The following is a 56679-nucleotide window of genomic DNA, read 5'->3' as shown; positions in this document are numbered from 1 at the left end:
GCCGGCTAATAACTTCTGAAGCCTGGACGGCTGCTCCCACCTTAGCGCTAGGCTTTGTCTGTGCATGTCTAGGGATCCAAACAAACAAGGAAAAGGGTGAGCCAGAAGAGAAAACAATGGGCGCTGCTCGTTGCCAGTTTGCTGTGCTGCGTGCCGGTAGAGGCAGTACAGGCAGAGCTCCTTTCTTTCCAAAGGCTAGGCTACGAGCGGTCGGTGCTGCTGCAAGGAGCTAACCCGCGCCTGGATGTTACTGTCCCTGCCCCCCTCAACGGCCTTGACCCCGAGGCCAGCTTTGTGCAGTTGCGGCTGGAGCCCTCACCGGTGCTGAAGCCGACTTCCACCGTGCGGGTGCTCATTAACGACGAGCTGGCCGGGATCTTTCTGGTGCGAGATTTGCGGCAGGAGCCGGTGGTGCGGGTGCCGATCTCAGATCTGCCCCCTGGTGAGCGCTTTATTACTGTCTCCGTCCAGCCTTTTTTGAGCATCAGCGATGACATCTGCGCCGATCTCAACACCGGCAATCTGTTGCTGACGGTGGGGCGGGACAGTTTCTTTGAGTTGGTGCCCCGCGTTCCGGATACCACGGTGGCTGGCTTTCTGCGCCTGGTATACCCTCAGCTTACTCTGGTGGTGCCAGCCAACCTCACTCCTGAAGCCGCAGAAGCGGCCCTTTGGCTCTATAGCTTGCTTTCCCACCTCTTTCCCCAGACCCCTATTCTCTGGAGCAACCGCCCGGTTGCAGGAGCTCAGGTTACCCTAGAACCGGCCAACTTCACCCCCCACCTGCAGCATGAAATTACCCCCGAGGGATCCCGCCTACGGGTAGCCGCCCGCCGCGAGTCCATTCTTGCCCTCTACGAGGAGTGGAAGCGGGCAGGTCTGGTGAGCCGAGGGATCCAGGTGGCAGCAGTAGCCGATTTGGAGAGGGCTCTCAGGGCCAACCGCCTCAGCTTCCGTGAGCTGGGGATTGTGGATCCCCTGCTGCGGGGGTTTGGCAGCCAGTCGCTGGTGTTCAACTTCAACCTATCTCAACTGGGGGGGCGCCCACGGGATCTGGCAGCGCAACTGGATGTGATCATGAACCCGGTGGATGGCCGAGCCGGGGATCGCCTGACGGGCTACGTGTTCTTGAATGGCGTTCTGCTGCGCACCTACAACCTAACCGGGCGCACCCAGCTCAACGAAACTGTGACCCTGCCCACCCGCCTGTTGCGCCGCTTCAACCAACTGGAGCTCCGCTTTGACTATGGCGCCAGCCTCGGTAATTGCCAGGGATCCCTGACCCCGCTGACCTTGCAAGTGCGTTCCGATAGCTCTGGCCTTCTCTGGAGTGGCTACCAAGCCCCCAACGGCGAGCTGCAGGAGATCCCGGCGGTGCTGCAGGGATCTGGACGGGTTGGGCTGGGGGATCCCCAACTGCTGCCGGCTGCCGCCTACCTGGTCGGTGCCCTCAGCCGGCTGGCCGCCCGACCCCTGCTGCCCACCCTTGAGGTTTTGCCCAAAGAGGAAGCCAACCTGGAGACGGGGAACTTTGCCTGGCAGGTGATCGTGGCTGGGCCAGATCAGGTGGAGCTTAATAGCCCCATCCGGCTGGGATCCCAGTTTGAAATCATCAATCCCCTCAACCAGCAGGTGGCCTTGGCCGCTCAGCCTCAAGAAAACCTCGGCCTTTTGCAGTACTTTCTCCTGAAAGGTAAGCCGAACCTTTGGCTTTCCTGGTGGGGATCTGACCCGGCTTTGGCAGAGCGCCTCAGCCGCGGCCTTGCCGATCCGCGCACCCGCCTGGCCAACCAGCTACAGGGAAACGTGCTCACCGCCTATGCCGCTGCCCCCGATCTCACCCAAGTACAGAGCTGGGATCTCACGCCGGCAGGCTATCGAGTGCGCTACCCTGGTCGCTTCAGTTGGCAGCTCCTGTTGTGGCAGTACCGCTACTGGCTGGTGCTAGTGCTGGCTCTCCTGCTGGCAGTAGGGGCCTGGAATGTCTACCAACGCTTGGCCCGCCGCCCTGAGTCGCCCACCCTTTCCTAGGGGGGTTGGCAGAGGACTTCCGGTTAAACCAGACTTGAGCCAAGCAAGGACTCCGTCCCACTTGCGCGAATAGGGTTTCCAGCCATGCTCCAGTCCCTCAAATCCTCGCTTTTGCGCACGGGCTACCTTACCCGGCAGCAATTGGCTGAGGCTGAGGAGTATCGCGAAGCAGCTAGTTGCTCCTTGCCTAGGGCTCTTTGGAGCTTGCGAGTCATGCACCCGGGCAAGTTTGTCAACTTGTGTCGCCAGATTCTGGACCGGCCTAGGCTGAGAGACTGGCTGCTCAAGCACTCCCTAGATCCAGAGCTGCCTTGGCTGATTGAGCCTATCGATCTGGTGCCGGTGCGCTTTTTGCCCTGTGGCTGGCTCGACCCGCAAACTGTTGTGGTGGCCACAGAAGAGCCGGGCTTCCCCGCCATTTGGCAGTCTGTGAAACACCTGTGCCCGGAAGCAGAAAAACTCTGGGAGATCCCAGCCACTGAAAAGCAGATCCTGACGGTCATCCTTGAGCGCAAGCTGGCCGCCGAGCTGCTGGGCAGCCGTCTTACCTTAGAGCAGTGGCAGCAGGCTTTGGAGATCCGCCGCCGCACCGGCTCCAGCCTGGGGCAGGTGCTGACCCGGCTGAGCTACCTCTCCACCCCCGAGTATCTCAGCATCCTAGCCCATTTGCTGGGCTACCCCGCTGTCTCAGAACTAATGGGGACAGGGCTGCTCCACCGCGACGAGAGCCTGAGCCGGCAGTTTGATCCCGAGGTGATGATGCGCCACCTCTTCTACCCCTTGAGCTGGACGGATGAGCACACCCTTACAGTGATGGTCAATGACCCCCTGGACTGGGTGGTGGATGAGCTGCTCTACAGCTGGCGGCCAGGCTTGCGGATTGAAAAGGTGCTGGGCACCGAGCAGGATATCACGCAACTGCTCAGCCAAGACCAGGGATCCCGCTTCAGCCAAGAGGCGGTGTACAAGCTGCTGACCCGTCTGCCGGAGGAATCGGCCTCGCGGGTGTTTACCCCCTCCCAAATTGCGGTAGGCTACGGCCTGCTGGTGCTGCTGCTGTGGGGGTTGGCCAGTGCTCCTTGGACAACCCTGACGATTTTGGTGTTGTTGGTCAATCTCTTCTATGTAGCCTCGATCTTCTTTAAGTTCGTGCTCAGCCTAGTGGGATCCGCCGATCGCTTCCACCAGATTACCGATGAAGAAGTGGCCGCCCTCGATGACCGCACCTTGCCCATCTACACCATCCTGGTGCCGGTCTACAAAGAGCCAGAAGTCATCCCGATTCTCATCAACTCCCTCTCCAAGCTGGACTACCCCCACGAGCGCTTGGATGTGATTATCTTACTGGAGGAAAACGACCAGGCCACCATCGAAGCCGCTCGGGCCGCCAAGCCCCCCCGCTACGTGCGCCTACTCATCGTGCCAGATAGCAAGCCCAAGACCAAACCCAAAGCCTGCAACTATGGCCTAGCCTTTGCCCGCGGCGAATACCTCACCATCTACGACGCTGAGGATATCCCCGACCCCGACCAACTCAAAAAAGCAGTCATCGCCTTCAAAAAAGGGGATCCCAGCTTGGTCTGCGTCCAGGCTGCTCTCAATTACTTCAACCGCAACGAGAACTTCCTCACCCGCATGTTTACGCTGGAGTATTCCTACTGGTTTGACTACCTCCTGCCAGGCTTGGAAACTCTGAAAATGCCCATCCCCCTGGGAGGCACGAGCAACCATTTCCGCACCGACCGCCTGCGGGAATTGCAGGGGTGGGATCCCTTTAACGTTACCGAAGACGCCGATCTAGGCATCCGCGCCAGCCAGCACGGCTACACGGTAGGGGTGATCAACTCCACCACCTACGAAGAGGCCAACTGTGCCCTCAAAAACTGGATCCGGCAGCGCTCCCGCTGGATCAAGGGCTACATGCAAACTTGGCTGGTCCACAACCGCAACCCCCTGCGCTCCTTGCGCAAGCTGGGCCTCAAAAACTGGCTGGCCTACCAATTTTTTATCGGGGGCAGCTTCTTTACCTTTCTCACCAGCCCCATCATGTGGCTGCTGTTTATTTACTGGCTGCTCACCCGCGCCCATTGGCTGCAAAACCTATTTCCCAGTTGGCTGGTTTATCTGGGCTTGTTTAACCTCCTGGTGGGCAACGCCATTGGGATTTACCTGAACCTGGTCGCGGTCTTCCGCCGCGGTTACTACGATCTGGCTTTCTATGCTCTGCTCAACCCCATCTACTGGCAACTGCACTCTATGGCAGCTTACATGGCCCTGTGGCAGCTCTTTACCAAGCCCTTCTACTGGGAAAAGACCATCCACGGCCTGAGCAAGTTTACCCACGCCAAAGTCCAGGAAGCTGCTCACAAAGCAGCCTAGGTTGTGTTGATCTTTCATTTGAGCCAAAAGAGAGCACTGACGAGATAGAGAAAACTCAAGAAGTTTCTGGCCAATTTGTCAAAACGAGAAAATAGATGCCGGTACTGCTTTAACTTATGAAAAAAGCATTCGATTAAATGCCTCTCTTTATACAGATGCTTGTCATAATGCCGCTGCGTCTTTCTATTCCTTTTAGGCGGAATAACCGCTTGAGCTTCCCCTATCTTCTCAATCAACTTATCCGCATCATATCCTTTATCCCCAATTACTTTGGTATCCTTTCTCTGCCAGCCCTCTATCAATTCTTCCCCTTGAGTAATATCGCTCTTTTCTCCGCCAGTTATTCTCAATTCCAGCGGATTTCCCAACCCATCTACACTCACATGAATCTTGGTGCTGTATCCGCCTCGGCTTCTCCCCAAAGCTTGCTCCCCTTTTTTCCGGCAGCACAGGAGTGCGCTCGAACCATGGTTGAATCAATAATGAGATGCTCTAAATCAGGGTCGTCAATAAAATACTTGAACATCCGTTCCCACACTCCAAAACGACTCCACCGGTGGAATCTTTGATAGATGGTGTACCATTTGCCATATCCTTCTGGGAGGTAGCGCCAAGGAGCACCGGAACGGGCTATCCAAAGAACTGCTTCAATAAACTGTTTGCAGTTTGCTTCTTTCCCAATGTTAACTCTCTCTTCTGTCTGTAAAAAAGCCAATATCTTCTGCCATTTGTTTTCATCTAAAAAAACCAACTTCATCCTCTTTCCTCTATAAACTATTCTCTCTATCCTAACATAAGATCAACACGACCTAGGCTACGGACTGAGTTCCTAAGCAGTAGCAGCGAAGTGAGGACAGCCAGCACCCTTCTAGAAGCTGTAGTCCGAGTCTACGATCACAGCACAACCACTGGGGTGAAGACAGCTAGCCATGATCACCTTGACAGAAAAGTTGCCCTCGTAGGGCGCCTGCACGATGGGGAAATCGTCCAACAGTTCGTCTGCAGCCACCACCTGACCGCTGGCATCGTAAAGCACCAGATCCACATCGAAGCAATCCTGGTCGCACTGCGCCCAGATGTTTTCACCTCGGTAGAAATAGCCTGTAACTACGGTCGATTGTCCATTAAAAAGCCACAAACTACGGCTCTGAGCCCAGGCGGCAGCGCCCCCGATAACTGTGGCCGCTCCTATTAAGCTTGCCACCAACCAGCCCCGCACCGAAGCCATAAGACTGCCCTCCTACTGAAAAACGGAGATAGATTTTCTACAGGGATCCACCTCAACGCCCACACTCTAGCACCCAGATCCGTTTCTCCCGAATGATTCAGATCACGTTAAGGATCTTAAGAATCTCATGCTGAAAATCGCGAAAAAGAGTTACAAAAAAAGGGATCCCGAGTAGAGCAGGGATCCCTCAATTCTGACCAGAAATCCGGCGAAGCTCCCGCATCGGTCTGGCCGACTTCTCATTGCGGCAAATTCAGTTCCCCCCTTCGCCCTAAGGGATCCGTCAAGACATTGCCGGCGGGGCCTTTGATTTGAATGGTGCAGCGGCTGCCGGACACTTCAATAACGTTGTAGTTGGGCACCGCCAGCTCCAAAAAGCGCAGGTTGCCTGTGGTTACCCCTGGGATCCCGCTCACTTGCGGATTGGTCGGGTTCACCGGTGCCAAAAAGCCGTTCACAATTAGGAAAGGGAGGCTCGTTGGCACAACTGATGTGTAAGAAGCGAATGGGTCGTCCATCTCCAGGAGCCGGCAGGGTGCGGAACTGTCCCACGGGACTGGTAAACCCCTCGCTGACAAACCGGTAGAAGTAGCGCTGCGCTGGCCTCAAGCCGGTGACGACGGCACGAGCAATGTAGTCGCCTGGCTCAGTGCGGTAGTTGCGGCCCGCCACACGGCGAGCAGTAAGCGAAACTTGTTGCGAAATGGGGTTGAACTCGGAATTCTCAGCCACCTGCAACGTCACCGCAACCGTGTCTGTTGCACTGGCCGGGATCACCCGCGTGGAAAGCACCGCCCCTTCTGCGGTGGGATCCCCGGCAAATACCCCTTGGGGAAATCCAGGCACTCCCAGGGGGGGAATGGAGGAACTGGAGGTGCCCCCACAGGCAGCCAGGGCGGCTGCCCCACCTCCAAACATAAGCAGTTGCAGGAAAAAGCGACGGGAACGCAGGGAACTCATAGGGCCCACCTCAGGGACGCAGGCAAATGTAAAGGGATCCGCAGCAGAGGCCAATCGCCTTTTTAGTCAAGCACCTTTGCCCCCAAGCTGAGGTTGTGGGCAGGTGAAGGCTGGGTTAGGGTTGGTTTAACGGCTCTGACCCCTGCGCCCAGGTTCCCCACGGCCTTTTCACAGAGCTTGCTGAGAAGGCTAAAATTTCATTACAGTTTTTCCTGCTTTTGCCCCATTTTTGCGGTTTTGCGTTCCTTAGACTTCTTGTTGACCCTGCCGAAGGAGGGATCGTTGTGGCTACAGAGACCCTGGTCAAGCCTTCTGTAACCCCGAAGCACATGCCCATGTACCGGGTGTTGCTGCACAACGACGATGTCAACACCATGGAGTACGTGGTGCAGGTGCTGGTGAAGGTGATCCCGGCGATGATGCCGCCGCAAGCCACCGAGATCATGCTAGAGGCCCACAACAACGGTGTTGCTGTGGTGATCGTGGTGCCGCGGGAGCACGCGGAGTTTTACTGCGAACAGTTGCGGCAACATGGCCTGACCAGTTCCATTGAGCCGGAACGCTAAGCAGGAGCGGTTGGGGTGGGCCTGCTGATTGCAAAACTCAAGGCTTTCCCCTTGCCGCTGCGGCTGTTGCTGTTTTTGGGGATCCCGCTCTTGGCCTGGCTGCCGTTGCTCGGGCTGGGGAGTTGGCTTCTTCCTGAACGACGGGAGTACCTGTGGCTGCCCCTGTATGCCTTGCTGCTGGTCTGGCTGGGGCTGTGGGGATCTGGATTTGCTGCCTATGGGCTAGATAGCAGTTGGGCCTGTCGGGGCGGGATCCTGTGGGGCCTGGGGATCGGGGTCGGGGGGCTTTTTCTGCTCTTTGGCCTAGAGGGTGCCCTGGGCTGGCTGAGCTGGCAGCCGGTGGCAGGGGGATCCCTGCTCGGCTATGGCTTGCTGGGGTTAGGGGTGGGCCTGGCGGTGGCGCTGGCGGAAGAGCTGTTGTTCCGCGGTTGGCTGCTGCAGGAGATGGCCTTGGACTACGGCTGGACAAGCGCTCTGTGGGGATCCAGCCTTCTCTTTGCTTTGGCCCATTTCTTAAAGCCGCTGGCGGAGATTCTCGCCACCTGGCCCCAGTTTCCGGGGCTATGGCTGATGGGCTTGCTGCTGGCCCAGGCCAAGGTGTGGAACCAAAACAAGCTAGGACTCAGCCTGGGGCTGCACGCCGGCTGGGTGTGGGGCATCACCTGGGTCAACAACTTGGCTTGGATCGAATACACCGGCAAAGCGTCAGAGTGGCTCACCGGCATCGGCGGCAACCCGCTGGCCGGCTTGATGGGCCTGTTCTTCCTAGTCGGCACCTTCCTTGTTCTCAAGGGGTTGGCTGCCGGCAGAAGCTGAGCAGCGCCGCAGCATCTCCCCTCTCCCTGAGGGAGAGGGGCTGGGGGTGAGGGCCGCCATCTAGGTCGAGACAACTGAAGATTCCGGGATCCCTTCCTCCGCCCAAGGGCCGTTCTCATAGTAGGCGGCCACCCTCTCCCGGTCGGGCTGGGTTAGCAGGCTGACCACCACCAGCACGGCTGTGCCGGCGACCACCGCCGGGATGACCGGCAGCCAGCCGCCCGTCCAGCCTTTGGGCAACAGGCCCGACAGCCAGCCCAAGGTGAGGCCGCTGGAGACCAAAGCTCCGGCCACGGCCCCGGCGCGAGTCGCCCGCTTCCAGTACAGGCCGGCGATCAAGACGGGAAAGAGCATGGCGTTGCCCTGGAAGCTCCAGGTGGCAATCTGGGCAATCAGCCCCGGCGGCCTGACGGCAATGGCAAAGGAGACCAGCCCAATCCCCAGCACCACCCAGCGGCCCAACAGCTCCTCCTGGTGCGGGGAAAGCGGGCGCTTGAGGAAGGTGACCACCAGATCCCGCGTCACTAGGGAGCTGGCCGTGAGCAGTTGCGAGTCCGCCGTGGACATCAAAGCCGCCAGCGCGGCTGTAATCACCACTGCCGCCACGCCGCTGGGCAAGCTCTGCAACATCAGCGGCATGATCTGGTCCGGCTGCTGCAGGTTAGGAAAAGCCAGCCGGCCCCAGACGCCAATGAGGGCTGCCGGGAAAAACACCAGCAGAATGAGCAGCGGCCAGACCACCATCAGAGTCTGGAAGGGACGGGCACTTTTGGCCATGTAGAAGCGCTGGAAAAACTGGGGAAAAAGGGGCGTGGCCATGAAAAACAGCAGCTGGTTGCCAAGCAGCGTCTGCCAGCTCCAGCGCCCCTGCGGGCCCGGCAAGCTCAGCCAGGGATCCAACTGGCTGCCAGCCTCCTGGCCCCACCTCAAAGCCACTGCCACAAGAGCCACCCCCATCCCCAAAACCAAGATGATCCCCTGCACCACGTCCGTCCAGACCACCGCCTGGGAGCCGCCGAAGAGGACATAGCCCAAGATCACCAAGGCCACCACCACCGCCAGGGGCCAATAGGGGATCCCCTCCCCCAACACCGCCGCCAGGGTGCGGGCTCCGCCAATGATCTGGATGCTGATGTAGGGGGCGGTAAACGTCAGGGCGCTAAGGCAGTAGAGTAGAGCCAAAAGAGGGCTGTTGAAGCGGTGGCCGAAAAACTCGGAAGGGGTGATGAAGCCAAAGTGTTGGGCTGCTAGCCATACCCGGTAGCCCACCCACAAAAACAGCCCCGAAATGAGGGCGGTGGTCACCCCCACCCCCAGGAAGATCCCTAGGCCATGGGTATAGGCATCTGCCGGCACCCCAATGAAGGTAAAGGCGCTGAGCAAGGTGGCCAGCGTCGTCAAAGTTAGAGCCAGGGATCCCAACCCCCGCCCTGCCAAAAAATAGCTCACCGGATCCTGGCCGCTGTGGCGATAGCTCCAGAAGCCAATGGCCGCCAGCAGCAGCAAGTACACCCCCACCACACCCAAACTTAAAATGCTGTCAGTCATCTCCAGGCCAGCAAACGCGCACAATGTAGAAGTTAAGAGGTACCAACAGCAGGACAGCCAATCCCGCCAGCCAATGCCAGGCCGGGATCCCCAAAAACTGGGGCTGGGCCGAGCGGGATCCCACCCAGGTCAACAGCCACAGCAGGGGATAAAACCCCCACACCCAAGCTTGGCGCATCCGCCCAAACCGCAGCTGCCTTGATCCTTGAAGGTTACCGGCGGGATCCAACCCTGACATCTACCCATCTCCTGCTTTTTTGCCAAGCGTTCCTTTTGCCAATCATTTAAGATACAGCCACTACTGCGCAGAGCTAAATTGTCTTTTCCCCTTTCCCCTTCAGATCCTGTTGGCAAGAGGGAGCCTTCCCGTGGGCCAGGCCATGAAGAACGGGAGCGGCCCTACTGGCTAGCTTGGGCCCGCATCAAAGGGATTGGCCCCCACCGGCTCAAGCGGCTGGCGGAGTTTTTTGGATCCCTGAAGCAGGCCTGGCAGGCGGACGCCCTGGACCTGCAGCAGGTAGAAGGCATCGGCCCTACCTTGGCCCAGGCAATTGTCTCTGCCCGGCCTGGCCTCGATCCTGAGGAGATCCTGGAGCAGACCCAAAAGCCTGGGATCCCTTTCCTAACCCCGGCGGATCCCGGCTATCCGCCGCTGCTGTGGGAGCTGCCGGATCCGCCGCCCCTTCTCTATGTCTTAGGGGAATGCCCCGATTGGCAGCAGCCGGCCATTGCTGTTGTCGGCACCCGCGCCCCCACCTCCTACGGTCGGCTCTGGACTCAGAAAGTTAGTGCCGCCCTGGCAGAAGCCGGCTGTGTGGTGGTCTCGGGGCTGGCCACCGGGATCGACGGCATTGCCCACCAGGCCTGTCTGGATGCCGGCGGCAAGACGGTGGCCGTGGTGGGAACGGGGGTGGATCAGGTTTACCCCGCCCACCATCGCTCCCTCTACCGGCGCATCTTGGAGCAAGGAGCCGTCCTCAGCGAATATCCTCCCGGCACGCCGCCGGCCAAGGAGCACTTTCCCCAGCGCAACCGCATCATCGCCGGCCTCTGCCGCGCCACCTTGGTGATGGAGGCCCCAGAGCGCTCGGGGGCGCTGATTACCGCCCACCTGGCCAACCACTACGGTCGGGAAGTGTACGCCCTACCGGGGAATATCGACACAGCGGCGGCCCGCGGCTGTCTGCAGCTCATCCGCAACGGCGCCGGCATGATCCTGGGGATTGAGGAGCTGCTCCAAGAGCTGGATTTGGTTCAGGGATCCCCTCCCCCAGAACAGCCCCCCTCCTTCGGCCCCAGCGATCCCCAGCAGCAGCTTCTCTGGCAACTCCTGGGCAACGAAATCCTCAGCCTCGACGCCCTGGTCCAGGCCACCCAGATGGACATTGCCACCCTCTCCAGCACCCTGCTGCTTATGGAACTGGAAGGCTGGCTGGTGCAACTGCCGGGGATGCGCTACCAGCGGGCTCGCTGAGGTTGGATCCCTGCCCAGCTTCTCCGATAGGAGCATGACTCTAGTCAATAATAAGCTGAAAATAATGTATAATATGTTCAGTACGGATTACTACCAGTTGATCTTTCTGTTTACTTTCGAGTCTGCCAACATGGTAGCCAAAGCAAAGCAGAAAATTGGTAGTAAGACGACACGGAAACTGCGCTTTGGGTATTCTACTCAAAGCTTTGCGGGATACCGCCATTCTGTTTGGAAACAAACAGAATGCTATCGCTGCATAGTTGAACAGTGATGTTCAGCAGTGTTCAGCGTAAATGTATCAGCACGACACGTGGGATCCTCGTGGCGCGGGTTGTTCACATGGGTGCTGACGGGGTAGGCGGCCATGGCCTCTGCCGGGTAGGGGCGGAGCAGGGGCAACAGCAGCTTGGGATCCCGCACCCGTGGATCCAGCCAGAGGTCGTAGTCGTTTTCCGTCAAAATGGCCGGCATCCGCTCGTGGAAAGGCTCCATCATGGCCGGCGTGTTGAGGATGGCGCAAGTTTCTATCTCCACCCCTTGTGGGCTGCGCCAGCGCTCCCAAATACCGGCAAAGGCAAACACAAGAGGATAGCTTGCTAGCCCCGCACTTGAGTGCGCGCCGGAAAAGCGCGCTAGCCACTTTAGTCGCTTACCCATGATGGGGGTCGTTGATATAATTTCATAGCTCAAACAACCTCTTCCTGACTTCTCCTACCAACACCTTTTTCCTTCTCTTTGGCCAAAAAATAAGATAAACAACCGCTAGCCCCACACCATGGTTGTAGTGATTGTACCGTTGACTTCCCTCTCGCGCTATCGCTTACTTAGGTTGGAACAAAGAACAAAAACAAGAATGCGGTTTTAACCAAAACTTTGTTTTCATTCCAACAGGTCGGTTCAAGGAGCGTATTGCGCAATTATGTCGGCATTATGGCATGGAGTTTATTGAGGTAGAGGAGGCGTACAGCTCGCAGGCAAGCTTCCTAGATGGGGATGAGCTACCTAATTATGGTGAAAAACCCGACGGGTGGAGACCCGCTGGAAAGCGTGTCAAGCGGGGCCTGTACCAAACGGCAAAGGGGTGGTTGGTCAAGGCTGAGGCAAATGCTGCCGCCAACCTGCTTAAGAAAGTCAGCAGAACCTTGGGGCTTTGCCTTCAGGAACTGTCTAGAGGCGCTTTGACAACGCCTTTGCGACGACCGTGTAAGAATCCCCCGCCTTTAGGCGGTGGGAGTGTCAATACTCAGGCGATACTGGAAAAGCTCTTCTCCAGGGATCCCATCATGCCTCACGCCAGTGCCTTTCTCGAGGTGATCCCCGCCATCGACCTTTTACAAGGCCGCGCCGTGCGTCTTTACCAAGGCGATTACGCCCAAGCCGAGCAGGTGGCCGCCGACCCCGTCCAGCAGGCAGAAATCTGGGCCACCCAAGGGGCGCCTCGCCTGCATGTGGTGGATCTGGACGGGGCCAAAAGCGGGGATCCGGTTAACCTGCCCATCATTGCAGACATTGTCCGCAAACTGGCCATCCCGGTACAGGTGGGGGGTGGGATCCGATCCCTGGAGCGGGCGCGGCAGTTGCTGGACTTGGGGGTGGAGCGGGTGATCGTCGGCACGGTGGCTGTAGAGGATCCCGCCCTGCTGGAGGCCATGACCCAGGCTTTGCCGGGACGCATCTGGGTGGGGATCGACGCCCGCCAAGGTCAGGTAGCCACCCGCGGCTGGCTGAGCACCACTCCCCTAGCCGCCACCGAGCTGGTGCAACGGGTCCAAGCCCAAGGGGCTGCCGGGATCATCTACACCGACATTGGCCGGGACGGCACCCTGGCCGGCCCCAACCTAGAGCAGTTGCGCCAGATCCTGGCTGTCTCCCGCCTGCCGGTTATCGCTTCCGGGGGGATTGGCTCGCTCACCGATTTGCTTGCCCTGCTGAGCTTGCCGGGTTTGGCCGGAGCCATTCTGGGCAAGGCCCTCTACTCAGGAGCTATCTCCCTGCCAGAGGCGTTGCGCGCCGTGGGGCCGGGCCGCTGGCAAGATCTGCCGCCAGAAACTGGATCCCGGTGGGCCTAGGGAGAAACAGCCCTGGCAAAACTTTTGCCATACTGGACGGAATCGACATGTAACTGATACATTTACGCTGAACACTGCTGAACATCACTGTTCAACTATGCAGCGATAGCATTCTGTTTGTTTCCAAACAGAATGGCGGTATCCCGCAAAGCTTTGAGTAGAATACCCAAAGCGCAGTTTCCCTGTCGTCTTACTACCAATTTTCTGCTTTGCTTTGGCTACCATGTTGGCAGACTCTAAAGTAAACAGAAAGATCAACTGGTAGTAATCCGTACTGAACATATTATACATTATTTTCAGTATAGTTGAGCTTATTATTGACTAGAGTCATGCTCTAAACAGCTTCTAGGAAACCAACCGGGAAGGAAGATCTTCCCCAGGCTGACTCTTGTCTAAGCGTTTTTTAGGATAGCCATGGAAGTTCCCGCCCTTCGCCCTGCCGTTCAAGCCTTACAGCCGGAGTTGGTGACCTGGCGCCGCCACCTGCACAAGTATCCAGAGCTGGGTTTCCAGGAGAAGCAAACCGCCGCCTACATCAGCCACCGCCTGAGAAGTTGGGGGATCCCGCACCAGACCGGCATCGCCCACACCGGCATTGTGGCTACCATCGCGGGAGAAGAGCCAGGGCCGGTTTTGGCGCTGCGGGCCGACATGGATGCCCTACCCATTCACGAGGCCAACGAGGTCGAATACCGTTCCGCCATCCCCAACGTTATGCACGCCTGCGGCCATGATGGCCACACGGCCATTGCCCTGGGCACCGCCAAGCTGCTGCAGCAGCACCGCCAAAGCCTCAGAGGCACCGTCAAAGTTATTTTCCAGCCTGCTGAAGAAGGCCCCGGCGGAGCCAAGCCAATGGTGGAAGCGGGGGTGCTGAAGAACCCAGATGTAGAAGCCATCCTCGGCTTACACCTGTGGAACAACCGACCTCTGGGCACCATTGGCGTCAAAAGCGGCCCCTCGATGGCCTTTGCCGATCGCTTTCAAATCGAGGTCATTGGGCGCGGTGGCCATGCCGCTCTTCCTCAGCAGACGGTGGACGCCATTGTGGTGGGATCCCACATTGTGAGCGCTTTGCAGACCATCGTCTCCCGCAACGTGGATCCGCTGCAGCCGGCGGTGGTGACGGTGGGCCGCTTCCGGGCCGGCGACACCTTCAATGTCATTGCTCCCCGGGCAGAAATTTGGGGCACCGTGCGCAGCTTTCAGCCGGAAGTGCGGGATTTGCTTGCAAGACGTATAGAAGAAATCGTGGCCGGCATTTGCCAAGCCTATGGGGCCACCTACGAGTTCCAGTACGAGCGGGGCTATCCGGCGGTTCACAATGACCCGGCCATGGCAGCCCTGGTAGAACAAGCCGCCCGCCAGCTGTTCGGTTCAGAAGCGGCGATTATTCCAGAGATGACCATGGGCGGCGAGGACGTCTCGTTTTTCCTCAACGAGGTGCCCGGCTGCTACTTTTTCCTGGGATCCGCCAACCCTGCCAAAGGGCTAGATTATCCCCATCACCATCCCCGCTTTGACTTTGACGAAGCTGCCCTCGGCATTGGGGTAGAGCTGTTCTTGCGCTGCATTGAAAACTACACTGGAAAGACTTTGGATTAAAGGGGGCACTTCCCAAAAAAGCTGTGACCATTTGAATAAGCCGTTCGCTACGTCAAATCCTAGCTCCCCTCTCCCTCAGGGAGAGGGGCTGGGGGTGAGGGATACCCTCTGGGAGAGGGGCCGGGGGTGAGGGGAGACTCCCTCTAGGGCCGAAGTAGGTCGGCGGATCCAGCGCCGGGAATCGGCAAGCGTTCCAGCGGTTTTGGGGTGGCAGGAGCGGGGACAGGATTCAAGTCGGCGGGAATGTACAGGGGCTTGGGATCGGGATCCCCGCCGAAGGCGAGCACAAGCTCCCGCAGCAGGGCCTGTCGCTGTTGCCGGCTCAGGGCTTGCACGGCTGCCTTGTCTTGGGCATAGGGGTTGACCGTCAGCCGCTCGGCACCGGGGTAGCGCTGGGCAACTATCGGCTCGTTGGCGTCCAGATAGTCTGCTAGCGTCAGTTGCCAGTCAAAGCGGTCGGTAGGAGAGCGACCGACCACCTGCAAGTGATAGACCATCATCCGCCGCACCAAGGTATCTTCCTCAGGCGCGGGGCCGCCGTCATTGGGGTTCACGGGGGTATAGGTGTTTTCCAGAGGCAGATCTGGCAAGGCCTCGTAGACCTGCCGCGCCGCCTCAGGGATCAGCCGCAACTGGGCATAGGCAGGGCCGGATCCCAGCAGGGCCACAGCGGCAATGCCCACCCAGCCTCGCCAAAGAGCTTGCTTTTTCACCACGACTTTCTTCTCCACCGGTAGCAAACCATCGCTCAAATTTTTGAGCGGCAACTCTTATCTCTCCTGATTGGAAAGAGCTTGGGATCCCAGAGCAGTTGGGAAGCGTTGCAATCTAGACATGGACATGAACCATTCTAAGCTGCATAGATTTTTTTGGCTCAGCGTTTATAGACAGGATAGCCGGCTGCCAATTGACCCCAGCTTTTAACGATCTCTAGTCAATGCTCAATCCCTCGACCACCTGAGGCTGAGAACGTGGCCTGAGAGGGGCAGATTGGGCTACGCGATCCTGTCGTCGGTGGGGCTGAAAGTGATTTTGCCACAAGCCGAGGATATCAAGTGTTTCGCCACCATGCTGGGTGTAGCGCTGCCGTACTTTACACAGAACAGGGGTATTGACACACACGCCGGAGACAATCACCTGACCCTTGCTCAAAGCCGGCAATTCCTGTAACAAATCCCGTCCGGCAGCCTCAACACTGTGGCGCAGATTTTCTTGATCGGAAGGGTTGACAATTCGCATCAAAAATTGGCTCATGCATTGCGATAGAATGTCCGAGTCCAGCTTGCCGGGGCGTTGCGTGATTAGACCTACTCCTAAGCCAAACTTCCGCCCTTCGCTGAGAATGGTGCGCAACACCTGCTTGCAGCGGGAGGGCTCGTGGGCAGGGGCAAAGCGATGGGCCTCTTCCAACAAGATAAAAACAGGATAGGGCAGGTAATTTTCATCCCCCGGTTGGATCTTGCCTTTATGGGTGTTAATGCGGGCGTAATTGGCCTGGCGCAGGATGGCGGCGGCAATGACTTGCTGCTCTTCCTGGCTAATCTCGTGCATCTGCAAAATGGTTACCTGCCCTGGCTCAAACAAATCCTTGGGGGCCAGGTGTTCCACATTGCTAAAGTAGGGAGAGCGATCGATCTGCTCTAGCTTCCACTCCAAAGCAGCGGCTGAGGATCCCCGGGATCCGTCCTCTGCCGAATCTTCTTCGTTGACGGTGTCGATCAGATCCCGAATTGTCCAACGTAGTGGATTGAACTGGGTAACCTTGCGGAAAGCTTTCTCTAGGAAAGATTTCTGCCGGTCGGTGGTCTCTGGCAAGAGGGTAAGGATATCGAAAAAGTTGAGAGAAGACACGCGGATCTTGATTTCCTGTGGGGAGAGAACCTTAACCTTAGGGCGGTAGCCGTCTTCGCCCAAAAACTTGGGGTGGGACTGCATCTCTGCCAGTGTATGGTATTCCCCATGGGGATCAAAAATGAGAACAGCAGCCCGGTTTTTGGGCAACATCAGCTCTTCAATCAAGACCCCCGCCGTGTAGGATTTTCCGGATCCCGTCCCCGCCAAAATAGCCAGATGGGTGCTAACCATTTCCTTGACATCCAGCACCACGGGCACCGCTCCCTCGTCGCGCAACAACAGGCTGCCCAAGTGAGCGCCCCCAACGGCTGTTTCATCTCGTTTGTTCAAAATCGATTTCAGCAGACGATTGGAGGCCAAAAAGACTTTGGCACCGGGATCCGGAGGGCGACGGGGGTTAATAAAGCCCATGGCGCGGTGAAAATAGCCGATGACCTCGACGGTAACTGCGTAGATTTCCGGGTTGGGGTGGGTAAAGCCCACCAAAGCCACAATGGTGCTGGGATCGATCTCGGTGTCGGCAAAGATGCGATCGGGAATGTGATCCAAGAGCTGGACTTGCCTGATCTTGCCGAGAATTTTCAGGGTTTGGGACTGGGTATCCTGAACCTCATAGTAGACAAAATCGCCTACTCTTACAGCTTGGGTATTGGAGGTGATAAAAACATACTGGTTGGAGGTTTCACCGGGGCCCTTGACAGTGCCGATTACTTCTGGGGCCTCTTCATCGGAGGAGAAGACAGCTTTTGGATAGTGTCCATTGTCAAGAGACTGGGCGATCCCTACAGTTTTTTTGGTCATCAGCGCATCGCTCCTACGGTCATTTTCCAGGCCAGTTCTTTGCTTAGAATTTGCAGGGCCCGCCGTTGAGCCGGATCGGAAAACATGGGTATGATATCATTCAAGACTTGATAAACAAGGTGGTCGGCAAAGTTGCCGCCGCTGCTCAAGAGCAATCCATAATACGAAAATTGGGTTTGACCTTGGGGATCTTGGTGAAAACGTAGGATTTCTTCTTGGCTCATGCGAAAAACGGGCGTGTTCACAGGCACCACCACGCGCGGGATCCCTTGCCGGCCACAGCCCCGCTCTTCGTCCAAAGCTCCGATGAGAACCACCGAAAGCAGCGTGCGCACCTCGTTTTGTAAATCGGGGGAAAAATAGGGATCCGGCTGGCTGGAGAGGCGCGGGCCGGAGTTGAGAAAGAGCGGGTTTACAATTTGGGTGTTATAGACCAGACCTACAGCCCAGTGCCGTTGATCATTCTCCAGCTTAACAAAGCTGCCAAAGCCATAGTCATCAGGAGAGGGAGGATTTTTGACTTCTAGGGCGTCATCCACCTGCACTACGTAGTCGCAGTGATTGTTGGAGCGAACCACCTTGCCCAATCTCATCGGACTCGCCTCCGCTGCAGTTTACTCACCGTTTTCCGAGATAACCTGAGGTTGAGCTTCTCGCGGCTTGCCCAATCTTGCATCAGGCGCAGGAAAAGGTTGCGATCCTCATTGCGAATAACGGCTATTTGATCGGCTGTCTCTAACACATAGGGATAGCCTCTACCAATGATGACCTCGCAGCGCACCAGATCCACGACCCAGTCCAAAAGTCCTGCCTCGTAAACCCAAACCGGTATCTCCAGCCGGGCCGGAAAGTTGTCGTTGGTGCGCAAATAAACAAATCCCACTCGCTCTCGCATTTCTTGGTAAGAGTTGAGGATCCCATCTTGAGGGTTAAGGCTGCCGCCGCGAGCACAGATAAAAAAAGGGGTGCGCTCCCCCCACTCCAGCCACGGGCTGAGGAGTTGGGCATCGTGAAGCTGAGGAGCTTCAGGAAGATCGAAGCAATGCCGCAGCAATGTCACCAGATCTGAGGTATAGGTAGTGTCGATGTAGGCCACAACAGGGATCTGGTTTTGCTCGCTGGCCCGCAGCACCTGGAGTAAACATTGTACGTAGAAATCTCGGCTTTCTGGCTCAAGGGCTTCCGCAAAGGTAGCCACCAGAGCCCCATCTAAAAAGGCCAACTTTCGGGATCCAGGCTGAGCTCCCCGGATATATTCCACCAGCTTTTCTGTTTCCATTTGGAAGCGACGCATGTTGACGACGCGCTCTTTGGGCTCGCCGCTGCTATCGGATCCCAAATCCTTTGGAGTCAGTACATCGACTTGAATATCTTTTTCGTACAGGCCTTGGGCACAGTGATGATTCTCATACCAGCCGATCTGCACCAAGGCCACCGGAATTGACAGATCCTTGCTGGGATAGATTTGGGATCCATCTACTGCAAAGGTGGAAATATTTTTAATAATCGACCTTGCCCATTCATCGCTTTCCTCATGGCTAGTCCATGCCTGTTCAAAAGGAACTGACCAACTGGAGTAAAGATCCCACTCTTGAGTAGGTAGAGCACCCGGAAAGTCCAAGGGCGCTATTTTTTCGGCAATCTCTGCGCTCGACCACTGGCACAATCTTTCCATGGCCTGCCGATATCCCTCTCTGCGCTCCGATAGCCCTTGATCAAAAGTGACGAAAGCCTCCCGCTTTTGCTGCAATACTGCCAGAACCCGGTCAGCTCTAAATACCATAGGTGGGATCCCTCCTCATCTGGCCAGAGCCAGCGTGCCTCTCCACCCGAATGATGTTTTCCGTTACTTGCTCAAAGGTATCGTCGTGGCTGATCACAAATAGCTGCTCAAAAGAGCGCAAATTGGTAATGGACTCGGCCAATCGCTGTCGGCGCTGGGCGTCCATGTTGGTGGTGGGCTCGTCGAAGAAGGCAATATCCAACTGTCCTAACACCTTGAGCAAGGCTAGGCGAACTGCCAGAGCTGCCGACATCTGCTCTCCTCCAGAAAGGCTGGCAAAACGTCGTTTGGGGCCGCCTCCCTCTTGAACGCGGATCTCGTAGTCGGCCTCCCAGGTGAGGGCAACATTGGGGCGGTTGAGGATTTCCCGGAAGAGGTGATCGGCAATGTTGTTGATCTGCTGTAGATAGTATTGGGTAATTTGAGGACCAGCCTTTTTGTAGGTATCTCGGCTAAACTTAATGAAGCGATGCAGACGCTCTTTCTCGATTCGTTGCGTCTCGACTTGTTTTAAGGTTTCTCTCACCCGCTCCAGTTGCTGTAACCTTTCCTGGATTTTCTGTAGTTGAGGGGCAAGGCTTTCCAGGCGAGCTTGAGCCTCGGCCTTTTGAATTTCGGTGGCCTGCAAAAGGGAGCGCAGACGTTGGTGCTCCTGAGGCTGATAGAGGGAAGCCAAAGGATCCCGCTGTGCCCGCAATTGGGACAGTTGGGTTTGCAATGCTTGCTGTTGCGCCTTCAGTTCACTGAGCTTCCGTTCTCGTTGGGGGAGCAGTTTGGCAATAGGCTCCAGACGTAGATATTGCTCGTGATCCGCTCGGTAGTGTTCGCGCTGTTCTTGCAGGGATCCCAGCTCTCGATCCAGGTGTTCGGTTTGCAGCAGCGCTTCCTCGAGGGGGCGGAGTGCTGCCTCCAAATCCTGGATTTGCTGTAGGCAACCTGCCTGCGTTTGCAGGTACTGTCTTTCCAGCTTGAGCTCCGCTTTCAGCCACTCAGCCCGGCTTCTCGGATCCCCCAGGGACTTCAAGGTTTCGGCGGCTTTTACAATTTGGGCTTGCAGGTAATCTTTGGATCCCTCTATTTTCTCCCAGCGATCAATTTGGGCTTGTTTTTCCTGCTTAGCTTGCTGGATCTGTTCTAGAGCCAACTGAGCTGTTTGCAGTTCATCTTTTCGTTGTGGCAAACTTTGGACAAGTGGTTGCATACGGATAACGGTTTCATAGCTGTTGCGATGGCAACTCTGCTCCTCCCGTAAAGCGGCAATTCTCTCGTCTAGATCGGCAAGGGGCTGAAGCTGCTGCTCTAGGGCTTGTATCTGTTGTTGAAGTTGCTGGATGCTGGCTACAACTTGCTGGTACTCTTGCTCAACTCTCGGCTTATTGTTGAGCTCCTTTTCCAGGCGCTGGATTTGCCCCCTGGGATCCCCCAGTGCCTGCAGCGCTTGGCCAATTTCCTGTTGTTGCCGAAGAAAGTCTGGCTCTGCCTCGAGGCTCCACTGAAGATCCTCAATTTTGCTCTGGCGTTCGTTTTGCCATTGCAGCAACTGTTGAATTTGAGCTTCTAACTCGGGAATCTGCGCCGTTAAGCCCAGCAGGGGCTGCAAAGTCTTGAGTTGCTCCTGGATATCAGCCAGTTGCTGGCGTAGCTGAGGCTCGCAAGTTTGGGGGGAAAGATCCTGTAGGATTTGTTGGATGGATTGCAGTAACTGTTGGCTGAGGGCTGAAGACTGGGCCAGAACTTGCGGGATCCGCTGCCATAGAGGTTGGAGTTGCGGATAACTCTGTTGGCAAGCGGCCAGCTCCTCCACAAGAGTTTGAATGCTGCGGTTGTGCTGGGCCAGTTGGTGAGAGCCCTGCTCGAAAAGGGCTTGGAGTTCCCGCTGAAATTGCCGCGCCGCGGCTAGGCGGCTGAGCTGAGTTTGCAGTCGCTCTTGTTGAGCCTCCAGGAGGGGAATCTTGGCTACGTGCTCTCGATCGGCCTGTCGCTGTCGAAGCTGCAGCCGCAACTGTTCCAACTGGGCCCGGCCCTGTTCCTGTTCTGTTTCTCTCTGTCTTAGCTCTAGGCGCAGGGCCTGAAAAGAGGCCAACTTCTGGCCAATTTGAGAGTACCGTTGTTCCAGGACGGTTTGCTTTTCGCAGAGCGTTTGCAGGTGTAGCTTTTCCTCCTCGATTTTCTGGAAGAGTTGGAGCTGCTGTCGATATTCAGATTCTCGCAGTTGGAGTTGGTGGAGCTGCTGCCGTAAAGTTTCCCGCTGAGCTGTCAAGGTCTGCCGTGTTCGTCGCAACGCCTCTTGCTCTGCCACCCAAGCCTCCAACTCCAGATAACGCCTGTAGGCCGATTCGTGCTGTTGACAGATGGCCTGCGCCTGTTCAGCCTCTTGGACGCGGCTTTGCAGCAGTTGACAGCGCCCGGCGTGGGCTGACCATTCTCCCTGAAGCTGCTCCCATTCGCGGTGCAGTTGGAGCAAGGTGTCGAGCTGCTGAGCCCAATGGCTTTGCCGGCGCTCTAGCTCCTCTTGGGCTTGAATTTGGGGAGCCAGCTCCTCTAGCTCCTGCTTGCAGCGCTGTTGTTGGCTGAGTTTTTCCTGCAGCCTCGCCAGTTGGTTTTCGAGGTTCTGCTTTTGCGAGAGCAGGGCCTCCCGCCGCTTCAGCCACTCCAGGCGCTGCTGCCGTTGCTTTTCCAGCTCCCACAACCGATCTTCTATGGCCAAAAAGCGCTGAGATCCCTCTTGGTGGTGCTGTTGTTGTGCCTGCGCTCGCTGGGCCTCTGCCCACAGCTTTTCGGCTTGCTCAAGGGCTACTGCCAGCAGGGATCCCTCTTGCTCCAGTTGAGCAATTTGCCGGTCGAGCGTTTGGATTTGCTCAAGCAGCTTCTCCAGCCGCTCCAGCTCCAGCTTCACCTCGGCCAAGGTATGGGTATGGTGGCTTAAGCGCTCCTGCCAGTGGCTCAGTTCTTGCTCGATTCTCTGCTGCTCTACTTGCAGCGGATCCCAGTCTTGCATCTGTTGATGGAGCAGCTCAATTTGATGCTTGACGGCCAGAACTTGCGCCTCGCTGTATTTTTCAACTGCCAGCAGATCCTTTGCAACTTGCTGGTACTCTTCTACCTTCAAGATGCGGTCGAAAACTTCTTTCCGCTCCCGACTGGTTTTGAGAAAATCTGCTGTGAAAGTGCCCTGGGGCACCCCAATCGTTGTAGCAAAGAGCCGCGCCAAATCAGTACCGGCGGGCACACCCAAATGTTGCCTCAGCCACGCTAGCACATCTGCCTTGCGCTCGTAATCTAGGCGCTGCTTCAATTGCGGATCGAAGAGGCGATATCCCTGCCTGACACTGCGGCGAACGTCGTAGGTGCGCTGATCCCACTGGGAGATAAACTGGACAGTAGCCACCGCATCGCTGGCCCCTGTGCGGATGAGTTCTTCTTGGTTGTAGGGGCAGTAGTCAAACAAAACCCAGGCGATGGCCTCTAGAATGCTGGTTTTGCCTGCTCCATTTTCTCCACAAATGGCGTTGATACCGGGCTCAAACTCGAAGAAGGCGTCCTCATGAGACTTGAAGTTCTGCAGAGCCAAAGAGAGGATCCGCATGGTCAGTCTTCTTCCCCCAGAAAGGCGCCGCTCAGGTGAGCGTACACTTCCGCTTCGCCTTGCTCCTCTAAGATTTTCTCTTTGAGATCTAAGAGTAACCGTGCCAGCTCTTCGCTGCGCTTGCGGTAGTGGGCATGGCTGCTCAGCAGATCCCTGTAGATTTTCTCTTCAATTTGCAGCCTGCGCCCTTCTTCTTCGAGGGAAAGAGCAGCCGACCCGATCTCCAAAGTAGTGGCTTCGAAGCGGAAGAGAACCAGCAGGGCACCGGTAAGCTGCTGAATCTGCTGCTGCAGGGCGCGGCTATCCAACTCGTGCTTGGCAAAGCCCACCTGCCCCGCCAGCCGAAACTCCACCATTGGCGCTGGCCCACCTTCGGGAAGGTCGGATCCCTTGGCCAAGGCAATTGCGGCTGCAGCAATCTCTTCGGGCGTTTCCCGGCCCTTGGCCTCAAGAGAGATCCGTCGGTGAGGCCGCCGGTAGTAGTCCTGCACCAGCTCAGCCTGAGGCGGGCCCTCTCCCCAGCGGACGCGGTAGGCTCCCCGCGGAAAGTCCCACTCGGCAGTACTGTTAGCCTCCAGGGATCCCGGATTGAAGATCCAGCCTTCTTCTGTATAGCTTTTGTGGATATGTCCCAAGGCTAAATAGCCCACCCCTGCCTCCCGCAAAGGCAGCAGATCCCGGTAGCGCAAGGCGCCCTGGTAGCGAGCAATTTGGCCTTCCAGGCCGTGGTGGAACATGAGCACCACCCGCTCAGGGCCAGGGGGCAACCGGCGAATGGCCGCCGCCAACTGCTCAATCGACTTGGGGGCCGCCGACCCATACCACTGGGATCCGATCACCCGCACCCCACAGGGCAGATCCAGATAGCCCCCCCGCCCACCTGACCAGGGGCGCAGCTCTAAACCCTCCTCGCCTGCTTCCGGCTCCAGCAGGATCAGGTCGCCGTGATCGGCCAGGTAGCGCAGCCAACTGGTCTTGACACCGTAGGGGCGGCTGTCGTGGTTGCCCTCAATGGCCAAGACGGGGATCCCGGCCTGCTTCAGCTCCCGCAAGACAATCTGGGCTTGGTTGAGGACACCGGGCTGAATTTGCCGGTGCTCAAACAGATCCCCGGCAATGAGGACAAAATCCACCGGGTTCTGGATGGCATGGCGGCGCACCACATCCCGAAAGGCCAAAAAGAAATCTTTGCTCCGCTCCGGGCTGTTGTAGCGGTCGTAGCCCAGATGCACATCGGCCAGGTGCAAAAAGGTGCAGGTGGAAGTGGCCATCGCCCAAACCTGCCAGCAAATTGCCCACAGTTTAGCAGACAAACCTCAGTGCTCAACTAGATATAGGGATCCCTTCCCGGCCATTTGCGGCTTTGCTCGGGTTGCCACCCCTAGAGCTAGGCGCCGCCCCGCCGCGCTGCCTGTTGCCCAGTTCCAACCTTTCATGGGCACAGCTTGGGTTGGTGAAAGTTCGTTACATATATTTACATCTTTATTGGAGAAACGATTGCCAAGCAACCCTAACTCCGATAGGGCAAGGGATCCCTGGTTTAATTATTGTGAAGCGACGGGGGGGTTACAAAGGCTGACCTATAATGCCAGGTAAATCCCGCCTTGGGAGAGATCCCCGAGCTTCACGGCTGCAGACAGGCGGGAGCGCTTCGTTCCTTGTCGCAAGAGAGGAGTTCTTGATGACAACTACGCCAAAGGAGCGAGAGCCAAAGGTCAAGGTTTCGGTGGATATCGATCCGGTTCCCACCTCATTTGAGAAGTGGGCCAAGCCGGGGCACTTCGATCGCAGCCTGGCGCGTGGGCCCAAGACCACGACCTGGATCTGGAACCTCCATGCTCTTGCTCATGACTTCGACAGTCACACCAGCGACTTAGAAGACGTCTCTCGGAAGATCTTCTCCGCTCACTTCGGCCACCTGGCGGTGGTCTTTGTCTGGCTGAGCGGCATGTACTACCACGGAGCTCAGTTCTCCAACTATTCTGCTTGGCTGGCGGATCCGATTAACATCAAGCCCAGCGCCCAAGTGGTCTGGCCCATCTTCGGCCAGGAGATCCTCAACGGCGATGTGGGCGGCGGCTTTGAAGGGATCCGCATCACGTCGGGTCTATTCCACCTCTGGCGAGCTGCCGGCATCACCAATGAGTTTCAACTCCTCTGCACCGCTATCGGCGGTCTGGTGATGGCTGGCCTCTGCCTGTTCGCCGGCTGGTTCCACTACCACAAGCGGGCTCCCAAGCTGGAGTGGTTCCAAAACGTGGAGTCGATGCTCAACCACCACCTGGCGGGCCTGCTGGGGCTGGGCTCGCTGGCCTGGGCCGGTCACCAAATCCACGTGGCCATCCCCATCAACAAGATGTTGGATGCGGGTGTGCCGGCGGCTCAGATCCCTCTGCCCCACGAGTTCATCCTCAAGCCGGCCCTGATGAAGGAGATGTTCCCCAGCGTGGATTGGGGCCTCTTCAGCGGGGTGGTGCCTTTCTTTACGTTGGACTGGGGCAAGTACGCGGAGTTCCTCACCTTCAAGGGTGGCCTGGATCCGCAAACGGGCGCCCTCTGGCTGACGGATCAGGCCCACCACCACCTGGCCATTGCCGTGCTCTTTATCGTGGCCGGCCACATGTACCGCACCAACTGGGGCATCGGCCACTCCATTAAAGAGATCCTGGAAGCCCACAAGGGCCCCTTCACCGGCGAGGGCCACAAGGGTCTGTACGAAGTGCTGACCACCTCTTGGCACGCCCAACTGGCCATTAACTTGGCCATGGTGGGATCCCTGAGCATCATCGTGGCGCAGCACATGTACGCCATGAACCCCTACCCCTACATGGGCATCGACTACGCCACCCAGATCTCCCTCTTTACCCACCACATGTGGATAGGCGGCATCTTCATCGTTGGCGGCGCTGCCCACGGGGCCATCTACATGGTTCGCGACTATGACCCGGCGGTGAACCGCAACAACGTCTTGGATCGGGTGATCCGCCACCGCGACGCCATCATCAGCCACCTGAACTGGGTGTGCCTGTTCCTGGGCTTCCACGCCTTCGGCTTCTACGTCCACAACGACACGATGCAGGCGCTGGGCCGTCCGCAGGACATGTTCTCGGACACCGGCATCCAGCTGCAGCCCATCTTTGCCCAGTGGATTCAATCCCTGCACACTAAGGCCATCGCCAGCACCGCTCCCTATGTGGGCGCTTCGGTCAGCCCCATCTTCGGCGGCGACGTCGTGGCTGTGGGCGGCAAGGTGTCGATGATGCCGATGGTGTTGGGCACGGCGGACTTCATGGTGCACCACATCCACGCCATGACCATCCACATCACCGTGCTGATCCTGCTCAAGGGGGTGCTGTTTGCCCGCTCTTCCCGCCTGATCCCCGATAAGGCCAAGCTGGGCTTCCGCTTCCCCTGCGATGGCCCGGGCCGCGGCGGCACCTGCCAGGTCTCCGGCTGGGATCACGTGTTCCTGGGGCTGTTCTGGATGTACAACGCCATCTCGATTGTGATCTTCCACTTCAGCTGGAAGATGCAGAGCGACATCTGGGGCACCGTCAACCCCGATGGCACGATCGAGCACATCACGGGCGGCAACTTCGCAACCAGCGCCATCAACATCAACGGCTGGCTGCGGGACTTCCTGTGGGCGCAATCGGTGCAGGTGATCAACTCCTACGGCTCGGAGCTGTCGGCCTATGGGTTGCTCTTCCTGGGTGCCCACTTCGTCTGGGCCTTCAGCTTGATGTTCCTGTTCAGCGGCCGTGGCTACTGGCAGGAGCTCATTGAGTCCATCGTCTGGGCCCATAACAAACTGAAAGTCGCTCCGGCCATCCAACCCCGCGCCCTGAGCATCATCCAGGGTCGGGCGGTCGGTGTGGCCCACTACCTGCTGGGCGGGATCGTCACCACGTGGGCGTTCTTTCTGGCACGGTTTGCCGCACTCGGCTAAGGCAAGGAGGAAGAGAAAACCATGGCAACTACTGCAACTCGTTTTCCCCAATTCAGCCAAGACCTGGCCAGCGATCCCACCACTCGGCGTCTGTGGTACGGCATTGCCACCGCCCACGACTTCGAGACCCACGATGGCATGACGGAGGAGCGGCTTTACCAAAAGCTGTTTGCCACCCACTTCGGCCATCTGGCGATCATCTTCCTGTGGGCTTCTGGCAACGTCTTTCACATCGCCTGGCAAGGCAACTATGAACAATGGGTGGCCAACCCCACGGGGGTTACCCCCATCGCCCACGCCATCTGGGATCCCCAGTTCGGCAAGGCGGCGGTGGAGGCCTTTACCCAACCTGGAGGCGGCGGCCCTGTCAACGCGGCTTACTCCGGCCTCTACTACTGGTTCAACACCATCGGCCTGCGCACCAACGGCGATCTCTACGCCGGCGCCATCGGCCTGTTGTTGTTGGCGGCGGTGTTCTTGTTTGCCGGCTGGCTGCACCTCCAGCCCCGCTTCCGCCCCAGCCTGAGCTGGTTTAAGAACGCCGAGGCCCGCCTCAACCACCACCTGGCCGGCCTGTTTGGTGTCAGCTCCTTGGCCTGGGCAGGCCACCTGGTGCACGTGGCCATCCCCGAGTCGCGCGGACAGCACGTGGGCTGGGACAACTTCCTCACCACGCTGCCCCATCCGGCGGGCCTAAAGCCCTTCTTTACCCTAAACTGGGGGGTCTATGCCCAGAACCCGGATACGGCCAACCACGTCTGGGGCACGGCAGAAGGGGCGGGCACGGCCATCCTCACCTTCTTGGGCGGCTTCAACCCCAACACCCAGTCCCTGTGGCTGACGGACATGGCCCACCACCACCTGGCCATTGCCGTGATCTTCATCGTGGCTGGGCACATGTATCGCACCAACTGGGGCATCGGCCACAGCATCCGCGAGATCCTGGGCGCCCACAACCCGCCGAAGGGCACCCCCTTCGGGGGCCTGCTGGGCGAAGGGCACAGGGGCCTCTACGACACGGTCAACAACTCCCTGCACTTCCAGTTGGCGTTGGCGCTGGCCTGCTTGGGAGTGGTGACCTCGCTGGTGGCGCAGCACATGTACGCCCTCAACCCCTACGTGTTCATGTCCATGGATCACACCACGGAGGCGGCTCTCTACACCCATCACCAGTACATCGCTGGCTTCTTGATGGTGGGGGCCTTTGCCCACGGGGCCATCTTCCTGGTGCGGGACTACGATCCGGAGGCCAACAAGAACAACGTGCTGGCGCGGGTGCTGGATCACAAGGAGGCGATCATCTCCCACCTGAGCTGGGTGTCGCTGTTCTTGGGCTTCCACACGCTGGGGCTGTACGTCCACAACGACGTCATGCAGGCCTTCGGCACGCCGGAGAAGCAGATCCTGATTGAGCCGGTGTTTGCCCAGTTCATACAAGCCTCCCACGGCAAGATGATCTACGGCATGGACGTGTTGTTGTCCAACCCGGATAGCATCGCCTCTACGGCTTGGCCCAACTACGGCAACGTGTGGCTGCCTGGCTGGCTGCAAGCCATCAACGATCCCAATGGGTTCCTCTTCCTGCCCATTGGCCCCGGCGACTTCCTGGTGCACCACGCCATTGCCCTGGGCCTGCACACCACCACGTTGATCCTGGTCAAAGGGGCGTTGGATGCCCGTGGCTCCAAGCTGATGCCGGACAAAAAAGACTTCGGCTACAGCTTCCCCTGCGACGGGCCGGGGCGGGGCGGCACCTGCGACATCTCCGCCTGGGATGCCTTCTACCTGGCCATGTTCTGGATGCTGAACACCATCGGCTGGGTGACCTTCTACTGGCACTGGAAGCACCTGGGGATCTGGAGCGGCAACACCGCCCAGTTCAACGAGAACTCCACCTACCTGATGGGCTGGCTGCGGGACTACCTCTGGGCCAACTCTGCCCAGTTGATCAACGGCTACAACCCTTACGGGATGAATAACCTGGCGGTTTGGGCCTGGATGTTCCTGTTTGGCCACCTGGTCTGGGCGACAGGGTTCATGTTCCTCATCTCCTGGCGCGGCTACTGGCAAGAGCTGATCGAGACGCTGGTGTGGGCGCACGAGCGCACCCCCTTGGCCAACTTGATCCGCTGGAAGGACAAGCCGGTAGCTCTGTCGATTGTTCAAGGTCGTCTGGTGGGCCTGGCTCACTTCACGGTGGGGTATGTGCTGACCTATGCGGCCTTTGTGATCGCCTCGACAGCTTCCCTATCTGGCTAGCGAAATCGAGTGGCTAAGCAACTAAGGGATCCCGCGGGGGGATCCCTTTTTTTGCTCCTCGGTCAAGCGAGAAGGGCGCTGTCGCTAAGTCCATGACTTGGCTGCACGAGGAGTTTCACCGGCTGGTTGAGTCTCTGTCTCAGGTGGATTAAGGGGCTGCCCGACTAGAGCTAAAGGACAGGGTTTCAGTTCAGAAAACGGGGAGCCGCCTGTATCGACTGTTGATGGGCCTTGTGCAAGAGCAGGCCCCTGTGCACGACCAGGATCCCCAACCATGAGCCGGAGCCCGATTTTGCGATTGCGCGCTTCCAGGAGGATGAGTAGCCAAGAATAGAGTTTGGCTCAAGTTTTTTGAGCAGATAGACGAAGGGCTCCCTAATCCGGCAAAAAAGCCCAGCTCTGAGGGCTGGGCTTGGATATTTCAAGACAGGCTGCTGAGGCTACAGCCGCACCTGCGTGCCCTCAAAGAATCCACGAATAATGAGAATAACTCCCCCTGCATCAGGAGTACCCGTATTTCCGTCGCCAGTTGGTGAGTTCGGGCCTATAACTTGGTTGTCAGTGGGGAACTCTTGCTCAATAAAGAATTGCCCAGAGATATTCGAGCCAGAGGTGGTTGGATCGAAAACCAAATTCAAGTTGCCTCGCAGCAGAGAACCGCCAATATCTGCCCTATTAAACGGCCCGGCCAGTTGTGCCCCAGCTAAGGTGCGGAAGACAAAATCTCCCGTGGTGGGGACAATGCCCTGAAGGATAACAGGACTGAGATTAGTTCCCTCCACAGGGGATCCAGGCAACGTACCTGTGGAGCGCTCGGTGCGCAAGGAGAAGAAGTAGTCAAACGCGGTAGGGGCACCGGGACGCTCAGGGACGGGCAACTGCGGGATCGGGGTGGGGAAAGGTCGCGGCGGCGGGCTAACCTGGACGAAGTTGAGGACTGTGCTGACATTGGCCGGGTCAAACTCTGCCTGCACCCGACCGTTCAACAGGCGCCGGATGCGCACCAACTGATTGGGCAAGATATTGGGCCGCGTCGGATCCGGGGCAAACAACACCGACTGGGTGCCCACCTGGGCGGGACGATAGACGATCTCCGCCTGGTTGGGCCGGAAGTTCAGGCGGGCAAAGAGAGCCAAGGCGTCCTCAGGGGTGCCATCGCCTGCAACACCCCGCTGCCGCACCACAAAGCTGGCGGAGAAATTGCCCGTTTGGAGAATAGCGACTACAGGACCTTGAGGTGGAGGAGGGTTGACAAAGCTTCCTGCTGGTGGGTTGCCGTTGGGGCCAGGATCTTCATAGAGTACCCCTGTGGTAGGGACAATGAGAGAAGAATCTCCCTCGAGAACGACCTGATTGCCATTCCTGTTCACCAGAATGCGACGCACAGTGAGCGTTAAAACGGTTTTGTCATCTCGGACAGCTCTGAAGGTGGTATTCACCCGAATGCGCTGGTCGTTGGGGTTTGTCGAAATTGCAACCAGCCCGGCGATATTGAATTGCGTAGACAGCCTACCGTCGTTGGGGCCAAAGGCAATGAGGTTCACCAGCGGCGCGGTTCGGGCAATTTGGATGGCCAGCGTGCTGGAGCGAAGGGTGGAGTCGATTGTCAGTTCATTGGCTGGGATCTCGTTCACAGGCAAGATGCGGGCTTCAACATTGGCGATGCGAGCTTCACCGCTGCCTTGGAGGGGGTTGGTGCGCACAGGGATCCCGTTGTCAAACCTCGGATTGACATAGTCCAAGCGGAGGCTGGTGGTCTCCAGCACCGAGCCGGGGGTAAAGCGATACTCCTGGGCCGAGACAAAGGCTGTGGGATCCACCTGGACAGGCCCAGGTAGGGTTGGCGCCTCATTAACCTCGCCGCAGCCCCCTAAGAGCAAAACCCCACACAACACTGCCAATGATCGACCTTTGAAGTTCATACGGCACTGCCTCACACACCCTAATCTGGGGAAATTCACACACAAAATGGAGGGGAAGGCACCCAACCCCCAACGCTACAGGTAGGCTGGTTGCCCCTGCTCGAGGCTATGATACCCCATATCTAGGGGATGGGCCACTTCCAGGAAAATTTCCTGGATTTGCTTTGCCGCTGGCTTGACAACGCTCTGAGATGCAGTAGAACTAACGGCAGACATTCCCCCTTGAAACGGGATCTCCACGTAATCTTGCCAATGCACATGGGCAGATTCAGTGGATCTCGGCTGGACGCAGTTGGAAGAACTTGCTGTGGTGTGAGTGAGTGGAGACTTCCCCGATGAAACGACGTTCTGGTTCAGCCCTTGGCCGTGGTGGCCTTCCCCTTCTGGCAACTTGGGCTTCGCTGGCCCTGACCACTGGTTGCAGCAGCGAGACTACCAGCGGGCTGCCGCCTCTCTTGACCGCCGATGGATCCACGCCTCCTCCCGTGGCCGTGGCCCCCACGATTGCGCCCAACCTCACGCCCATCACCTTCCGCCCCGGGCCGGACTTTGCTCCCATCACCCCGCCGCCAGTTCAACCCGATCTGCCGGATCCGCCTCAATTTGGGCCAGGGGGCGGCTTCAACGTCGACCAGCCGTTTGCATCGCTCTCTTACAGGGTGGATTTAACCAACCTAATTGTTCGAGGAGGGATAGCAAGCGTAGACATCCAGGTTCTGAACATCACTTGTGGAACGGATGTTACCAGCGTAATCCGGCCTGAGGCCCTGAGTCAGTTTAGGAACCTGCTGATTGGGAGAGGCAACACGTTCACTGACGCTAACGGCTTCAACTTTAGCTACACGTTTCCAACGGATCCTAGGTTTTTCGATGACTTGAGGATTTTTTCAAAGGGAATTAGGAATATCGATGGCGAGGAGATACTTACAGGAGATGACATTGTTTTCGTTCTAACTATCCGGGACGGATTTGGGCAAGTTTTGCGGGTTGACGACTCAGTTTTCAACGAGGGGGAAACTCGAAACGAGGTGCGCGGCTTTGCCATTCCACGCTGCGGCAATCTTCCTCTGCCGACGCCTAGTCCGACTCCAACGCCCCTGCCGCCTGTACCTACGCCTACCTCAGGCCCCACTCCTGTGCCAACGCCGGTTCCTGTGGGACCCTCGCCCCTGTTTGCTCGCTTCCTACGGCCCAATCCAGCGCCGGTCAATACACCTGTTACCCTCACCTTTGTAGTCGATAACCGAGTGGCTGGCGCTATTCCCTTGAGTGGTCTCAGCTTCCAGGCAGTCTTGCCAGAGGGGCTGGTCGTGGCCAATCCTCCCACACCTGCCGGCATTGCCAATCCAAATACCTGCGGGGGCACTTTGGGCGCAATACCGGGAACAAGGATCATCAACCTTTCGGGCGGAGTTCTGGCAGCAGGTGCTACTTGCGAGGTGAACGTCTCCATTCAAGCAACGGCTCCTGGGATCTACACATTGCCGCTGCTATTTGTGTCGAACAATCAGACTCTACCCAGTGCAGCTCCTCCCATCACTCTAGTAGCTAACTAGCAGCCAATGGTGATGCGGCTTTGGAGAGGACTTCCGTTTTGTAAGCGAAGGTGGCAGGAAATGAAGGTGCAAAAGTTCAAGACTGAAAGAAGTTGGTTGCGGGCTTTAGGCAGCGCGGGGGCTGTTTTCTTCACTACGGCAAGCTTGATCGGCTGTCAGCAATCCAACGACAAAAGCGCCACTAGCTTTGTTCCTGGGCCGATCATTCCGCCGCAAACGCCCAGCGTACCTACCGGAGGCACTGAGGTGGGTTTACCTCCTATAGCCCCAGGGATCCCTTTGCCGGCTCCCACTGTTGTCATCCAAACTCCCGTTGCGGCCCCAACCATTCCTCCGATTCCCTCTCCTGCTCCTCTCCCTACCATTAAGGCGGAGACCCCTGTTCCTTCTACTCCTTTCCCTCCTCCTCCCCCCACTCCGTTCCCTGTTGAAACAGTCAGCGTCACGCCAGAAAAAGTTACGTTTGACTCAGGGACAACTGTTGGCTCCATAGAAACTCTCACGCTTACGCCTTCTGCTCCTCCGGCCAACGGCAGTTTGGTGTTGAAAGTGGAAAGCAGCAACCCGCAGGTGGTGGGTGTTTCTACAACAGCTGCCTCTTTCGTAACTGTTGTCATTCCACCGGGATCCGAGGATAAGCCCACAGTTACATTAACCCGTTTGATCCCGGCCACTCAGGAAGGCAATGCCACCATAATAGTTACCCGCGACCCTGCCACAACAGCTGTCAATTACCCGGTGGGCAGTGTGAATGTTCTTGTGCCGGTTAAGGTATTGCAGAAAGCGCCGCCTACCATTACGGTTACCCCTTCGACGATAGAGTTTCTCGATAATGACATAGTTGGGGCTACCAAGGTTGTCAGGGTCGAACTCGCAGCCCCTCCGATTGGTGGGCAGGTTGTTTTGGATGTCAGCGGAACTCCTAACCCCTTTGGGGCGGGCGCTCCGTTCACTGTTTCGACCTCTACTCTCCTCTTTAAGGAAGGTAGCAAAGGGCCTCAAGAATTCGGAGTTATTCGACTAACGGAAGGGGTATTCACTGGCTCCATCACTATTAAGCTTAACCCATCCTTAACTACTGCCAGCAACTTCCTGACCAGTGATATTAACTTTGTGATTCCTGTGAAATCAGCTGTAGGTTCTATCCAGCTTGAATATGGGGATTCAGTAGATTGCACCAACAACCCTGGTAAGCTAGTCATCGTAGCTCCAAAAATTACCATCCAAGGTAGAGTCCTTAGACCCCTAACTTTCAAGGCAGAGCCTGAACCTCCACCGCCAGATGGCTTTTCGTTTGACAGGCTAACGGGGGCAATCAGGGTGCAGTGTCCAGCCCCCATTGGCTCTACTCTCTTGACATTGGTGACTGTTACGGACTCTTCTAGTCCTCCTATCTCGGCGCAGGCACGTGTGAACATTACAGTTAAGTAGACGATACATGCCTGGCTTGTATGAATGTCCAAGACCATCTTGGGTGAGACTGTTGAGCTACACCCAATCGGCTTTTCTTTTGCTGCACTGGTAACGGTTACTAACTCTTTGACTCCCCCAATTGCAGCTCAGAAGTTTGCAGCGGTCAAAGTCGAGTAGCAAATATCGTGTCAGTTCCTTTGCAGAGCCAACTTTCTGGGTTGGCTCCCACTCCATCAATCGTCGGAGGGCAGGTCTGTAGCAGCCTCTCTTGCAGCGGACCTAGCATAGCAGCGCCTTACCTCAAGAGGAAGAAAGTCCGCGGCTGGTGACCCTGCAAGCCCTCCAGCAGAGCCCTCCTTTTCTGGAGAGACAAAGCCTTACTCTGGGGATCGTTCAAGACCCGCCTACGCAACAGGCAGAGCTTCGGGAGTGGTGAACCATGCTAGGAGGAGGCGGCTGCCATCTCCCGTGCCAAGACCCATTCCACGAGGGTGCGCACGCCGTAGCCAGTGGCGCCTTTGTTGGTGTAGCCCGAGTCTTTTTCGGCCCAGACGGGACCAGCTATGTCTAAGTGGGCCCAGGGGGTTTTCTCCACAAACTGCTTAAGGAAGAGGGCTGCAGTGATGGAGCCGCCAGAGCGGGGGCCGGTGTTTTTCATGTCGGCTACGGTGGAGCTGAGGCCCTCGAAATAGCTCTCTTCCAGGGGTAAGCGCCAAATCTTCTCGCCCGAGAGGTTGGCCGCCTGCTGCAGCTCCTGGGCCAGCTTCTCGTCGGGGGTGAAGAGGCCAGCAATCTCTTCTCCTAGGGCAATGACGCAGGCGCCGGTCAAGGTCGCTAGGTCAACAATGGCGTCCACCCCTAGTTTCTCGGCAAACACTAGGGCATCGGCCAGGGTAAGACGGCCCTCGGCATCGGTGTTGTTGACTTCGATGGTCTTGCCGTTGGAGGCGGTGAGGATGTCACCGGGGTGGAGGGCCCGGCCGCTGATCATGTTTTCGGTGGCAGCGACGATAAAGTGCACCTCTACCCGCGGCTTGAGGGCAGCTAGCGCACGGGCCGCTCCCAAGACGGCTGCCGCTCCCCCCATGTCGGTTTTCATCATGGCAATGCTGCGGGAGTCGGTTTTGATGTTGAGGCCGCCGGAATCGAAAGTGAGACCTTTGCCCACCAGAGCCAGCTTGGCGACGGGATCCCCTTCTTTGGGCTTGTAGGTGAGGTGGATGAACTGAGGCGGCAGATCCGAGGCTTGGGCCACGCCTAGGAAAGCCCCCATGCCTAAGGCTTCGCACTCTTCCCGCCCCAGGATCTCCACCTCTAGGCCGTAGTCTTGGGCCAGTTGCCGGGCAGTTTCGGCCAGGGCAGGAGGCGTGACGACGTTGGCGGGAGCAGCCACCAGTTCGCGGGCCAGGATCGTCCCGGCAGCCATCTCGGTGGCCCGCTGAAGGGCGTTCTCACAGTCTTGGCGGGCCTGGGCCAGTCCTGGCACCAAGAGCGTGACTTCCTCAACGGCAAAGCCGCGCTCTTCGTCGGGCTTGGGGGGAGATTTGAAGCGGTTGTCCTGGTGGGCCACTAGGAGGCTGGCTTCAACCACCGCCTGCACTGCTCGCCCCTGATCCAGCCCAGTTTCCGGCAAAGACAGCACTACCTGCTTGGCTTTAAGGCTGTGGGCCTGGCGCAGGCCGTTGGCAGTAGCCCGTCGCAGTCCTTCCAAAGTCAGCGCTGCGGGATCCCCCAGCCCCACCAGCACCAGCTTGCGGATAGGCCCTGGCAGGCGCAGGGCGAGGCTGCTGTTGGGCTTGCCCTGAAACTTCTGTTCCTGAGCCGCTTCCGCCACCAGCCCCGACCACACCTTCTCGTCCAGGGAAGCGATCTCAGCAGGCAGCGGGAAGGTGGCGTTTTCGCCGCTGGGGGCAAAGCAGTAGACCAGGGCACATTCGGCCTGCGTTAGAGGTGGCTCGCCAAGACGAAGCTGCATGGGAAACCTTTGGCCAAGCTAGGGACAGCAGACTCTCAGTGTAGCCAATTCCGCCACTTCTGGGCCAGGGGATCCCTCGGCTGGCATCGACGTGGGCCTTTCCAGTCGATAGCCTTTAATCAGAAAGGGAGAGACCCAAGGTATGGTCTGGCGGCGGCGTTCCATCCTTCAGCTTGGGGTTATTGCCTGCGCAATGCTCCTGGCTCTGGCGGTAGGAGGGGTGGGATCCCTGGCCCAGGCGCAGAGACCCCTGGAAGAGCTGCCGCAGCCGGTTCGCCTCAAGTTGCCCCCCGGCCTAGCCCGCTACGCCTACGACAAGTCGGCGGGAGACTACTTCGAAGAGATCGAGCCGCTGCTGCCGGGCGGAGCTTATGCCCAGTGGGCCTTCTATCCCGTCCCCGTCTACATCCAGGGGGATCACCCCCAGTGGAAAACCTTTGTGGAGCAGGCGGTGAAGGAGTGGTCTGCTTATATCCCGATGCGGGTGGTGGCCAAAGAGGAAGAGGCCCTCTACGGGATGAGCATTTATCGCGTTCCTGGCATTGGCGACGGGATAGCGGGGGCAGCGCGCCCAGAGTTTTTCTTCGCCGCCGATGGTTCGCTGCAGCAGCGGGTGCGCATTGTTATCGCCGAAGGCCAGGGGCTGGCAGAAGTTACGGCAGTGGCTCGGCACGAGATTGGCCATGGGCTAGGGCTGTGGGGCCATAGTCCCAACCCGCGGGATCTGATGTACGGCGGCCACCACGCCGAGGCCACTGGCAATCGCCGCCTGCTGCGGGTGCCCACCATTACCAAGCGGGATCTCAACACCCTCAAGCGGGTCTACGAGCAGCCCACCCTGATGGGCCAGGTCTTTCCAGAGAGCTACCGCCGCCTGTTTGGCCAGGTTCGTGAGGAGATCCCCGCACCTGGCTAAAGCCGCAGCAGTTGCGACGCCCCCTTGGCCGCCATAGCCAGGAGAAAAAACAGCAACTGGGTGGCCACGATGCTGGGGCCGGAGGGCAGGTTGAAGGCGGCCGAGAGGAGGATCCCCAGCACCGCGCTCAAGCCCCCGAAACCCATGGCCAGCAACACATAGGTTGTAAAGCGGGATCCCAAAAGCCGCGCCGTCGAAGCGGGGATGACCACAAAGGCGCTTACCAGCAGCACCCCCACCGAGCGGATCGACAGGGCCACCACCAGGGCCAGCAACACCACAAAGGCCAGCCGCTGCCAGCCCACTTCCACCCCCCGCGCCCGCGCCAACGACTCATCCAGGGTCAGCAACATCTGGGCAGTCAAAGTCAGCCCAATGTACCCCAGGGCCAGCAGCAGGAGCAGGCCGCTCATCCAGAGGGCCGGCGGGCTGATGCCCAGGATGTCCCCGAGGAGCAGTTGGTTGAGGTTGCCGCGGTAGCCGGGGATCAGGCTGAGGCCGATGATGGCCAGGGCCAAGGAGGAAGAGTAGATGATGTTCAGCACCGCATCTGCCGAAAGCTGGGTGCGTTCCAGAATAAAAGTCACCCCCAGGGCAAACACCACCCCAAACACCATCAGCACCGCCGTAGGATTCAGTCCCAGAACCACTCCCAGGACAATACCCAAGAGCGCCGAATGCCCCAGGGCATCGCTAAAAAACGCCAACTGCCGAAAGATGGCAAAACTGCCCAGCAGCCCCCCCGTTACCCCTGTGAGGATCCCGCCCAGCAGGGCCCGCTGCATGAAGGGCAACTGCAGCAACTCGGCCACCCGCGCCCAGGTTTCCGGCATTTTTTCTCCTCAGTGATGGTGGATGTAGCGGGCAAACTCCGGCCCATAGACCTGACTCAACACCTCGGGCAACAGCGTCACGCTGGGGGATCCCTGGCAGATCAGGGAGCGGTTGAGGCACAACACGCGGTCGCAGTGGCGAGAGACCATCTCCAGGTCGTGGGAGACCTGCAAAATGGCCCAGCCCAGGGATCGGCGCAGCTCTTCCAACAGCCGATAGAACTCCCCTTCACTGGGGCTATCCAGGCCAGCGGGGGCCTCGTCCAGCACTAGGAGCCGCCGCGGCCAAACTAGACAATAGGCCAGCAACACCCGTTTCAGCTCGCCGCCGCTCAGTTGACCCAAAGGCTTAGGGGCCAGGTGCAGGGCCTCGGCCCGTTGCAAGGCCTTCCGAACAGCTTCTTGCCGAGCAGCTTGCTGCTGCCAGGGCCAGCGGGGTCTGAGGGATCCCCAGCCCAGGGCAACAAACTCGGCCACGGTCAGGGGAATGGCGGGGTTGAAGTGCAACCGCTGGGGCACGTAGGCAAGCTGCTGCCGCACCGCCTGGGGCAAATACCCCGACAGGCGCAGCCGCTCTCCCAGGATCCAAACCGAGCCGCACTGGCGGGGCAGGATCCCCAAGATGGCCTGCACGAGGGTGCTCTTGCCGGCGCCGTTGGGACCGACAATCGCCATATGGGATCCCGCCTCCAGCGCAAACGACACGTTCTGCACCGCCAACTGGGATCCCCGATAGACCGTCAACCCCTCTACGTGTAGGACAACCTCGCCAGAGGTCACCGTCCCCTCGCCAGCAGGTGTTCGAGAGTTGCCTGGCCCACCAAGGGCAACTGCAGGGGAAGCCAGGCCTTTTCCTTCTCAAAGGCGGAGACCAGGTTCTCCACGTTTTGCCGCATGATGGCTAGGTAGTATTCCGGCTCGATCCCCTCCGGGCCGGCGGTTTCGATGGGATCGAACACGCGGACCTGTACCCCCAGGTCTCGGGCTAAGACCTCAAAGGGGTTGTCTTTGCCCACTTGAGGCTCCACTAGGATGGTCTTTAAGCCCGACTGCCGTACCGTCTCCATGACCCGCCGCGCATCTTCCGGAGAGGGATTGGCTTCCGGGATCTCCACTAAGAACTCGGCCTTGAGGTTGTAACGCTCGGCAAAGTAGGGGGCAAAGTTGTGGAAGACCACAAACTTTTTCCCTGCAAAGGGGGCTAGGCGCCGCTCAATTTCCTCGTCCAAAGCCTTGAGCTTCTCGATAAAGGCAGCCGCGTTGGTGCGGTAAATCTCTGCCCCCTCGGGATCTGCAGCCATGAGACCGTCGCGGATGTTTTCCACCTGCCGGATGGCCCGCCGCGGATCCAGCCAGATGTGGGGGTTTAACTCGCCGTGGCTGTGCTCATGAGGGTGACTGTGGGAGTGTCCATGGCTGTGGCCGTGGGAATGCCCATGGCCGTGGCCATGCTTTGGCTCCCCCGTCTGCAGAGTCGGGATCCCTTGGCTGCTGTCAATAAGGCGCAGCTTGGGGTTTCCAGCGTTGGCGATCAATCCCTCCAAAAAGGTCTCCATTCCCAACCCATTGATCACCAGCACATCTGCCTGGGCTAGCAGACGCGCGTCTTCGGGCCGAGCCTGAAAGCTGTGGGTCCCCATCTGGGGAGAGATTAGAGGCCTCACCTCCGCCCGATCCCCCGCCACGGCGCGGGTAAATTGCGTTACCGGCAGGATGGTGGTCACCACCTTCGGGGGGTCGGATCCCTGCTGCGCCTGGGACTCTTCTTGGCGCATCTGCAAGCCGCCCAGGATCCCGACCGAGAGGGCGGCCACCAGCGAGACCAGTGACCGCACAGGTCGAGCCGAACGCAGAGAGTTAGCTTTATCAGCCATGAGCCTTAGTACCTCACAAGACGACAGAGACAGCAGAGCCGGAAGCGCCTGACTTCTGAAAAGCCAAGGCCCGCTGCTGCAGCAGCGAAAACATGCTCACCAGGCCATTGCTGCGGGAAGGGCTAAGGCTAAAGTTGAGGCCCATCTCCCGCACAAACTCTAGGGAAACCTCCAGGATCTCCTCTGGGCGCAGACCGCTCAACCCCTCCGCCAAAACAGCCACCAAGCCCTTGACCAACTGGGCATCGGCATCCCCTTGGATGTAGACCTTGCCGTCTTTTAGCTCGGTGGCCAGCCACACCCGCGAGGCACAACCCCGCACCAGATTCTCCTCTGTTCGCTGCGACTCGGGGAAAGGGGGCAGGCGCTTGGCATAGGCCAGAAGCAATTCGTACTTCTGACGGGAGGTTCTGGCCTTTTGAAAGCGACCTACAATCTGCCGCAGAGCTTCGGGCATCAACCCACTGGCCTGAATGAGAATGATAATCAATCATAACACCCTCGCCGAGAGCGCCTACTGCGCGCGGGGGTGGGTCGGAAAAGCCAAAGAGGGAAGGGTTGTCTTCGCTACCGCACCGAGCGATAGCCGTCCCTTACTCCCCTGGGCGAGAGGACCAGTTGCCAAAGCTGGCTGGCACGGGCCTTGAAGCTGCCGGCGCTCATCAGCAAATAAAGCCGCCACAGGCGGCGAAAGCGCTCGCCGTAGCGGCCGGCCAGTTGTGGCCATGCCCGCTCAAAATTGGCGTGCCAAGCTTTTAGGGTGGCCACGTAGTTGATCCCAAAGTTGTGCCAGTCTTCCAGTACAAACAGACCTTCAAAAGCCGCTGTTATCAGACGAGGCGAGGGCAGCATCGAGTTGGGGAAAATGTAGCGTTCAATCCACGGATCCCGACCCTGGTAGGCAACGTTGGCGCCGATGGTGTGGAGAAGAAACAAGCCATCGTCTTTGAGGAGGCGACGGGCTACCTGCATAAATGTTCGGTAGTTGCGGTAGCCCACATGCTCAAACATGCCCACAGAAAGGATCCGATCAAACTTTCCCTGCGTCTGGCGATAGTCTTCCAGCCGAATCTCCACCGGCAGGCCCTGGCAGCGTTCGCTAGCCAGCTTGGCCTGTTCTTGGGAGACGGTAATGCCCACCACCTGCACGCCGTAGCGTTCGGCTAGGTACTGAGCCGTGCCGCCCCAACCGCAGCCAATGTCGAGCACGCGCATGCCGGGCTGCAGATCCAGCTTGCGGGCAATGAGGTCCAGCTTGGCTTCCTGGGCCTCGTCCAGGGTCTGCGCCCCCCCATCCCAGTAGGCACAGCTATAGATCAGGCGGCGATCCAGCATGGCTTCGTAGAGGTCGTTGCCGAGGTCGTAGTGGCGCTGGCCAACCACAAACGCTCCCTTACCCCGCTGGCGATTAACTAGGCGACTGTCCAACGCCAGCAGGAGCCGAACTGGCCAGCCCACTTGCTCCGCTGCCTGACTGGTGAGAAGACGGTAAACCAACTCGTCAATAGCCTCGCAATCCCACCAGCCCTCCATGTAGGCCTCGCCAAAGCCCAGGGATCCATAGAGCAGGCAGCGCAGGTAGAGCCGCTCGTCGTGGATTTGCAGATCCCAGGGCCGCGAGCCATTGACGGCTATATCGGCAGCACTCAAGAGCCTAAGCCCATATCGGCGGGCCAGCCGATGCCAGATGCTAAGGCTTTTTTCCACTTCCAGGAACCCCCTGCTGAGGGCTAATCGCAACATGTATTGTAAAATGCGGTCTCTCCAGTTTGTTACTCGGCAGCGGCTCAAGCCATTGCTTCTTCTCGGCTCCCCAGCTTCTGTTGTTAATGCCAACCACTGCAGCTCTGGAGGAAGTTGAAGAGATAGTGCTAGCAAGCCCAAAGGAGAAATCGATGCTCAAACTGAACCTGCCAACACTGCAAGTTGGTGGTGCTATTCAGTAGGGCGGCTTTCAGATTTTCCCGCTGTTTTCTCCAGAGGATACAGAGAGAGGCTGCCTATCGCCTTCCAGATCATGGAGCTCAGGAAGCAACGATTAGTGAAATCAATCAGAACGGCGTTGTGCCGTATCTAGTTGTGGAAAACTACAGCGGTTTTCTCTTGCTTTTGGTGGAAGGGCAGGAGCTAGTCGGGGCTAAACAGAACCGCATCTTGAACACCGCTGTTTTGAACAAGCCAAAAAGCAAGATCACGATTCTGGCTTCTTGTGTGGAAGCTTTCAGGCGCCACTTCCGCTCCCACCAAATGGAGGATGCCAATGCCTTGTTCCCAGCAGCTTGTGCTACGAGCTAAAAAGAGGAGTTTATCAGTCGCTCAAAAATAAAGCTGGTTACCGCTCAGACCAGGGAAGAGTGTGGCAAGCCGTTGCTGCTATCCAAAACTTTCTCAGGGTCAGCTCCCCCACCAACCCGTTCTCTGAAGTTTGACACTCCCACCGTCTAAAGGCGGGGGATTCTTACACGGTCGTCGCAAAGGCTTTGTCAAAGCGCCTCTAGACAGTTCCTGAAGGCAAAGCCCCAAGGTTCTGCTGACTTTCTTAAGCAGGTTGGCGGCAGCATTTGCCTCAGCGTTGACCAACCACCCCTTTGCCGTTTGGTACAGGCCCCGCTTGACACGCTTTCCAGCGGGTCTCCACCCGTCGGGTTTTTCACCATAACTAGGTAGCTCATCTCTATCTAGGAAGCTTGCCTGCGAGCTGTACGCCTCCTCTACCTCAATAAACTCCATGCCATAATGCCGACATAATTGCGCAATACGCTCCTTGAACCGACCTGTTGGAATGAAAACAAAGTTTTGGTTAAAACCGCATTCTTGTTTTTGTTCTTTGTTCCAACCTAAGTAAGCGATAGCGCGAGAGGGAAGTCAACGGTACAATCACTACAACCATGGTGTGGGGCTAGCGGTTGTTTATCTTATTTTTTGGCCAAAGAGAAGGAAAAAGGTCTTGGTAGGAGAAGTCAGGGACAGGTTGTTTGAGCTATGAAACTATATCAACGACCCCCATCATGGGTAAGCAACTAAAGTGGCTAGCGGGCTTTTCCGCCCCGCACTCAAGTGCGGGGCTACCAAGCTATCCTTTTGTGTGGTATGAGTCTTACGAGGATGAGATTGAGGAGTTTCGCAAAAACTTTTGGTAGTCGGCTTTGCGTTGGAGTCCATCCGCCACAAAGATTCTCCACAGGCTGAGGCTACTCCTCAGGATGTTCTCCACTACTGCCTGAACCAATGGCCTTGGGAGGCGGTACAAACGGTAGTGGAAGGCCGGGCATACCACGCCAAATCTCAAAGCGGTGACCAAGGTGCCGCTTTGTTCTATAACGATAAACTGGTCTACCCGTTAGTCGTCACACCAGCAGCTTCTCTCTTCTGGGAAGCTCCCCTAGACAAGGAGGGCCTGATGGCGAAACCATTGGGCCTTTTCACTCTTTCTTTATCTTGTGGGAGGATCCCCCCAGCCTAAGGAACTTTCGGCAGGATAAGAGACGAATACAATGGTAGTATCATGGCTGCTTTTATTCCCAATCTGCAGGGATCCCGCGGTAAGCTGCAGTGCCGCGCCATAGCCTGGGCGGTATTTGTCTTTGGCCTGCACTGAGGACTGCACAAAACAAGGAGACGACCGTGGCGCGGGCAAGATGGGATCATTTCGAACACATGGCCGATGTCGGCGTCCGCGGCTATGGGGGGACCCCGGAGGAAGCTTTTGCCCAGGCAGCTTTGGCCCTGACTGCGGTGATCACCAGCGTGGATGAAGTAGCTCCCAGGGAGCGGCTAGAGATTGAGCTAGAAAATTCAGGCGATCTGGAACTGTTGTTGGTGGATTTCCTGAACGCAGTGATCTACGAGATGGCAGTCAGAGGAATGCTCTTTGGGAAAGTTGAAGTGCATCTTGCAAAAGACCATCTCAAGGCCAGCCTGTGGGGGGAAAGAGTTGACCGCGCCAAGCACCGACCGGCAGTAGAAGTTAAAGGGGCAACTTACACGCAACTCAAGGTAGCCCAAGAGGGTGAGCTTTGGGTGGCACAGTGTGTGGTGGATGTGTAAAGGAGGCAGTCTATGGATATCAAGAAACTTGAGCGTGTAGATGAGACTGTCTGGCGCATTCCTCCTAAAGGCAAAATGCGTGCCCCAGTCTTGATCTTTGCCGATGAGGAGTTAATCCGGGAGATGGACGACAAAGTGGCCGAGCAGGCCAGCAACGTGACCACCTTGCCAGGGATCGTGGGAGCCTGCTACGTGATGCCAGATGCCCACTGGGGCTATGGTTTTCCCATCGGTGGGGTGGCTGCTTTCGATGCGGAAGAAGGGGGGGTGATTTCCGCCGGCGGCGTGGGCTTTGACATCTCCTGCGGCGTGAGAACCTTGCGGACGGGGCTGACGCGCGAAGAAGTGGAGGAAGCGGCAGAACCCTTAGCCAATGCCTTGTATGCGAGCGTACCGGTAGGGCTTGGCAGCCGCAGCAAGATCTCCTTGAGCGACAAAGAGATGGAAGCCATGCTGGAAGGCGGAGCAGAATGGGCTGTGGCTCAAGGCTACGGCAAGAAAACAGATCTAGAGCGCATCGAAGAACATGGCCGCATGCGGGGAGCAATGCCGAGCGAAGTCTCCGCCTATGCGCGTGAGCGCCAGCGGCGGGAGATGGGGACTCTAGGCTCAGGTAACCACTACCTCGAAGTCCAGGTTGTTGACGAGATCTACGATCCCAAGGCTGCCGAGAGCTTCGGCCTCAAGCAGGGGGAAGTGGTCATTACTATTCACTGCGGCTCCCGGGGCTTGGGTCACCAGATTGGCACGGAGTATTTGAAGAAGATGCAACAGGCGGCTAAAGAGCACGGCATAGAGCTGCCTGACCGCGAGCTGGCGTGTGCGCCCTTGAAGTCCAAAGTGGGGCAAAGCTACCTGGGAGCAATGCGGGCAGCTATCAACTGCGCCTTGGCCAACCGCCAGATCATCACCCACTGGGTGCGCCAGGTATTCGCCGAGCTTTTTCCCAAGGCTGAACTCGACCTTATCTACGACGTCTCCCACAACACCTGTAAGGAGGAGACGCACGTGATAGAGGGGAAAAAACGTCGCCTGTTCGTCCACCGCAAGGGGGCAACGCGCGCTTTTGGGCCTGGCCACCCAGAGATCCCTCAGGCTTTCCGCTCTATCGGTCAGCCGGTCATCATCGGCGGCTCCATGGGCACGGCCTCCTACATTCTGGTCGGCACGGAGCAAAGTGAGGCCCTTTCCCTCTCCTCGGCCTGCCACGGCGCCGGAAGGGCGATGAGTCGCAACCAAGCTCTCAAAGCCTGGACAGGGCAGGAGATCGTCGAACAACTGAGGCGGCGCGGCGTCATCGTCCGCAGCCCTTCTTTGCGGGGGGTAGCCGAAGAAGCGCCCCAGGCCTACAAAAACGTAGATAAAGTTGTGCGCGCTGCCGACCAAGCCAAGATCGCGAAACTCGTAGCGCGCCTAAGACCCATTCTGTGTATCAAGGGCTAGTTTTTTCTTTCTGACTTCTCAAGATCCCCCCGAAGGGAAAACACTGCTAAAACCTTTGCCGCTCTCGGAATGCCGGGAGCGGTTTCCAATTTCTAGGGATCCCTCTGAAGGGATAACTTCAGGGGATCCAGATCATCCCTGGAACACAGCAGGGGGAGTTTCCAAAGTTTCCAATTCCTAGGGATCCCCCCGAAGGGGGAACAATATTGCTCACCGTAGGTGGCATGGAAGATCCAAGGACGTTTCCAATTTCTAGGGATCCCCCCGAAGGGGGAACCCGATCTTCTTGGATCGGATTCCGGCTGGGAGTCTCAAAGGGGTTTCCAATTTCTAGGGATCCCCCCGAAGGGGGAACTTGCAGTGATGCGCAAGGCGCGCCAAGCTGCCAAAGATGTTTCCAATTTCTAGGGATCCCCCCGAAGGGGGAACGTCCAGTTGTGCTAGGTCAATTTCAGAGCGATTTGAGTTTCCAATTTCTAGGGGTCCCCCCGAAGGGGGAACTTTTACAGTCTTATGTTAACTAGAAAGTAAAATCATCTTGTTTCCAATTTCTAGGGATCCCCCCGAAGGGGGAACTTACAACCCCTATGAAAAGGGGGAGTTTATCCAGCATACAGTTTTCAATTTCTAGGGATCCCCCCGAAGGGGGAACGAGGAGGGGTGGCTCCCACCTGAGTGGAGAGATCATGTTTTCAATTTCTAGGGATCCCCCCGAAGGGGGAACAAGGGAGGTTATATGTACAAGTTGGCTGGTCGTAATGTTTCCAATTTCTAGGGATCCCCCCGAAGGGGGAACGGTGAACACCCTATCTAAATGGACCACACCATACTGGCACGTTTCCAATTTCTAGGGATCCCCCCGAAGGGGGAACAGAAAGATGGAACTACCCATATTACGGTGGGGTGAAAGTTTCCAATTTCTAGGGATCCCCCCGAAGGGGGAACAAGCGTTTCTGCACTCTCTAATCAACACTGAGATCGAGTTTCCAATTTCTAGGGATCCCCCCGAAGGGGGAACTCGCGGATCCCTCCACCTGGGCTGGCACCGATTCGGTGAGTTTCCAATTTCTAGGGATCCCCCCGAAGGGGGAACTACTACAACGACGATGGCAGTGTCAAAGTTGAGGGGGGGGAATGTGATCAGTGGTAATCACTTTGTGCAGACCACCAGCAGTCAAGGGACGACCATCGGGCGGGATCGCAGGGGCAACCACTGGCTACACCATTTTGTCCAATGGCATCGTTTGCACTGGCAGGGGCAGAACCCGCACTTGTATCATTTCGCCCAATGTGCCTATTTACGCCGTACCCAGCCGTTGACCGTAAACCTACTATCGGCAAACTGCCGTGAGGGACAAGTCACGGGTAAAACTTCGTGCATCAGATAGCTGGGAAAGAAAATGATAGTGTTGTTGGCAGGAACATAGGTTTTATAGGTGTCGGCTTTGACATACATATTGTTTCGCACTTCAGAGTCGTAGATCAGCAGTTCCCCCCCAGAAAACTGCTTGGGTTCTCGGTAGAAGTAATAGACATAGGTCAGTTCCCTTTCTTTGGCATCAGGACTGCCGTTGTCATTGTGCACTTTGTAATAATTGCCGTGGTTGTGCGCTGTCATTTGACATTCGATGTAGGCGATGGGAAATGGCTCCATTTTTAGGCTTTTGAGCACTTGGGGGATTAGCATTTGCACATAGTGGAGAATCACCCCTGAAAACTCAGGGAAGTCATACAGCACCCATGAACGGCGGTATTCACTGTCATCCGCTGAGTTTCGGGAAGGGACAAACCGCCCTTCGTTGGCGATCGCATATTCTAGTAACTGTTGGTTTTTGTCCCGCGGCAAAAAGTTATCCACCCGTGCATAGACCGCAGGCTGTTTTTGGGGCGCGGTGGTGGGGGTGTGGACATTGATAGCCTTGTTAGGAGTGATAGACCAAAGCCTGATCCCCTCTTGCTCGTCAACTACACAACAGCGGAAGTTGCGCCACGGAAATTCATAGGCGAGGGGTTGTTCCCGCAGAATTGCCAAGCGGGACTCTGGTAAACCTAAAACCTGCCCCAGTTCCTCCGTGGTGAGCCAATACCCCCTCTCGGCAATCTCTTGTACTGCCTGCAGTTGGCGCATTAAATCTGTAACTTTTTCCCAACCTTCTGGCATAGCTACCCCCCTGCTCTCTGCCATGCTGACCAAAATCTCGCCATCTGCTCAGCTGTGCCCACAGTGATCCTAAGTCCTGTTTCCAATTTCTAGGGATCCCCCCGAAGGGGGAACTTGCCGCCACGAGGCGCGCGCCGCGCTCGGTGAGCCGCTGATCATGGGCCGCAAGACCTGGGAGTCGCTGCCGCCACGCTTTCGCCCGCTGCCGGGCCGCACCCACATCGTCCTCACCCATCAGCGCGGCTCGGCCGCCGACAGCGCGCAAACGGTGCACACGATCGACGAGGCACTCGCGCTGTGCGGTGACGCGCCCGAAACCAGGGTGATCGGCGGCGACACCCTGCCATCGGCGCGCGCGGCCGGCCGGGCCGCGTGCGCCGACGACGTCAGTAGGTCTTGTACGGCAGGAACTTGCCGCTCATGACGATGCGGACGCGGTCGCCCTTAGGGTCGGCCTCCCGCTGCAGGTCCATCTTGAAATCAATCGCGCTCATGATGCCGTCGCCGAACTCCTCGTGGATCAGCTCCTTGAGGGTGGTGCCGTAGACGTTGACCAGCTCGTAGAAGCGGTAGATCAGCGGATCGGTCGGCACGCTAGTGGGCAGCGAGCCTTTGTACGGCACCACGGTCAGCCACTTCTTTTCCTCGGCGGTGAGGTCGAAGATCTCGCCGACCACGTCGGCCTGCTCATCAGTCAGCGTCATCTGGCCGAGGCAAGCGGCGGTCACCCACACCTTGCTCAGGCCAACGCGCTCGGCGATCTCCGACCACTTAATACCCTTCGCCACCTTGGTGGCGATGATCTTCTCGGTAACGTCGTTGCGGTTCATAGTGCTTCCCTCTGACGGTCAATGGATGGATGTGCGGCGGCAGTTGCGGCCGCGCTGAAATGAGATGCCGGCCGCGCTGCGGCCGGACTCTGGCTCGCTGTCGACGCCGGGCGTGACCTCCGGTGGGTGCTCGGGCGCACGCCCGCGCGCGAGCGTCGCGGCGCGGCTGACCAGGAAATCGACCAGGTAGTTGCGCACGGCGTAAAAAAGTTTCCAATTTCTAGGGATCCCCCTGAAGGGGGAACTTTAGCCCCATTAAACCCAAGCAGCGCAAGGAATGCAAGACCCATTTGCGAGGGATCCAGAAAAAAGTCGGCAAAAAGGGCTCCGGCGAGGGAGCTTTGGGGCCTGAAAGCCTTGTGGTGCAAGGCGGGGTAGAAAAGGTTTCTTCTATCTCAAGGGCCAGATGACTTGAAAGTCATCAGCACCTCTCTTGAGCTCGTCGAGATACTTTCTCCTAGGATCCACCGTTGCCCCAAAAACAGTAACCACTTGGTAATCATCCAAATCGGCAATCCAAACCGGAGAGGGCAGAGCACCTCCCTGTACACCCCCGCACAAGAATTTGTCGTACCGGCCTTCATCTTGTCGGCCTAAGCGATGCAAAGTTGCCAGGGCATAGGGTTTGTTGAAATCTTCCTCGCCGCTGCAGACTACGATCCTGCAGTTGGCATCCACCGCTTGCGGCCATTTATCCCTCTGAACCTGGCCAGCACTTCTTGGGCTATCGGGGTTAATGGCCTGCTTGGTTAGAGTCTTGAGAGCGTCAAAGAAGTTGCCCAGGCGCTTTTGGAAAAGCTTCTGAAACCCGGCCACCGACTCCGCCAGCTTCCAAAAGGCATCCTCCGACCTGGGAATTAGGGTAGAGCCGCGCCACCAGGGAGCCCGCTCCCGGTTCTGGCGGGAGTAGCAGGGTCTTCTAGCTCCTTGACCCACACCTCCCAGATGGAACATCATCCAGGTGAGGTTAGTAAAGAGCTTTTCCACCGCCTCTTGATCTTCCTGGGAAGCATAGTTTTGACACTCGCCAGAAAGACTTAAGATGAGGATCCCTTCTTGTCGGCCTGCGGGTCTATTTCTTCCTTCCCGATTGGGCTCTGGCTCCGGCTGAGAGACTTTGCCATTTAGGAGATCTACATGGATCCAGCCGTGTTTTTGCTTAGGGGTAATGGCGCCAAAAAGTTGCCCTTCCCACTCCTGCACCTGATCGACCGGCAAAACTCCCAGGGCAAAGGTGCGGAACCAATAGCGCAGCATATTCTTAAAGGCTACGGGCCGCACTTCGGCGATGGATCGGTTGTCGTAGCGATTCTTATCGGGCCTCCAGTTGACTACCTGCCGCCCGTGAATGAGTTGGCCTTTTAGCTCAAAGGGCAGGCGCAAGAATTCTCCTTGGCTCTTGTCCAGTGATTTCCCTAAGGGGATCAGCCGGCCATAGCCAGTATTCACCTGGGATCCCACCCCTTGCTCTAGACCCTGGATCAGCCACTCCTTGACTTGAGCCAATATCTGGTCGGTACAGCCGGGGCCTTTGCGTAGGCCAATCAAAAAAGTGGCTTGTTTGAGAGAAAAGAACAAGTTAGGGTTAGGCGAGTAGTCAAGATTCTTTCCATTCCATTTCCAGATATTGTTGGCAATATCTACCGCCAGGCCTCCGGTTTTGGAGTTATCGGGATCCTCCCGCCTCTGGGGCCGAGTGGGCATAGGGTAGGCATCCAGAAAAATTACCTTGCCAGCACTGTCTTGTTCGTCAGCTTGTAGGTGACCAAACCAAGGAGCTACAGCTTTGTCCGCTTCCTCCCAAGAGAGGTCGCGCTCCCGCATCAGCTCTCGAATGGCCTGGGATCGGGCTACGCCGCGCAGGGTGGAGCTGGGAATGTAAGGGATCCCTAAGTGATCGAAAGCAGGGAGCAGCATGCTCTCCGGGCCTTTGGCTCCACCGACTCGAATTCGCCAGGGACAGGTGACCTGAAAGGTGTTGCTGGCAATACGCTGGGTGCGCTCATTCAAAACCTTCAAGCGAGCTCCAAAGTTGATCCTGGTTTCCACTTTGTGCGCCAGCTCCGCCTTGGTGCCGTCTTTAAAAGCATCGAGCGGCGCTCGCATCCAACGCAAATATTCAACAAAGCCAGCGGTGGGATCGGGGTTGGGCGTGGGATCCAAGGGGTGACCTAGCCACGGTGAGGGCTGAGAATTGTTTCCCCCTTGGCCACCACCTCCACCGCGCGGCTGGTTTCCCCCACCATTACCTCCTTTAGGTCGATTTTCCCGGGGTGGCTGGCGGCTGGGATCCCCTGGCCTGGGAGGACGAGGAAGCGGCTGGGGAGTGTTGCCAGGACGGGCAGAGCGATGACCAGTCATGGGATCTTCTCCAAAAAAGGGAAAAAGGGTTAGGAGTTGCCAAGAGTTTGCCGAAATTCACGCAACATGGCGCTGGTGCCAATCTCTAAGGCCCGTTGAATGAGCTGAGGCACAAGCTTGGGGATGTCGAAGTCTGGAAAAAGCTGGCTGCGGCTGGATTCGACGTAGTCTTGCTCCTGCAAGATAAATATCCGCAAACTTCGCTCATTCAAGATCCAAACTTCTGGCACGCCAATAGCTTTGTAGGCATCGATAAAAGTTTGGGAAGTAACATCGGACTCAATGGCCAGATCGGGCGGGGGGAACAAATCAACATCGATCCTTCCCTCACAGCCACGCACCTGCTCCAGGTGATTGACATAGAAACAGGTGTCTGGTTCTACTCCAGCCCTGCCAGATTTTTTGAGGGTTGTTGAGCCAAAATCTTCCCAGTCTCTCCCCTGAGCATCGAGGAGAGCTTTTACAATATCTCCAGCGATGCGATGAGGGCGTTCATGCTTGGATAAGGGAGACATAATCTCGAAAGTTCCATTGCAGTAGGCAATGCGAGTATGGCGATCTTCGCCCAGCTCTTCCAGAATGTTCTCGCAGTCTTGCCAGGTCAACGAATGGATGACCACTCGGCTCCCCTCTTGGAGGTGGATAGACTGCAGGGGAATAGCTACACCCATTACTCTCCTCCTTTGACGTCGTGGTAGATGGCCGTGGCCCAAAAGCCAAACTCCTGAGCTAAAGCCAGACCCAGTCCTGTGAGGCCCAGATACTCTTCAACTCCCAATTGCATAAGAAGGTTTAGACCGTTGGAGCCAGCAATTCCTTTTTGGCCAGAGATCTCCTCTAGACAACTAAAAAACTCCTTGACCACTTGCTTTTTTCCCTCTTGGCTAAGGGCATTTTCTTCTGCCTTAAGGCGCAGTAGGCCCCAGGTGGAAAGGTAGTGTCGCGTATTTTGTGGGTTAAGCATGGAGGGCGGAATGGACGGAGAGGAGCTTAAGAGGTTGACCAAGGAGGAGATCAGCCGGCGCATCCGGGAAGGGGTCAAGGCCGTCATAGTGCTCCGCACCGCTTACGCGAACGAGCAGGTACTGGAAGAAGAGATGACCGAGCACCTGGCTGCGGGTTACCGTGAGCGCACCCCAAGCCGCCGCGGGGAGCGGAACGGCTACTCCACCCGGGACCTCATCACGCCGGCGGGCAGGATCGCCCAGCTCCGGGTACCCCGGGACCGGGAGGGGACTTTCCTGACCGAGGTCTTTGAGCGGTACAAGCGGATGACCGGGGAGGTGGCGGTTCATTTGGGGTAGGGGCCCCAAAGCAGAGGCGGTGCTGGAGATGTACCTGCAAGGGGTCTCCACCCGCAAGGTAGCGGCCATCACGGAGGGCGTGTCCCGGGTGCGCATCGGTAAGGACGCGGTCTCCAGGGTAGCCCAGCGCCTGGAGGAGGAGCTCTCCGCCTGGCGGGGCCGGCCTTTGGAGCTGGCCTACCCCTACCTCTACCTGGACGCGGCCTACTTCAAGGTGAACTGGGGCGGGCGGGTGGTGGACCTGGTTGGCGGTGGGGGTGAACGAAGAAGGCTACCGGGAAGTGCTGACGGTGGACGGGGCGGAAGGAGGCCTGGAGGAACCTGCTGAAGGGCCTGGTGGAGCGGGGGCTTCATGGGGTGAGGCTGGTCATTTCCGACGACCACCCTTCCATCCGCCAAGCGGTGATGGCGGAGCTTCCTGGGGCCAGCTGGCAGCGGTGCGTGGTGCACTTCATGCGGAACGTTTTAGCTCATGTGCCGCAGTCGGAGCGGCTCCCTCCAGGAGGTGTTTGTGGCGCGGCGGCGGGGCACGGCGGAATCTCTGGCCCGGGGGTTCGTTGAGCGCTACCGGGACCGGCGGGCGGTGGAGGTGTTTGCCCAGGGTCTGGGGGAGGCCCTGACCTACCTGGACTTTCCCGGGGTCCACCAGCGGCACATCAAGAGCACGAATGTGCTGGAGCGGCTTATCCGTGAGGTGAAGCGGCGGAGTTTCCCCGGCGAGGGGAGCCTGGTGAATCTGGCCACGGTAGTGATGCTGAGGGCCACGGAGGACTGGGCTTTCCGGCGTTACCTGGACATGGGCCCGCTTTGGGCCGTGGAAGAAAAACCCACAAAAATCGCGACTTGACCTGCCGGGGCCTGGGGGGGATAATGGGGGAGCTCTTCCCTTCCTGCCGGGCTTCCCGGAGGGGCTGGTGCGCTTCAGCTACAACACCAACCAGGGGAAGCGCCCGTGGGCTCTCCTCGGGGGCACGAAAGGGCCCTACGCCCTGAACCTGGAGGTAAACTATGACCTTGTTTTCAAGGACCCCGAAGGGCGGGTCTACGCCTACGGGAGCAGCACGGATGGCCGCGGCCTGGTGGTCCGCCTGCGCTAGCCTGGCCCTGGCGCAGAACCTCTTTAGCTTCCCCGACCCCGGCACGCTGCAGATCAGCTATCCCCCGAGCTTTGGTCCTTACGAAAGCCTGCGCCAGAACGCACACCAGTACTGCATCCAGCAGTACCCGAACGACCCACAAGGGTACCGCTACTGCCTGGTGCAACTGGCTGCTAATCCAGCCGTTTGCCCCTCGGGCGACTTCACTACCTTTCAGAACTGCACCGCAGCGGTGATGGCAGGTTACCCTTGGCCAGCCCAGGAGGTTCTTACTCAGCCTCTCTATGTAGTCCGAGTGAGTGGGGGCTTCCACCGGGAGCTGGATCCCCAGACAGGCCAGGTGATCCGGGAAGACCCCGTGGCTCCGGGCATCTACCTGGCGACACAGCGGCAACCCGATGGGCGCTACCTCACCGTGGAGTACACCAAAGACGGTAGTGTCAAGGTGGCCTACTGGATGAACGCTGCGTGTGAGATCCTGGACGAGAGCGGGAAGCCGACCCAGGATGCCCTGGTCTGCCCTGTGGACCCTGGGAAGCCCCACCTAATGATCTTGGTGCCGCCTCCCATCCAGAACCTGGCGCCTTCGGCCTTACTCCTGCAAGGGGGCAATCTTCAGGATGACTTTGATGAGGATGGCAAGACGGAGCCAGGATACCTGAAAACTACGGGTAGCGGGGGCAACTCCGGGGGGGTTCTGGTGGTGGCTTACTGGCCGGACAGCCGCCAGGCCAAGTACATCTACAACTTATTCGGTCAGCAAGGCGGTGCGAACTTCCTCACGGAGGATTTGCTCCGGTTTACGCTTCGCTGAGGGGAGGGCTAAAGCCCCTCCTCAGCCCGCCCGCCGCCTATGGGCTCTTCGTGGCCCTGGGGTTCTCGGAGCGCCTGCTGGAGGGGCTCACGAAGAGGCTAGAGGACCAAGCTCTGAAGCAGGAGGACCAGGGCAAGGAGAAGCCCAAGGGGGATGGGAAGGAGGGCCAGGGGAAACCGCAAGACCAGCCAGCCCAGCTTTGAGGGGGTTAAGGCTTTTGTAAGCCCCCCTGAGGAAGATGGAGGTAGGGACCCTAGAGGTCCCGGAAAGGAGGCAGGAATGCGTAAAGGCAAAGGGTATGGCTTTCCGGCAAAGGGCTGGCTCTGGGTAGGGCTCCTTTTGGGGGTTGCCGCCTGCAGCTTCCCTTTCAACTACGAGGTCAACGTCCTGAACTACGCCGACCTCTCGGGCACCTTCACGGTGGGGTAGGGAGGGATTAGCCCCAACCCCAAGACGGTGGGCCCCGTGGTGATCCAGTACACCCCCGACCCCCGGGTGAACCTCACGGGAGTCAGCCTGGACTACAAGGTTTGCTTTACTTCGGAGACCCCGGGAGCGATCTTCCAGGGGAGCGTGGTCTACACCGCCTACCTGGGCGGGGATGCGGGGACGCTCTTCCAGGAGGCCAACAAGCTGGCCGAGGGCACAAAGGATGTCTCGGGCCTCTCCACGGGGGCGGTGTGCGTGGAGGGGCAGCTAGGTTTGGCCACAGTCCTTCCTTGGCGCGGCCAGAGGCGTCGTGGAGGGCCTTGAGGGCGGGGTCGTGCAGCAGACCCCAAAGCTTCGCTTGCCAGTAGTGATAAGCCATGGTGTTTTCGCAGCAGGAAGGGGACGTTTAGAACAACTAAAGACAAGAACCCGACAGCCTTCTGGTGTCGAGGTTACAGAGGCTACAAAACACCATCCGTCGATCCCCCTTGCTTCCCAGATTTCTTCAGCTTTTTTTCTGGTCGTCTGGGAGGATCAAGCTTGAGCTTGGCCAACTTTTTAACTAGGCTTGAAAAGCGGGAACGAAGCTGCCGATGTCTTGGGTTTACCAAGAAGCGGAAGGATCCTTTTCTAGCCGGGTCAATTCGGGAAACAGCGCCTCTAAGCTGGGCAGCAGCTTCTGCAGCACAAAGCTCTCCAGCGCCTCGCCGCTTAGGGGATCGGGATTCATCTGCCCATGGGCTACGTCGTTGCGGTATTCGCTTAGGCAAGACCAAAGATCAGCAAGCTGCTTCACATCCGAAACGTGGGCGGCAATGGGAGGAAGAAACTGAAGCTGCTCCTCTTGCTGGACTGATTCGCCAGTTGCAGGGGGATCTCCCAAGAGCTGCTTTCTCCGCTGGATAAGGGATCCCAACTGGTGTTCAACTTCTTGCCGCGCTTCTCGTTCGAGGTAGTTTTGGATCCCCTCACAGAGGCAAAGGGCAGAAACCACCCACTCGCGAGCCAAGAGAAGGGCTTGGGTGGTGAAGCGCTTTTCCACATACCAGCGCAGCAGTTGAAAGTGCTTTTGAACTTGAGCGCGGGGATCCTCCTTCTGGTCTGCCGGCAGCGCCAGTTGGCTGTAGCTATTTTGAATGCTTTGCAGCAGCAGGCCGAAGGGCTTGGCAAATTGGCCCACCTCTTCTGCCAACTCCTGGGTAGAGTGTCTTTGTAACTTGCGCAAGTCCTCCTGCAGGCTGACCGGCCTCACCAGCTCCAGAGAACGGGAGATGTCGCGGATGGCTTGTCCAAAGGTCTGCAGCCGGGTGGGCCTGGGATCCCCTTTGCCGGGCCTTTGCTGTCGGTAGAAGTCCCGTTGAACGGTGTCCAAAAGCTGGCCCAGCTCTACTGCCGAGCCGGTGCTGATGAACTTGTCGCTGGCCGTCAGCCAGTCCAGAAGCCGAATGGCCGGCGTGAGATCGATAATGGGGGTCTCCGCCTGGCCAGGGCGGTAGAGGCCGTAGTAGAGCCCCTGGATCTCGACATTTTTGGCCTTGCGCAAAAGGGCGGCTCCCAAGAGCACCAGCAGCGGGATGGAGCGAAAGGCGTGGGTGATATCAAAAAGCAGCCGGCTGTTGGGCTCGATGCCATCGACCAGCACGTCGAAAATCTCCCAGGTCTCCGCTTCCGTTTTGCCCTCAGGAATGGCTTTGGCCACCTTCTCCACCTGGGGTGGCAAGGACTCCTGCAAGCGGCCCCAGTGCTTGGCGCGGGCCTCCTCCGTCAGCAGGAGGATGATTCTATCAATTTCAAAGAGCTGGCAGAGGGCCTTGGCGACGTAGCAGGTTTTGTCTGCCCTTTGCTCCCCAAAGAAATACGTCGTCTCGGTGTAGTCGCCAGTGCCCAGGGTGGTCAAAAGGGTTTTAGCCATAGGGATCCTCCAGGTGGGTCTGCAACGCATCAAAGCACAACCGCTGGCAAGCTACCGCAACCTGGAAGCTCCCCCTTCCCAAAAACAAGAGGCCTTTTCCCGCGCAGTGAAGGCGAAAAACCCAAAGTTAGCCTAGAACTAGAAAGCAGTTGGCCTCTAGAACGAGAGGGATCCTGGCATGCTATCGACCGAAGAGCTGTCGATTGCTCATCCAAAACTTACTCCCGAACAGTTTCTCGCCTTGCCAGAGGAAGATACTACCTATGAGCTGGTCAATGGACAAGCTGTTCCCAAAGATTTGCCGATGTCTCCTCAGAGATTTCATGCCTCTTTGCAGAAGCGGCTGCTTTTCATTCTGGATGCCTGGTGTCAAGGCAAGGGGGATGTGTACACAGAGCTGGCAGTTGTTTTGCAAAGGCAGGATCAAGATTGGCTTCCTGTTCCCGATTTGCTCTATGTTTCCTTTGAACGCTGGCCAGCGCAGCTTGAGGAAGACGGCCCTTGTCCCGTCGCTCCCGAACTGGTAGTGGAGATTCTTTCTCCCGGCCAGAGTTTTGGGGCTGTACTTCAAAAAGCAGCGGACTATCTGGAAGCTGGGATCCCTCGCGTTTGGGTTGTGGATCCCCAAGCCAAGAGCATCACCGTTTTCTACCCCGATGCCCCGCCGCGGACTTTTACGGGATCCCAAGCCATCCAAGATGAGTTTCTGCCCGGCTTGAAGGTTGTCCCCCAGGATGTGTTTGCCCAGGCTCGGATCCCTTAGTTGTTTTAGCTACAGCCTGTTAAGGGCTCAAGGGGTACAATAGCAGCACTTAGCAAACCAACTTCGGAAGGAGGATGGATTGATCAGTAGTAAAGAAGTCTTCACTATCTGCTCCATGCTA

50 protein-coding genes, 3 pseudogenes and 1 CRISPR repeat array are annotated in these 56679 nt (G+C 57.9%); of the genes and pseudogenes, 25 read left to right on the top strand and 28 right to left on the bottom strand.

Annotated features, from left to right (window positions below; all coding sequences use genetic code 11):
- The first annotated feature begins 96 nt into the window (after positions 1–96).
- Together ACVW0R_RS01705 and ACVW0R_RS01700 are read left to right on the top strand one after the other, a co-directional pair.
- Positions 97–2031 (top strand): cellulose biosynthesis cyclic di-GMP-binding regulatory protein BcsB, encoded by a 1935-nt coding sequence (locus tag ACVW0R_RS01705; protein WP_457501547.1) that lies wholly within the window; start codon positions 97–99, stop codon positions 2029–2031.
- 213 nt (positions 2032–2244) lie between these two features.
- On the top strand, positions 2245–4410 hold the full coding sequence (locus ACVW0R_RS01700) for a glycosyltransferase (RefSeq protein ID WP_457501546.1): 2166 nt from the start codon (positions 2245–2247) through the stop codon (positions 4408–4410).
- A 14-nt stretch (positions 4411–4424) separates the two neighbouring features.
- Here the strand turns inward: ACVW0R_RS01700 and ACVW0R_RS01695 are convergent.
- The 4 genes from ACVW0R_RS01695 to ACVW0R_RS01680 all read right to left on the bottom strand — a co-directional run bounded on the left by ACVW0R_RS01695 (position 4425) and on the right by ACVW0R_RS01680 (position 6598).
- Positions 4425–5167 (bottom strand): IS5-like element ISSoc13 family transposase gene (locus ACVW0R_RS01695; protein ID WP_076611515.1). Its coding sequence is split into 2 segments (ribosomal slippage): positions 4425–4849 and positions 4849–5167, totalling 744 coding nucleotides; the frame shifts between segments, so codons are not numbered across the junction.
- 111 nt (positions 5168–5278) lie between these two features.
- Positions 5279–5638, bottom strand: coding sequence for a hypothetical protein (locus tag ACVW0R_RS01690; protein ID WP_414382381.1), 360 nt, complete (start codon positions 5636–5638; stop codon positions 5279–5281).
- A 239-nt stretch (positions 5639–5877) separates the two neighbouring features.
- Positions 5878–6000: a hypothetical protein gene (locus tag ACVW0R_RS01685; protein ID WP_276307366.1), complete on the bottom strand. Its 123-nt coding sequence runs from the start codon at positions 5998–6000 to the stop codon at positions 5878–5880.
- Positions 5978–6598: a PhoD-like phosphatase N-terminal domain-containing protein gene (locus ACVW0R_RS01680; RefSeq protein ID WP_240527812.1), complete on the bottom strand. Its 621-nt coding sequence runs from the start codon at positions 6596–6598 to the stop codon at positions 5978–5980. The genes ACVW0R_RS01685 and ACVW0R_RS01680 overlap by 23 nt, the downstream gene beginning before the upstream one ends.
- 284 nt (positions 6599–6882) lie before the next feature.
- Between ACVW0R_RS01680 and clpS the strand changes: the two genes are divergently transcribed.
- The gene (clpS, locus tag ACVW0R_RS01675) at positions 6883–7164 is read left to right on the top strand and encodes an ATP-dependent Clp protease adapter ClpS (RefSeq protein ID WP_099812808.1); all 282 of its coding nucleotides are present in this window, start codon (positions 6883–6885) and stop codon (positions 7162–7164) included.
- A 15-nt stretch (positions 7165–7179) separates the two neighbouring features.
- Entirely contained in the window at positions 7180–7980 is an 801-nt protein-coding gene (locus tag ACVW0R_RS01670) for a CPBP family intramembrane glutamic endopeptidase (RefSeq protein WP_457501545.1), read from the top strand.
- 60 nt (positions 7981–8040) lie between these two features.
- On the opposite strand, the gene ACVW0R_RS01665 is transcribed toward ACVW0R_RS01670, so the two are convergent.
- Together ACVW0R_RS01665 and ACVW0R_RS01660 are read right to left on the bottom strand one after the other, a co-directional pair.
- Complete coding sequence (locus tag ACVW0R_RS01665) at positions 8041–9528, bottom strand: sodium:solute symporter family protein (protein ID WP_099812806.1); 1488 nt, start codon at positions 9526–9528, stop codon at positions 8041–8043.
- The gene (locus ACVW0R_RS01660; protein ID WP_457501544.1) at positions 9521–9706 is read right to left on the bottom strand and encodes a hypothetical protein; all 186 of its coding nucleotides are present in this window, start codon (positions 9704–9706) and stop codon (positions 9521–9523) included. The genes ACVW0R_RS01665 and ACVW0R_RS01660 overlap by 8 nt, the downstream gene beginning before the upstream one ends.
- A gap of 138 nt (positions 9707–9844) precedes the next feature.
- Between ACVW0R_RS01660 and dprA the strand changes: the two genes are divergently transcribed.
- A complete protein-coding gene (dprA, locus tag ACVW0R_RS01655) occupies positions 9845–11002 on the top strand; it encodes a DNA-processing protein DprA (protein WP_457501543.1) in 1158 nt (385 codons plus the stop codon).
- A 246-nt stretch (positions 11003–11248) separates the two neighbouring features.
- On the opposite strand, the gene ACVW0R_RS01650 is transcribed toward dprA, so the two are convergent.
- Both ACVW0R_RS01650 and ACVW0R_RS01645 read right to left on the bottom strand, forming a co-directional pair.
- Entirely contained in the window at positions 11249–11584 is a 336-nt protein-coding gene (locus ACVW0R_RS01650) for an SOS response-associated peptidase family protein (RefSeq protein ID WP_414390612.1), read from the bottom strand.
- Between the two features lie 100 nt (positions 11585–11684).
- Positions 11685–11819: pseudogene (locus tag ACVW0R_RS01645) on the bottom strand (IS200/IS605 family transposase); the annotation flags it as partial.
- Positions 11820–12285: 466 nt separating this feature from the next.
- Here ACVW0R_RS01645 and hisA point away from each other — a divergent pair.
- Positions 12286–13071 (top strand): 1-(5-phosphoribosyl)-5-[(5-phosphoribosylamino)methylideneamino]imidazole-4-carboxamide isomerase, encoded by a 786-nt coding sequence (gene hisA, locus ACVW0R_RS01640; protein ID WP_011431306.1) that lies wholly within the window; start codon positions 12286–12288, stop codon positions 13069–13071.
- A gap of 414 nt (positions 13072–13485) precedes the next feature.
- Complete coding sequence (locus ACVW0R_RS01635; protein ID WP_011431307.1) at positions 13486–14676, top strand: M20 metallopeptidase family protein; 1191 nt, start codon at positions 13486–13488, stop codon at positions 14674–14676.
- A 143-nt stretch (positions 14677–14819) separates the two neighbouring features.
- On the opposite strand, the gene ACVW0R_RS01630 is transcribed toward ACVW0R_RS01635, so the two are convergent.
- The 6 genes from ACVW0R_RS01630 to ACVW0R_RS01605 all read right to left on the bottom strand — a co-directional run bounded on the left by ACVW0R_RS01630 (position 14820) and on the right by ACVW0R_RS01605 (position 23971).
- Positions 14820–15443, bottom strand: a complete 624-nt coding sequence (locus ACVW0R_RS01630) for a hypothetical protein (protein WP_228375336.1) — start codon at positions 15441–15443, stop codon at positions 14820–14822.
- 163 nt (positions 15444–15606) lie between these two features.
- Positions 15607–17331: an ATP-binding protein gene (locus tag ACVW0R_RS01625; protein WP_011431309.1), complete on the bottom strand. Its 1725-nt coding sequence runs from the start codon at positions 17329–17331 to the stop codon at positions 15607–15609.
- On the bottom strand, positions 17331–17924 hold the full coding sequence (locus ACVW0R_RS01620; protein ID WP_011431310.1) for a hypothetical protein: 594 nt from the start codon (positions 17922–17924) through the stop codon (positions 17331–17333). The genes ACVW0R_RS01625 and ACVW0R_RS01620 overlap by 1 nt, the downstream gene beginning before the upstream one ends.
- On the bottom strand, positions 17921–19114 hold the full coding sequence (locus ACVW0R_RS01615) for a DNA double-strand break repair nuclease NurA (RefSeq protein ID WP_011431311.1): 1194 nt from the start codon (positions 19112–19114) through the stop codon (positions 17921–17923). Before ACVW0R_RS01615 ends, ACVW0R_RS01620 begins: the two co-directional genes overlap by 4 nt.
- Positions 19104–22700: an AAA family ATPase gene (locus tag ACVW0R_RS01610; protein WP_457501542.1), complete on the bottom strand. Its 3597-nt coding sequence runs from the start codon at positions 22698–22700 to the stop codon at positions 19104–19106. Before ACVW0R_RS01610 ends, ACVW0R_RS01615 begins: the two co-directional genes overlap by 11 nt.
- Positions 22701–22702: 2 nt before the next feature.
- Positions 22703–23971, bottom strand: coding sequence for a metallophosphoesterase family protein (locus tag ACVW0R_RS01605; protein ID WP_099812801.1), 1269 nt, complete (start codon positions 23969–23971; stop codon positions 22703–22705).
- A 410-nt stretch (positions 23972–24381) separates the two neighbouring features.
- On the opposite strand from ACVW0R_RS01605, the gene psaA reads away from it, so the two are divergent.
- The gene (gene psaA / locus ACVW0R_RS01600; protein ID WP_457501541.1) at positions 24382–26649 is read left to right on the top strand and encodes a photosystem I core protein PsaA; all 2268 of its coding nucleotides are present in this window, start codon (positions 24382–24384) and stop codon (positions 26647–26649) included.
- A gap of 21 nt (positions 26650–26670) precedes the next feature.
- Positions 26671–28908: a photosystem I core protein PsaB gene (psaB, locus tag ACVW0R_RS01595; RefSeq protein ID WP_011431315.1), complete on the top strand. Its 2238-nt coding sequence runs from the start codon at positions 26671–26673 to the stop codon at positions 28906–28908.
- 440 nt (positions 28909–29348) lie between these two features.
- Here the strand turns inward: psaB and ACVW0R_RS01590 are convergent, their stop codons facing one another.
- The gene (locus ACVW0R_RS01590; RefSeq protein ID WP_457501540.1) at positions 29349–30830 is read right to left on the bottom strand and encodes a hypothetical protein; all 1482 of its coding nucleotides are present in this window, start codon (positions 30828–30830) and stop codon (positions 29349–29351) included.
- A gap of 335 nt (positions 30831–31165) precedes the next feature.
- Between ACVW0R_RS01590 and ACVW0R_RS01585 the strand changes: the two genes are divergently transcribed.
- Positions 31166–32386, top strand: coding sequence for a DUF7933 domain-containing protein (locus ACVW0R_RS01585; RefSeq protein ID WP_457501539.1), 1221 nt, complete (start codon positions 31166–31168; stop codon positions 32384–32386).
- Positions 32387–32446: 60 nt separating this feature from the next.
- Complete coding sequence (locus ACVW0R_RS01580) at positions 32447–33817, top strand: hypothetical protein (protein WP_457501538.1); 1371 nt, start codon at positions 32447–32449, stop codon at positions 33815–33817.
- A 424-nt stretch (positions 33818–34241) separates the two neighbouring features.
- Here ACVW0R_RS01580 and ACVW0R_RS01575 read toward each other — a convergent pair whose 3' ends face one another.
- Positions 34242–35774 (bottom strand): leucyl aminopeptidase, encoded by a 1533-nt coding sequence (locus ACVW0R_RS01575; protein WP_457501537.1) that lies wholly within the window; start codon positions 35772–35774, stop codon positions 34242–34244.
- 142 nt (positions 35775–35916) lie between these two features.
- Between ACVW0R_RS01575 and ACVW0R_RS01570 the strand changes: the two genes are divergently transcribed.
- Positions 35917–36690 carry a hypothetical protein gene (locus ACVW0R_RS01570; protein WP_457501536.1) on the top strand — a complete coding sequence of 258 codons (774 nt, stop codon included), beginning with the start codon at positions 35917–35919 and terminating at the stop codon, positions 36688–36690.
- Here ACVW0R_RS01570 and ACVW0R_RS01565 read toward each other — a convergent pair.
- The 5 genes from ACVW0R_RS01565 to cfa form a co-directional block, all read right to left on the bottom strand.
- Positions 36687–37523: a metal ABC transporter permease gene (locus ACVW0R_RS01565; RefSeq protein ID WP_414390587.1), complete on the bottom strand. Its 837-nt coding sequence runs from the start codon at positions 37521–37523 to the stop codon at positions 36687–36689. The genes ACVW0R_RS01570 and ACVW0R_RS01565 overlap by 4 nt on opposite strands.
- A 9-nt stretch (positions 37524–37532) precedes the next feature.
- Complete coding sequence (locus ACVW0R_RS01560) at positions 37533–38303, bottom strand: metal ABC transporter ATP-binding protein (protein ID WP_457501535.1); 771 nt, start codon at positions 38301–38303, stop codon at positions 37533–37535.
- Positions 38300–39397 carry a metal ABC transporter solute-binding protein, Zn/Mn family gene (locus tag ACVW0R_RS01555; RefSeq protein ID WP_457501534.1) on the bottom strand — a complete coding sequence of 366 codons (1098 nt, stop codon included), beginning with the start codon at positions 39395–39397 and terminating at the stop codon, positions 38300–38302. Before ACVW0R_RS01555 ends, ACVW0R_RS01560 begins: the two co-directional genes overlap by 4 nt.
- Before the next feature lie 13 nt (positions 39398–39410).
- Positions 39411–39854 (bottom strand): SufE family protein, encoded by a 444-nt coding sequence (locus tag ACVW0R_RS01550; RefSeq protein WP_011431326.1) that lies wholly within the window; start codon positions 39852–39854, stop codon positions 39411–39413.
- A 110-nt stretch (positions 39855–39964) separates the two neighbouring features.
- Entirely contained in the window at positions 39965–41140 is a 1176-nt protein-coding gene (gene cfa / locus ACVW0R_RS01545; protein WP_457390744.1) for a cyclopropane fatty acyl phospholipid synthase, read from the bottom strand.
- 186 nt (positions 41141–41326) lie between these two features.
- Here cfa and ACVW0R_RS01540 point away from each other — a divergent pair.
- From ACVW0R_RS01540 to ACVW0R_RS01525, 4 genes and pseudogenes are all read left to right on the top strand, one after another.
- Positions 41327–41826 (top strand): annotated as a pseudogene (locus tag ACVW0R_RS01540) (ARPP-1 family domain-containing protein).
- Positions 41827–42245: 419 nt separating this feature from the next.
- Positions 42246–42380 (top strand): annotated as a pseudogene (locus tag ACVW0R_RS01535) (IS200/IS605 family transposase); the annotation flags it as partial.
- Between the two features lie 641 nt (positions 42381–43021).
- Positions 43022–43444, top strand: a complete 423-nt coding sequence (locus tag ACVW0R_RS01530) for an archease (protein ID WP_457501533.1) — start codon at positions 43022–43024, stop codon at positions 43442–43444.
- Between the two features lie 12 nt (positions 43445–43456).
- The gene (locus ACVW0R_RS01525) at positions 43457–44887 is read left to right on the top strand and encodes an RtcB family protein (protein WP_099812783.1); all 1431 of its coding nucleotides are present in this window, start codon (positions 43457–43459) and stop codon (positions 44885–44887) included.
- 81 nt (positions 44888–44968) lie between these two features.
- A CRISPR array of direct repeats spans positions 44969–45980; the repeat unit is 36 nt; unit sequence GTTTCCAATTTCTAGGGATCCCCCCGAAGGGGGAAC.
- Positions 45981–46181: 201 nt separating this feature from the next.
- Here ACVW0R_RS01525 and ACVW0R_RS01520 read toward each other — a convergent pair.
- The gene (locus tag ACVW0R_RS01520; protein ID WP_011431331.1) at positions 46182–47072 is read right to left on the bottom strand and encodes a 2OG-Fe(II) oxygenase; all 891 of its coding nucleotides are present in this window, start codon (positions 47070–47072) and stop codon (positions 46182–46184) included.
- 52 nt (positions 47073–47124) lie between these two features.
- Between ACVW0R_RS01520 and ACVW0R_RS01515 the strand changes: the two genes are divergently transcribed.
- Positions 47125–47472 carry a dihydrofolate reductase gene (locus ACVW0R_RS01515; protein ID WP_457501565.1) on the top strand — a complete coding sequence of 116 codons (348 nt, stop codon included), beginning with the start codon at positions 47125–47127 and terminating at the stop codon, positions 47470–47472.
- Here the strand turns inward: ACVW0R_RS01515 and cynS are convergent.
- The 5 genes from cynS to ACVW0R_RS01490 all read right to left on the bottom strand — a co-directional run bounded on the left by cynS (position 47435) and on the right by ACVW0R_RS01490 (position 51290).
- Positions 47435–47878: a cyanase gene (cynS, locus tag ACVW0R_RS01510; RefSeq protein ID WP_414515260.1), complete on the bottom strand. Its 444-nt coding sequence runs from the start codon at positions 47876–47878 to the stop codon at positions 47435–47437. The genes ACVW0R_RS01515 and cynS overlap by 38 nt on opposite strands.
- A gap of 18 nt (positions 47879–47896) precedes the next feature.
- Entirely contained in the window at positions 47897–48076 is a 180-nt protein-coding gene (locus tag ACVW0R_RS01505) for a hypothetical protein (RefSeq protein ID WP_457501532.1), read from the bottom strand.
- A 192-nt stretch (positions 48077–48268) separates the two neighbouring features.
- Entirely contained in the window at positions 48269–50239 is a 1971-nt protein-coding gene (locus ACVW0R_RS01500) for an RAMP superfamily CRISPR-associated protein (protein ID WP_457501531.1), read from the bottom strand.
- Positions 50240–50268: 29 nt separating this feature from the next.
- Complete coding sequence (locus ACVW0R_RS01495) at positions 50269–50910, bottom strand: Uma2 family endonuclease (RefSeq protein WP_457501564.1); 642 nt, start codon at positions 50908–50910, stop codon at positions 50269–50271.
- Positions 50910–51290: a hypothetical protein gene (locus ACVW0R_RS01490; protein WP_457501530.1), complete on the bottom strand. Its 381-nt coding sequence runs from the start codon at positions 51288–51290 to the stop codon at positions 50910–50912. The genes ACVW0R_RS01495 and ACVW0R_RS01490 overlap by 1 nt, the downstream gene beginning before the upstream one ends.
- Here ACVW0R_RS01490 and ACVW0R_RS01485 point away from each other — a divergent pair.
- The 7 genes from ACVW0R_RS01485 to ACVW0R_RS01455 all read left to right on the top strand — a co-directional run bounded on the left by ACVW0R_RS01485 (position 51214) and on the right by ACVW0R_RS01455 (position 54207).
- On the top strand, positions 51214–51543 hold the full coding sequence (locus ACVW0R_RS01485) for a transposase (protein ID WP_457501529.1): 330 nt from the start codon (positions 51214–51216) through the stop codon (positions 51541–51543). The two genes, ACVW0R_RS01490 and ACVW0R_RS01485, sit on opposite strands and share 77 nt — an antisense overlap.
- Positions 51544–51571: 28 nt before the next feature.
- Positions 51572–51871, top strand: coding sequence for a transposase (locus ACVW0R_RS01480; protein ID WP_457501528.1), 300 nt, complete (start codon positions 51572–51574; stop codon positions 51869–51871).
- A gap of 8 nt (positions 51872–51879) precedes the next feature.
- Complete coding sequence (locus tag ACVW0R_RS01475) at positions 51880–52104, top strand: transposase (protein WP_457501527.1); 225 nt, start codon at positions 51880–51882, stop codon at positions 52102–52104.
- On the top strand, positions 52016–52390 hold the full coding sequence (locus tag ACVW0R_RS01470) for a transposase (RefSeq protein ID WP_457501526.1): 375 nt from the start codon (positions 52016–52018) through the stop codon (positions 52388–52390). The genes ACVW0R_RS01475 and ACVW0R_RS01470 overlap by 89 nt, the downstream gene beginning before the upstream one ends.
- A 218-nt stretch (positions 52391–52608) precedes the next feature.
- Positions 52609–53454, top strand: a complete 846-nt coding sequence (locus ACVW0R_RS01465) for a hypothetical protein (protein WP_457501525.1) — start codon at positions 52609–52611, stop codon at positions 53452–53454.
- Positions 53455–53733: 279 nt separating this feature from the next.
- Entirely contained in the window at positions 53734–53883 is a 150-nt protein-coding gene (locus ACVW0R_RS01460; protein WP_457501524.1) for a hypothetical protein, read from the top strand.
- A gap of 36 nt (positions 53884–53919) precedes the next feature.
- Complete coding sequence (locus ACVW0R_RS01455; RefSeq protein WP_414347142.1) at positions 53920–54207, top strand: hypothetical protein; 288 nt, start codon at positions 53920–53922, stop codon at positions 54205–54207.
- Positions 54208–54487: 280 nt separating this feature from the next.
- On the opposite strand, the gene csx2 is transcribed toward ACVW0R_RS01455, so the two are convergent.
- Positions 54488–55795, bottom strand: a complete 1308-nt coding sequence (csx2, locus tag ACVW0R_RS01450; RefSeq protein WP_457501523.1) for a TIGR02221 family CRISPR-associated protein — start codon at positions 55793–55795, stop codon at positions 54488–54490.
- 178 nt (positions 55796–55973) lie between these two features.
- On the opposite strand from csx2, the gene ACVW0R_RS01445 reads away from it, so the two are divergent.
- Positions 55974–56558 (top strand): Uma2 family endonuclease, encoded by a 585-nt coding sequence (locus tag ACVW0R_RS01445; RefSeq protein ID WP_011431342.1) that lies wholly within the window; start codon positions 55974–55976, stop codon positions 56556–56558.
- The last annotated feature ends 121 nt before the right edge of the window (positions 56559–56679 follow it).

Source organism: Thermostichus sp. MS-CIW-15 (assembly GCF_054060575.1).
The sequence above is the reverse complement of the archived record's forward strand: the minus strand, read 5'-3'. Positions and strand labels throughout refer to the sequence as shown.

Excerpts from the sequence above, each read along its gene's own strand:
- ACVW0R_RS01700 (WP_457501546.1), top strand. The coding sequence starts at position 2,245 with ATGCACCCGGGCAAGTTTGTCAACTTGTGTCGCCAGATTCTGGACCGG.
- ACVW0R_RS01690 (WP_414382381.1), bottom strand. The coding sequence starts at position 5,638 with ATGGCTTCGGTGCGGGGCTGGTTGGTGGCAAGCTTAATAGGAGCGGCC.
- ACVW0R_RS01680 (WP_240527812.1), bottom strand. The coding sequence starts at position 6,598 with ATGAGTTCCCTGCGTTCCCGTCGCTTTTTCCTGCAACTGCTTATGTTT.
- ACVW0R_RS01665 (WP_099812806.1), bottom strand. The coding sequence starts at position 9,528 with ATGACTGACAGCATTTTAAGTTTGGGTGTGGTGGGGGTGTACTTGCTG.
- ACVW0R_RS01660 (WP_457501544.1), bottom strand. The coding sequence starts at position 9,706 with ATGCGCCAAGCTTGGGTGTGGGGGTTTTATCCCCTGCTGTGGCTGTTG.
- hisA (WP_011431306.1), top strand. The coding sequence starts at position 12,286 with ATGCCTCACGCCAGTGCCTTTCTCGAGGTGATCCCCGCCATCGACCTT.
- ACVW0R_RS01635 (WP_011431307.1), top strand. The coding sequence starts at position 13,486 with ATGGAAGTTCCCGCCCTTCGCCCTGCCGTTCAAGCCTTACAGCCGGAG.
- ACVW0R_RS01625 (WP_011431309.1), bottom strand. The coding sequence starts at position 17,331 with ATGACCAAAAAAACTGTAGGGATCGCCCAGTCTCTTGACAATGGACAC.
- ACVW0R_RS01620 (WP_011431310.1), bottom strand. The coding sequence starts at position 17,924 with ATGAGATTGGGCAAGGTGGTTCGCTCCAACAATCACTGCGACTACGTA.
- ACVW0R_RS01615 (WP_011431311.1), bottom strand. The coding sequence starts at position 19,114 with ATGGTATTTAGAGCTGACCGGGTTCTGGCAGTATTGCAGCAAAAGCGG.
- ACVW0R_RS01610 (WP_457501542.1), bottom strand. The coding sequence starts at position 22,700 with ATGCGGATCCTCTCTTTGGCTCTGCAGAACTTCAAGTCTCATGAGGAC.
- ACVW0R_RS01605 (WP_099812801.1), bottom strand. The coding sequence starts at position 23,971 with ATGGCCACTTCCACCTGCACCTTTTTGCACCTGGCCGATGTGCATCTG.
- psaA (WP_457501541.1), top strand. The coding sequence starts at position 24,382 with ATGACAACTACGCCAAAGGAGCGAGAGCCAAAGGTCAAGGTTTCGGTG.
- psaB (WP_011431315.1), top strand. The coding sequence starts at position 26,671 with ATGGCAACTACTGCAACTCGTTTTCCCCAATTCAGCCAAGACCTGGCC.
- ACVW0R_RS01590 (WP_457501540.1), bottom strand. The coding sequence starts at position 30,830 with ATGAACTTCAAAGGTCGATCATTGGCAGTGTTGTGTGGGGTTTTGCTC.
- ACVW0R_RS01585 (WP_457501539.1), top strand. The coding sequence starts at position 31,166 with ATGAAACGACGTTCTGGTTCAGCCCTTGGCCGTGGTGGCCTTCCCCTT.
- ACVW0R_RS01580 (WP_457501538.1), top strand. The coding sequence starts at position 32,447 with ATGAAGGTGCAAAAGTTCAAGACTGAAAGAAGTTGGTTGCGGGCTTTA.
- ACVW0R_RS01575 (WP_457501537.1), bottom strand. The coding sequence starts at position 35,774 with ATGCAGCTTCGTCTTGGCGAGCCACCTCTAACGCAGGCCGAATGTGCC.
- ACVW0R_RS01570 (WP_457501536.1), top strand. The coding sequence starts at position 35,917 with ATGGTCTGGCGGCGGCGTTCCATCCTTCAGCTTGGGGTTATTGCCTGC.
- ACVW0R_RS01565 (WP_414390587.1), bottom strand. The coding sequence starts at position 37,523 with ATGCCGGAAACCTGGGCGCGGGTGGCCGAGTTGCTGCAGTTGCCCTTC.
- ACVW0R_RS01555 (WP_457501534.1), bottom strand. The coding sequence starts at position 39,397 with ATGGCTGATAAAGCTAACTCTCTGCGTTCGGCTCGACCTGTGCGGTCA.
- ACVW0R_RS01550 (WP_011431326.1), bottom strand. The coding sequence starts at position 39,854 with ATGCCCGAAGCTCTGCGGCAGATTGTAGGTCGCTTTCAAAAGGCCAGA.
- cfa (WP_457390744.1), bottom strand. The coding sequence starts at position 41,140 with ATGTTGCGATTAGCCCTCAGCAGGGGGTTCCTGGAAGTGGAAAAAAGC.
- ACVW0R_RS01525 (WP_099812783.1), top strand. The coding sequence starts at position 43,457 with ATGGATATCAAGAAACTTGAGCGTGTAGATGAGACTGTCTGGCGCATT.
- ACVW0R_RS01520 (WP_011431331.1), bottom strand. The coding sequence starts at position 47,072 with ATGGCAGAGAGCAGGGGGGTAGCTATGCCAGAAGGTTGGGAAAAAGTT.
- cynS (WP_414515260.1), bottom strand. The coding sequence starts at position 47,878 with ATGAACCGCAACGACGTTACCGAGAAGATCATCGCCACCAAGGTGGCG.
- ACVW0R_RS01500 (WP_457501531.1), bottom strand. The coding sequence starts at position 50,239 with ATGACTGGTCATCGCTCTGCCCGTCCTGGCAACACTCCCCAGCCGCTT.
- ACVW0R_RS01495 (WP_457501564.1), bottom strand. The coding sequence starts at position 50,910 with ATGGGTGTAGCTATTCCCCTGCAGTCTATCCACCTCCAAGAGGGGAGC.
- ACVW0R_RS01485 (WP_457501529.1), top strand. The coding sequence starts at position 51,214 with ATGGACGGAGAGGAGCTTAAGAGGTTGACCAAGGAGGAGATCAGCCGG.
- ACVW0R_RS01490 (WP_457501530.1), bottom strand. The coding sequence starts at position 51,290 with ATGACGGCCTTGACCCCTTCCCGGATGCGCCGGCTGATCTCCTCCTTG.
- ACVW0R_RS01480 (WP_457501528.1), top strand. The coding sequence starts at position 51,572 with ATGTACCTGCAAGGGGTCTCCACCCGCAAGGTAGCGGCCATCACGGAG.
- ACVW0R_RS01470 (WP_457501526.1), top strand. The coding sequence starts at position 52,016 with ATGTGCCGCAGTCGGAGCGGCTCCCTCCAGGAGGTGTTTGTGGCGCGG.
- ACVW0R_RS01465 (WP_457501525.1), top strand. The coding sequence starts at position 52,609 with ATGGCCGCGGCCTGGTGGTCCGCCTGCGCTAGCCTGGCCCTGGCGCAG.
- ACVW0R_RS01460 (WP_457501524.1), top strand. The coding sequence starts at position 53,734 with ATGCGTAAAGGCAAAGGGTATGGCTTTCCGGCAAAGGGCTGGCTCTGG.
- csx2 (WP_457501523.1), bottom strand. The coding sequence starts at position 55,795 with ATGGCTAAAACCCTTTTGACCACCCTGGGCACTGGCGACTACACCGAG.
- ACVW0R_RS01445 (WP_011431342.1), top strand. The coding sequence starts at position 55,974 with ATGCTATCGACCGAAGAGCTGTCGATTGCTCATCCAAAACTTACTCCC.